The sequence below is a fragment of the Arthrobacter sp. CAN_C5 genome, assembly GCF_017875735.1.
GTDB lineage: Bacteria > Actinomycetota > Actinomycetes > Actinomycetales > Micrococcaceae > Arthrobacter_D.
The window spans coordinates 3,210,807-3,267,499 of record NZ_JAGGMZ010000001.1 but is presented as its reverse complement, the minus strand read 5'-3'; the positions used below and the strand labels follow the sequence as shown (position 1 = coordinate 3,267,499).

56 protein-coding genes (2 of these 56 cut by a window edge) are annotated in these 56,693 nt (G+C 64.8%); 30 read left to right on the top strand and 26 right to left on the bottom strand.

The window, feature by feature from the left end; all coding sequences use genetic code 11:
* The 7 genes from H4V95_RS15305 to H4V95_RS15275 all read right to left on the bottom strand — a co-directional run.
* Nucleotides 1–585: the beginning of an ATP-binding protein gene (locus tag H4V95_RS15305; RefSeq protein ID WP_209730975.1), read on the bottom strand. Its footprint begins 2,781 nt before the window's first position; the window shows 585 of its 3,366 coding nt (coding positions 1–585); its start codon is at nt 583–585; its stop codon lies beyond the left edge, outside the window.
* Nucleotides 582–1,259 (bottom strand): DUF4194 domain-containing protein, encoded by a 678-nt coding sequence (locus H4V95_RS15300; protein WP_209730974.1) that lies wholly within the window; start codon nt 1,257–1,259, stop codon nt 582–584. Before H4V95_RS15300 ends, H4V95_RS15305 begins: the two co-directional genes overlap by 4 nt.
* Nucleotides 1,256–2,707: a DUF3375 domain-containing protein gene (locus H4V95_RS15295; RefSeq protein ID WP_196867220.1), complete on the bottom strand. Its 1,452-nt coding sequence runs from the start codon at nt 2,705–2,707 to the stop codon at nt 1,256–1,258. Before H4V95_RS15295 ends, H4V95_RS15300 begins: the two co-directional genes overlap by 4 nt.
* A gap of 135 nt (nt 2,708–2,842) precedes the next feature.
* Nucleotides 2,843–4,129 (bottom strand): class I SAM-dependent methyltransferase, encoded by a 1,287-nt coding sequence (locus tag H4V95_RS15290; RefSeq protein WP_209730973.1) that lies wholly within the window; start codon nt 4,127–4,129, stop codon nt 2,843–2,845.
* Nucleotides 4,130–4,138: 9 nt separating this feature from the next.
* The gene (locus H4V95_RS15285) at nt 4,139–4,372 is read right to left on the bottom strand and encodes a hypothetical protein (RefSeq protein WP_196867218.1); all 234 of its coding nucleotides are present in this window, start codon (nt 4,370–4,372) and stop codon (nt 4,139–4,141) included.
* A 76-nt stretch (nt 4,373–4,448) separates the two neighbouring features.
* Nucleotides 4,449–5,153, bottom strand: a complete 705-nt coding sequence (locus H4V95_RS15280; protein ID WP_196867217.1) for a cache domain-containing protein — start codon at nt 5,151–5,153, stop codon at nt 4,449–4,451.
* Nucleotides 5,150–5,911, bottom strand: a complete 762-nt coding sequence (locus H4V95_RS15275; RefSeq protein WP_196867216.1) for a FadR/GntR family transcriptional regulator — start codon at nt 5,909–5,911, stop codon at nt 5,150–5,152. The genes H4V95_RS15280 and H4V95_RS15275 overlap by 4 nt, the downstream gene beginning before the upstream one ends.
* Before the next feature lie 306 nt (nt 5,912–6,217).
* Here H4V95_RS15275 and H4V95_RS15270 point away from each other — a divergent pair, with 306 nt between their 5' ends.
* The 4 genes from H4V95_RS15270 to H4V95_RS15255 are packed head-to-tail and all read left to right on the top strand — an operon-like array spanning nt 6,218 to nt 10,456.
* Complete coding sequence (locus tag H4V95_RS15270) at nt 6,218–7,768, top strand: APC family permease (RefSeq protein ID WP_196867215.1); 1,551 nt, start codon at nt 6,218–6,220, stop codon at nt 7,766–7,768.
* An 8-nt stretch (nt 7,769–7,776) separates the two neighbouring features.
* A complete protein-coding gene (locus H4V95_RS15265) occupies nt 7,777–8,382 on the top strand; it encodes a dimethylamine monooxygenase subunit DmmA family protein (RefSeq protein ID WP_395939849.1) in 606 nt (201 codons plus the stop codon).
* Nucleotides 8,379–9,350 (top strand): PDR/VanB family oxidoreductase, encoded by a 972-nt coding sequence (locus H4V95_RS15260; protein ID WP_196867213.1) that lies wholly within the window; start codon nt 8,379–8,381, stop codon nt 9,348–9,350. Before H4V95_RS15265 ends, H4V95_RS15260 begins: the two co-directional genes overlap by 4 nt.
* Before the next feature lie 11 nt (nt 9,351–9,361).
* Nucleotides 9,362–10,456, top strand: coding sequence for a DUF3445 domain-containing protein (locus H4V95_RS15255; protein WP_196867212.1), 1,095 nt, complete (start codon nt 9,362–9,364; stop codon nt 10,454–10,456).
* Nucleotides 10,457–10,521: 65 nt separating this feature from the next.
* On the opposite strand, the gene H4V95_RS15250 is transcribed toward H4V95_RS15255, so the two are convergent.
* Both H4V95_RS15250 and H4V95_RS15245 read right to left on the bottom strand, forming a co-directional pair.
* Nucleotides 10,522–10,995 carry a DUF6194 family protein gene (locus tag H4V95_RS15250; RefSeq protein WP_209730972.1) on the bottom strand — a complete coding sequence of 158 codons (474 nt, stop codon included), beginning with the start codon at nt 10,993–10,995 and terminating at the stop codon, nt 10,522–10,524.
* A gap of 62 nt (nt 10,996–11,057) precedes the next feature.
* Nucleotides 11,058–11,786 (bottom strand): GAP family protein, encoded by a 729-nt coding sequence (locus H4V95_RS15245; protein ID WP_209730971.1) that lies wholly within the window; start codon nt 11,784–11,786, stop codon nt 11,058–11,060.
* A gap of 117 nt (nt 11,787–11,903) precedes the next feature.
* Here H4V95_RS15245 and H4V95_RS18825 point away from each other — a divergent pair, with 117 nt between their 5' ends.
* The 3 genes from H4V95_RS18825 to H4V95_RS15230 all read left to right on the top strand — a co-directional run bounded on the left by H4V95_RS18825 (nt 11,904) and on the right by H4V95_RS15230 (nt 15,279).
* A complete protein-coding gene (locus H4V95_RS18825) occupies nt 11,904–13,160 on the top strand; it encodes a histidine kinase (protein ID WP_209730970.1) in 1,257 nt (418 codons plus the stop codon).
* A 56-nt stretch (nt 13,161–13,216) separates the two neighbouring features.
* A complete protein-coding gene (locus H4V95_RS15235) occupies nt 13,217–13,846 on the top strand; it encodes a response regulator transcription factor (protein ID WP_245346235.1) in 630 nt (209 codons plus the stop codon).
* Between the two features lie 140 nt (nt 13,847–13,986).
* Nucleotides 13,987–15,279, top strand: a complete 1,293-nt coding sequence (locus tag H4V95_RS15230) for a DUF1524 domain-containing protein (protein ID WP_312884058.1) — start codon at nt 13,987–13,989, stop codon at nt 15,277–15,279.
* 111 nt (nt 15,280–15,390) lie between these two features.
* Here the strand turns inward: H4V95_RS15230 and H4V95_RS15225 are convergent, their stop codons facing one another.
* A complete protein-coding gene (locus H4V95_RS15225; RefSeq protein ID WP_209730968.1) occupies nt 15,391–15,870 on the bottom strand; it encodes an excalibur calcium-binding domain-containing protein in 480 nt (159 codons plus the stop codon).
* 113 nt (nt 15,871–15,983) lie between these two features.
* Here H4V95_RS15225 and H4V95_RS15220 point away from each other — a divergent pair, with 113 nt between their 5' ends.
* Nucleotides 15,984–16,988: a threonine/serine dehydratase gene (locus H4V95_RS15220; protein ID WP_209730967.1), complete on the top strand. Its 1,005-nt coding sequence runs from the start codon at nt 15,984–15,986 to the stop codon at nt 16,986–16,988.
* 118 nt (nt 16,989–17,106) lie between these two features.
* The gene (locus tag H4V95_RS15215) at nt 17,107–17,925 is read left to right on the top strand and encodes an HAD-IA family hydrolase (protein WP_312884057.1); all 819 of its coding nucleotides are present in this window, start codon (nt 17,107–17,109) and stop codon (nt 17,923–17,925) included.
* Nucleotides 17,926–17,962: 37 nt separating this feature from the next.
* Here H4V95_RS15215 and H4V95_RS15210 read toward each other — a convergent pair whose 3' ends face one another.
* The 4 genes from H4V95_RS15210 to H4V95_RS15195 form a co-directional block, all read right to left on the bottom strand.
* Nucleotides 17,963–18,472 (bottom strand): universal stress protein, encoded by a 510-nt coding sequence (locus tag H4V95_RS15210; protein WP_196867205.1) that lies wholly within the window; start codon nt 18,470–18,472, stop codon nt 17,963–17,965.
* A gap of 84 nt (nt 18,473–18,556) precedes the next feature.
* Nucleotides 18,557–19,408 carry a fumarylacetoacetate hydrolase family protein gene (locus tag H4V95_RS15205; RefSeq protein WP_209730966.1) on the bottom strand — a complete coding sequence of 284 codons (852 nt, stop codon included), beginning with the start codon at nt 19,406–19,408 and terminating at the stop codon, nt 18,557–18,559.
* A gap of 6 nt (nt 19,409–19,414) precedes the next feature.
* Nucleotides 19,415–19,654: a hypothetical protein gene (locus H4V95_RS15200; protein ID WP_196867203.1), complete on the bottom strand. Its 240-nt coding sequence runs from the start codon at nt 19,652–19,654 to the stop codon at nt 19,415–19,417.
* Nucleotides 19,655–19,736: 82 nt separating this feature from the next.
* Entirely contained in the window at nt 19,737–20,492 is a 756-nt protein-coding gene (locus tag H4V95_RS15195; protein WP_245345734.1) for a FadR/GntR family transcriptional regulator, read from the bottom strand.
* Between the two features lie 171 nt (nt 20,493–20,663).
* Here H4V95_RS15195 and H4V95_RS15190 point away from each other — a divergent pair, with 171 nt between their 5' ends.
* The 8 genes from H4V95_RS15190 (at nt 20,664) to manD (ending at nt 28,522) form a co-directional block, all read left to right on the top strand.
* On the top strand, nt 20,664–21,938 hold the full coding sequence (locus H4V95_RS15190) for an ABC transporter substrate-binding protein (protein WP_209730965.1): 1,275 nt from the start codon (nt 20,664–20,666) through the stop codon (nt 21,936–21,938).
* Nucleotides 21,939–22,114: 176 nt separating this feature from the next.
* Nucleotides 22,115–23,062 carry a carbohydrate ABC transporter permease gene (locus tag H4V95_RS15185; RefSeq protein ID WP_209730964.1) on the top strand — a complete coding sequence of 316 codons (948 nt, stop codon included), beginning with the start codon at nt 22,115–22,117 and terminating at the stop codon, nt 23,060–23,062.
* Nucleotides 23,063–23,065: 3 nt separating this feature from the next.
* Nucleotides 23,066–23,953 (top strand): carbohydrate ABC transporter permease, encoded by an 888-nt coding sequence (locus H4V95_RS15180; RefSeq protein ID WP_196867201.1) that lies wholly within the window; start codon nt 23,066–23,068, stop codon nt 23,951–23,953.
* A 3-nt stretch (nt 23,954–23,956) separates the two neighbouring features.
* A complete protein-coding gene (locus H4V95_RS15175; protein ID WP_196867200.1) occupies nt 23,957–24,481 on the top strand; it encodes a gluconokinase in 525 nt (174 codons plus the stop codon).
* Complete coding sequence (dgoD, locus tag H4V95_RS15170; RefSeq protein ID WP_209730963.1) at nt 24,471–25,616, top strand: galactonate dehydratase; 1,146 nt, start codon at nt 24,471–24,473, stop codon at nt 25,614–25,616. The genes H4V95_RS15175 and dgoD overlap by 11 nt, the downstream gene beginning before the upstream one ends.
* A 33-nt stretch (nt 25,617–25,649) precedes the next feature.
* Nucleotides 25,650–26,282, top strand: coding sequence for a bifunctional 4-hydroxy-2-oxoglutarate aldolase/2-dehydro-3-deoxy-phosphogluconate aldolase (locus tag H4V95_RS15165; RefSeq protein WP_209730962.1), 633 nt, complete (start codon nt 25,650–25,652; stop codon nt 26,280–26,282).
* Entirely contained in the window at nt 26,279–27,250 is a 972-nt protein-coding gene (locus H4V95_RS15160; RefSeq protein ID WP_196867197.1) for a sugar kinase, read from the top strand. The genes H4V95_RS15165 and H4V95_RS15160 overlap by 4 nt, the downstream gene beginning before the upstream one ends.
* A 42-nt stretch (nt 27,251–27,292) precedes the next feature.
* Entirely contained in the window at nt 27,293–28,522 is a 1,230-nt protein-coding gene (manD, locus tag H4V95_RS15155; protein WP_209730961.1) for a D-mannonate dehydratase ManD, read from the top strand.
* A 54-nt stretch (nt 28,523–28,576) separates the two neighbouring features.
* Here the strand turns inward: manD and H4V95_RS15150 are convergent, their stop codons facing one another.
* Nucleotides 28,577–29,254, bottom strand: coding sequence for an NADPH-dependent F420 reductase (locus H4V95_RS15150; protein WP_209730960.1), 678 nt, complete (start codon nt 29,252–29,254; stop codon nt 28,577–28,579).
* A 99-nt stretch (nt 29,255–29,353) separates the two neighbouring features.
* Here H4V95_RS15150 and H4V95_RS15145 point away from each other — a divergent pair, with 99 nt between their 5' ends.
* The gene (locus H4V95_RS15145; protein WP_209730959.1) at nt 29,354–29,713 is read left to right on the top strand and encodes a hypothetical protein; all 360 of its coding nucleotides are present in this window, start codon (nt 29,354–29,356) and stop codon (nt 29,711–29,713) included.
* Between the two features lie 40 nt (nt 29,714–29,753).
* On the opposite strand, the gene H4V95_RS15140 is transcribed toward H4V95_RS15145, so the two are convergent.
* The gene (locus tag H4V95_RS15140) at nt 29,754–30,122 is read right to left on the bottom strand and encodes a hypothetical protein (protein ID WP_209730958.1); all 369 of its coding nucleotides are present in this window, start codon (nt 30,120–30,122) and stop codon (nt 29,754–29,756) included.
* A gap of 326 nt (nt 30,123–30,448) precedes the next feature.
* Between H4V95_RS15140 and H4V95_RS15135 the strand changes: the two genes are divergently transcribed.
* Complete coding sequence (locus H4V95_RS15135; protein ID WP_209730957.1) at nt 30,449–30,772, top strand: hypothetical protein; 324 nt, start codon at nt 30,449–30,451, stop codon at nt 30,770–30,772.
* 259 nt (nt 30,773–31,031) lie between these two features.
* Here the strand turns inward: H4V95_RS15135 and H4V95_RS15130 are convergent, their stop codons facing one another.
* Together H4V95_RS15130 and H4V95_RS15125 are read right to left on the bottom strand one after the other, a co-directional pair.
* Nucleotides 31,032–31,715 (bottom strand): aspartate/glutamate racemase family protein, encoded by a 684-nt coding sequence (locus tag H4V95_RS15130; protein WP_245345733.1) that lies wholly within the window; start codon nt 31,713–31,715, stop codon nt 31,032–31,034.
* A gap of 102 nt (nt 31,716–31,817) precedes the next feature.
* Entirely contained in the window at nt 31,818–32,666 is an 849-nt protein-coding gene (locus H4V95_RS15125; protein WP_209730956.1) for a hypothetical protein, read from the bottom strand.
* A 352-nt stretch (nt 32,667–33,018) separates the two neighbouring features.
* On the opposite strand from H4V95_RS15125, the gene H4V95_RS15120 reads away from it, so the two are divergent.
* From H4V95_RS15120 to H4V95_RS15110, 3 genes are all read left to right on the top strand, one after another.
* Nucleotides 33,019–35,064 carry a bifunctional diguanylate cyclase/phosphodiesterase gene (locus H4V95_RS15120; RefSeq protein WP_209730955.1) on the top strand — a complete coding sequence of 682 codons (2,046 nt, stop codon included), beginning with the start codon at nt 33,019–33,021 and terminating at the stop codon, nt 35,062–35,064.
* 94 nt (nt 35,065–35,158) lie between these two features.
* On the top strand, nt 35,159–37,372 hold the full coding sequence (locus tag H4V95_RS15115) for a catalase (protein WP_196867189.1): 2,214 nt from the start codon (nt 35,159–35,161) through the stop codon (nt 37,370–37,372).
* 128 nt (nt 37,373–37,500) lie between these two features.
* Nucleotides 37,501–38,397 (top strand): alpha/beta fold hydrolase, encoded by an 897-nt coding sequence (locus H4V95_RS15110; protein WP_209730954.1) that lies wholly within the window; start codon nt 37,501–37,503, stop codon nt 38,395–38,397.
* Nucleotides 38,398–38,455: 58 nt separating this feature from the next.
* Here the strand turns inward: H4V95_RS15110 and H4V95_RS15105 are convergent, their stop codons facing one another.
* The gene (locus H4V95_RS15105; RefSeq protein WP_209730953.1) at nt 38,456–39,568 is read right to left on the bottom strand and encodes an ROK family protein; all 1,113 of its coding nucleotides are present in this window, start codon (nt 39,566–39,568) and stop codon (nt 38,456–38,458) included.
* A gap of 182 nt (nt 39,569–39,750) precedes the next feature.
* Between H4V95_RS15105 and H4V95_RS15100 the strand changes: the two genes are divergently transcribed.
* Nucleotides 39,751–40,785, top strand: a complete 1,035-nt coding sequence (locus H4V95_RS15100; RefSeq protein WP_209730952.1) for a D-2-hydroxyacid dehydrogenase — start codon at nt 39,751–39,753, stop codon at nt 40,783–40,785.
* Nucleotides 40,786–40,878: 93 nt separating this feature from the next.
* Nucleotides 40,879–42,393, top strand: a complete 1,515-nt coding sequence (locus H4V95_RS15095) for an MDR family MFS transporter (protein ID WP_395939848.1) — start codon at nt 40,879–40,881, stop codon at nt 42,391–42,393.
* Between the two features lie 17 nt (nt 42,394–42,410).
* On the opposite strand, the gene H4V95_RS15090 is transcribed toward H4V95_RS15095, so the two are convergent.
* Complete coding sequence (locus H4V95_RS15090) at nt 42,411–43,295, bottom strand: SDR family oxidoreductase (RefSeq protein ID WP_196867185.1); 885 nt, start codon at nt 43,293–43,295, stop codon at nt 42,411–42,413.
* 180 nt (nt 43,296–43,475) lie between these two features.
* A complete protein-coding gene (locus tag H4V95_RS15085; RefSeq protein WP_196867184.1) occupies nt 43,476–44,207 on the bottom strand; it encodes a YoaK family protein in 732 nt (243 codons plus the stop codon).
* Between the two features lie 166 nt (nt 44,208–44,373).
* On the opposite strand from H4V95_RS15085, the gene H4V95_RS15080 reads away from it, so the two are divergent.
* From H4V95_RS15080 to H4V95_RS15055, 6 genes are read left to right on the top strand one after another with little or no spacing between them, the layout of a single operon-like run.
* On the top strand, nt 44,374–46,095 hold the full coding sequence (locus H4V95_RS15080) for an ABC transporter substrate-binding protein (protein WP_209730951.1): 1,722 nt from the start codon (nt 44,374–44,376) through the stop codon (nt 46,093–46,095).
* The gene (locus tag H4V95_RS15075) at nt 46,092–47,045 is read left to right on the top strand and encodes an ABC transporter permease (protein WP_196867182.1); all 954 of its coding nucleotides are present in this window, start codon (nt 46,092–46,094) and stop codon (nt 47,043–47,045) included. The genes H4V95_RS15080 and H4V95_RS15075 overlap by 4 nt, the downstream gene beginning before the upstream one ends.
* Nucleotides 47,045–47,998 (top strand): ABC transporter permease, encoded by a 954-nt coding sequence (locus H4V95_RS15070; protein ID WP_196867181.1) that lies wholly within the window; start codon nt 47,045–47,047, stop codon nt 47,996–47,998. The genes H4V95_RS15075 and H4V95_RS15070 overlap by 1 nt, the downstream gene beginning before the upstream one ends.
* 4 nt (nt 47,999–48,002) lie before the next feature.
* Entirely contained in the window at nt 48,003–49,811 is a 1,809-nt protein-coding gene (locus H4V95_RS15065; RefSeq protein WP_209730950.1) for a gamma-glutamyltransferase family protein, read from the top strand.
* Complete coding sequence (locus H4V95_RS15060; protein WP_209730949.1) at nt 49,795–51,495, top strand: ABC transporter ATP-binding protein; 1,701 nt, start codon at nt 49,795–49,797, stop codon at nt 51,493–51,495. The genes H4V95_RS15065 and H4V95_RS15060 overlap by 17 nt, the downstream gene beginning before the upstream one ends.
* Nucleotides 51,496–51,499: 4 nt before the next feature.
* A complete protein-coding gene (locus H4V95_RS15055; RefSeq protein WP_245345732.1) occupies nt 51,500–52,177 on the top strand; it encodes a GntR family transcriptional regulator in 678 nt (225 codons plus the stop codon).
* Between the two features lie 12 nt (nt 52,178–52,189).
* Here the strand turns inward: H4V95_RS15055 and H4V95_RS15050 are convergent, their stop codons facing one another.
* The 5 genes from H4V95_RS15050 to H4V95_RS15030 form a co-directional block, all read right to left on the bottom strand.
* Entirely contained in the window at nt 52,190–53,383 is a 1,194-nt protein-coding gene (locus H4V95_RS15050) for a phospholipase D-like domain-containing protein (RefSeq protein WP_209731389.1), read from the bottom strand.
* Nucleotides 53,384–53,456: 73 nt separating this feature from the next.
* Nucleotides 53,457–54,218 carry an urease accessory protein UreD gene (locus tag H4V95_RS15045; RefSeq protein ID WP_209730948.1) on the bottom strand — a complete coding sequence of 254 codons (762 nt, stop codon included), beginning with the start codon at nt 54,216–54,218 and terminating at the stop codon, nt 53,457–53,459.
* 38 nt (nt 54,219–54,256) lie between these two features.
* On the bottom strand, nt 54,257–55,006 hold the full coding sequence (gene ureG, locus H4V95_RS15040) for an urease accessory protein UreG (protein ID WP_209730947.1): 750 nt from the start codon (nt 55,004–55,006) through the stop codon (nt 54,257–54,259).
* Nucleotides 54,999–55,727, bottom strand: a complete 729-nt coding sequence (locus H4V95_RS15035; RefSeq protein ID WP_209730946.1) for an urease accessory protein UreF — start codon at nt 55,725–55,727, stop codon at nt 54,999–55,001. Before H4V95_RS15035 ends, ureG begins: the two co-directional genes overlap by 8 nt.
* A 52-nt stretch (nt 55,728–55,779) precedes the next feature.
* On the bottom strand, nt 55,780–56,693 hold the 3' portion of the coding sequence (locus H4V95_RS15030; protein ID WP_209730945.1) for an urease subunit alpha. Its footprint extends 793 nt past the window's final position; only the last 914 of its 1,707 coding nucleotides appear in the window; the start codon falls outside the window, past its right edge — the gene reads right to left on this strand; it ends in the stop codon at nt 55,780–55,782.

Genomic DNA, 56,693 nt, shown 5'->3' with positions numbered 1-56,693 from the left:
GCCAGGCCAGCGGGCCTTGATTTTGCGGGTCTCCAGACCGTTGCGGGCAAAGTCCTCGAAATCGGTGAGCTGTACGTCCTCCTGGAGCAGGATGTGCAGCTCGCTGACCTCCGCCGGAGTATTGCTGCCCCGTTTCAGGTGGTACAGCTTGGTCAGGACCACCGGTTGTCCACTACTACCGTTCCGATAGCGCAACAGGATGCCGCTCCAGGTAGCACCCGGCCGGAGGTGGTCGCTGGCCACCTCGCCCGTCACTTCGTCGGCCTGCCGCCGCCATGCCCCGCGGATGTAGCTGACGATCGACCGGTCCTCGCCCCGACTGGAGGCATCCTGGGCTGCTGCGTTGAACCTGAGCCATTTGCGTGGGGTCAGTACAGCGGCGATGCCATCGAGCAGGGAGGATTTCCCGGAACCCGAGTGGCCGGTGATCAGGAAGCCCTCGCGAGCCACATCCACCCGGTGGTGGCCCTGGAACGTCCCCCAGTTCACCAGTTCCACACTGTCCAGCCTCCACTGGCCGGGATGATTGTCCGCGGCGTCGGCGGCCTGGTTGAAATCAAGGCCCGGTAACGCTTCAGTGGTCACGCCGATTCTCCCTTCACTGGTTCGGGGGACAGGTTCCGTCCGTTGGCAAGCCTGCGATATTCGGCCTGGACTGCGGCGATCTCGTCAGCCCCGAAAATCAATCGAAGCACGGGGGAGACCTCGAACCTGTCCTCGGTGCTGGTGGCCGCGAGAATGCCGTAAGTGCTCATCTTCTGCCACGAGGAGTTGATCCGTTTGGCAAAGCCGGCTGGATCAGAGTCATCGGCCCCGCGGTACACCTGCAACTGGTCCGCGACCTCGTCCTTGCCCACAATGACCCGCTCGCGACCGTCTCCGTGCAGCAGCTGTTGGCGCAGGTGCAGCAGCATGGCGGTATCCATGAAGGTGAGCGGATGGCTGCGCATTACTTTTGGAATGTCGGTGTCCGGTGCCTGGGCGTTCCGGGCAAAGGCCAACTGACTTTCGACGTCGATCACCAGTTCAAGGTAAGCGTCCGCCAACCGGGAACGGATTTCCCTCTCGTCGTTGAGCAGTGCCGCCCAAAGGTGGCCATGACGCTCGGCGGAGAGGAACGGACCGCGGTACAACTGGACCAGTGCCCGACGGGATGCGTCGCCGAGCGTTCCGGTATCGCCGTCCCACAGCCCGCCTCCAGCGTCGGAGGTGTGCGTGGGAGGGTCAGCCGTGATGGATTCGTCAGTGTTGAAACTCATGTGATCCTCCGGGTGAAGAGATAGCGCGGCACCACACCATACCTGGCTATGCCTTGGGACGAGTGCCAGGTCACCGGTTCGTCGCCGTCGAGAAGGCGGCCCTGCGCTTCGGCGAGGACCAGGAGGCCCACCACGCTGGCCACCCCCTGGGTGGCCGGGCGCGCGTCCAGGATGTCAGCTATCGTGGCCGCACCGCGGCGGTCGAAAACAGCGTTCACGTTGCTCACCAGTTCCTTCATGTCAATTTCTGAGGCGCGAGCCAGCGCCCGTAGCTCGCGAAGATCCACGGGTTCGGGTTCGCGGGTCACGATGCCAGCCACGGTCTCTGAATCGGCAGGGTTGTGCAGCGAGAACGCGGAGATGGATCCGAGGGGCATGGACGTGAGGTCAAGGTCGAGCGAGGTTGACTGCCACACCCTGACGGTTCTGCTCAGCTCCACACCTTCGCGCAGCGTGTCCCGGAGCAGCGAGTTGATTTTGCGGTCTTCCTCGAGTTCCTGGCTTTGGACAAACCGGCGAAGGCTGCGGGAGAGGTTTGTCATTACCTCGTGGATTTCGCCGCTTGAATCCTGGAGCGACGGGAGCAGGCGCCTGAGAAAACGAGTCTGACGTGGGGTCAGCTCTCCCGCGAAGTCGCGGTCCAGTACGTTGCCCACGGATACCTCAAACTCGGCGCTTTGCTCGGGGTCGAGGATGAGGGAGAAGAAACCATTGAAGCTGCGGCCGGCATCGGACTCGGAGAGGTGGTCCACGCCGCGGAAGATGTCCTCGAGCACTGTGCCGCGCGATCCTTGCTGGCTGATGAGCCGCTCGCGCAGGTTCCGATTGATCAACTCAAGTTCAGCGCGGACCCTGGAGAAGTCGCTGGGGATTTCGTCAGCCAGGAGGAGAAGCTCCTTGACGCGTTCCAGCGCCCGTCCGGTGTCCAGCACTTCGAAATCGCCCGCCTGTACCCGTTCGATTTCGGCAGCCAGGCGTTCCTGCTCGGCCCTGAGGGCGTCGAGCCGGGAGGCTGAGCTCGGATCGGTGTCCTGGGCAAGCTGGCGCAGCGAGCTGAAAATGCTCGACAGGCGGGACTCCGTAACCGCCTGCCGCGGTTCGGCGAGCTGGGAGACAAACTGGATGGCGGTTAGGGCCCCCTGCGACAACTCGAAGGTTTCGCCCCGTGCCTCTTCCGACGCTCTGCGGATGAGGATACCTTCCGTGCGCCACTCCGAACAGTACGCCTGGGAGGTCTGAGGCAGGTCGAACCCGTGGTCGCGAAGGTTTTGAAGGTCGTCCTCGATCAGATCGAAAAGCTCAGGAGCAGGGCGACGTCGGCTGTCTCCCGCCAGATGGGCGCCCAGCAGCGCGACGGCGGCAGCGGCGTTGCGTCCGCGGAGGAGCGCCCAGGCGGGGTGGTCCTTAAACAGCCGTTCAGCGGCGTAGGCAGCGCTGAGTGTACTCACGGCTTCAACGGTACAGGGATCGGGGAGATGCTTCAGCGAGCACCACGGGCGTGTAGGGGGCGCTGCGGATGAGGTGCCGCAGGGGCGCACCTGTTTTGTCGCGATGCGTCGAACCAGGCCCTTTGCGTTCAGTAGTTACAGCCAGTCGGCTCGCCGCAGCGGTGGCTCCGCGCCGCCTGGTCGCTGCGCCAACACCTGGTTCACGCCGGTCAGCCCGTTCTCAAACCCAAGCGCGCTGGTCGCCATATAGAGCCTCCAGACCCGTGCACGACCCTCAGTTGTCAACCCCACCGCCTCCTCCCAATGATCCTCGAGGTTCTGCACCCAGGCGCGGAGGGTGAGGGCGTAGTGTCGGCGCAGCGCTTCGACGTCGAGCACCTCCAACTTCGCCGACTCGAGGGCGCCGAGCATCACGGTCAGGCTGAGCATCTCGCCGTCGGGAAAGACGTAGCGCGGAATGAACGAATCGGGATAGGGGCGCATCGTGTCGCCGGCGTTCCACGAGATGGCGTGGTTGAGCAGCCGGCCGCCAGGGCGGAGCAGACCGAACAGATGTGCCGCATAGCCGCCGATCTGATCGCGCCCCACATGTTCGGACATGCCGATGGAGCTGATGGCGTCGAACGGGCCGTCGTCGACGTCGCGATAATCCTGGACCCGGATCTCCACCTGGCCGGTCAGCCCGGCCTCGGCCACCCGTTTGCGGGCACGCTCGGCCTGCTCGGTGGACAGGGTGACGCCGACGACGACGGCCCCATACCTTTTCGCCGCGTGAAGGGCGAAGCTGCCCCACCCGCAGCCCACATCCAGCACCCGCATCCCCGGCTGCAGGCCGAGTTTGCGGCAGACCAGGTCGATCTTGGCCGTTTGCGCTGCGTCGAGGCCGGTATCGGGGGAGTCCCAGACCGCGCAGGAGTAGACCATCGACGGACCGAGGACGAGCGCGTAAAAGTCGTTGCCGACGTCGTAGTGGTGGGAAACCGCGGCGGCGTCACGCTTCTTGGAGTGCTTCCGGCCAGCCCGGTCGATGCTGATCTCCTCGGGCGGCGGCGTGGGATTGCGGCCGATGGCACCCAACCGGATCGCGGTGCCCAGCAGCTTGGCGCGTTCGCGGAGGGTCAGGGGGCTGAAGGGTTCGAGGTCGGCGAACTTCCCGACGGCGCTTAGCGCTGAGAAGCTTTCGTAGAGGTCGCCGGGGGCATCGATATCGCCCGCCACGTAGGCGCGGCTCAGGCCGAGCATGCCGGGGGACCAGAGCATCCGCCGCAGTGCCCGCCGTGAACGGAACTCGATTACCGGCGCACCGGCGGGTCCTGCCTCCGATCCGTCCCACGCCTTGAGACGGAGTGGGATTTCCTCGGTACCCAGGACAATGGCCAACGCCTCAGCCAACCGTGCAGCGGACCCCCGTGATTTGCTCATAGGCACTGTCTACTCCGGTTTGGCTGAGACGGCTAGGGGTATTGCTGTCGATCGCCGGGGCGGGAGGAGGTGTTTCCTTCGCAGCGAGAGGAACAGGCCAGCGTAGGCGAGGGCGAAGACGGCGGTCATCGCGACCGACCACGGCTCAGCGCCGGAGAGGGCAAGGACGACGGCGTACGCGGCGAAGATGAGCGCGAGGCTCATCGCGCCGATGGCGAGCGCCCGGGCGGCCCGCTTGTTCATTCTCGGAGGATTCCTATCCCTGCGCATGGCTCCATTCAAGCACGATGACATCTCGCTTGTGACCATCGCTCCGTGCTCAACAACCCCCACACAATAGCGAGAATTCAAGGTGGGGCACGTCGATCGGGATGATTTCTTTGTCCCTCGGAATGGAGCGAATTCGCTCGCCCACCAGGTAGGCACCTGAGTTCCCGACGACGACGCGTCCGTTTCCGTTGAGAAGCGCCGCGTCGCCAGGGATAGCACGAAGAAAAGGCATGAATATCTCTTCTAGCTTCCTGATCCTGATGTCGCAGCCAGCTACTCCAGCGAAATTCCCCTCGAGCATAATGGGAGCGGAGTGAGTGAGGATGTATTCGTCGAGTCCCAAATAATCGACGTAGGGCCCCCACGCAGTCTGTTCTCCAGTGCGGTTGGCGGCGGCAAAAAACGGCATATTTTGATAGTCGTAGAACCGTTCCCCGCCGGGCGTCAGATCAAACTCCAGTTTCTCGACGTTTCCGGAGCGCTTGATCCACCACTCCAGACCACCTTCCCTGCTCCTGATAACCTCCCGGGAGAAAATGACGCCGGCTCCGACGACAAAACTATGTGCTTTAAGGAAATTCCGGGTCATGATCTCCAGTCTCGCGAGGTCGTTGCGCTCAAGGCTGAGGGGACTTGGGTGGTCCAACCACAACGCCGCCGTCTGCTCCGCAAAACGATGAACGTCGAGACCCAGCGTGTTCATCCAGGCAGCAATTTCATCGGCAGCCTTCATCGCATGACTATTGGTGGTCACGGGCGATCCTCCTGGGGTGTCGGATACCCGAGAGACAATTTGGCATCCACCAAATGATGAACGTCCTGCCGAATGTGATTCAGCACTAGCCGTTGCGCGTCTTCAGGAGAGTCGTCGGCGATAGCGCGGGCCAAAGCAAGGTGCTCGGCCGCCACACGTTCCGCATCTCGGGTTAACGACACCGGAGTCCACAGTGCCTGAACCGTTTCGGCCTGCAGCCGTATTTCGGCGTTTGTCAGCCTGGGCGATTGGGCCAGAACCGCCAACTCAATATGAAACCTGCTGTCGGCGCGAGCTTGCAGTTCCGGTTTGTCCGACAGGACAAGGGCCCGGGCGAGCTCAAGCAGTCTGTCGATTTCGTGAGGCTCGGCCCGCTCGCAGGCCAGCCGCACGGTCGCTGCGGCAATCGCTGCATGCTCGTCGCCAACATCACGAATCTCGGCGATCGATGTTTCTTCGAACCATTTTCGTATGGCATCGGCGGAGGTGAAAGGTTGTTTGACGATGAATGTGCCGCCGTTGCGTCCGCGTCGGGTGGTGACGATTCCCTGATCCCGCAAGTCGGCGAGAGCTTCCCTGAGCGTCGACGGAGCAACCCCGAACATCTCCGAAAGGGCCGTCTCCGGCGGGAGACGTTCCCCAACCTTCAACAGGCCCAAGGCGATGGCTTTGGAGATCCTGTTGACGATCGCCTCGGAGCGTTCTGTTTCGGGCAACGACCGGTAGACCTGGGCTTGAAACGCGGTAGTAGCTGCCAAGAAACGACTCCATGCGGTGTAGGGACTAGGCCCGATTCTAACCCGTGTCGAAGTTTGATCCTCCGGGTGGTCAGGTGGGACGTGCGAGATCCGTTCAAGGCTCGGCTTGTGCTTCGTTGAGTTTAGCTGTGACCTGGCAAAAAGCAATGGAAGCAAAGGTTAAATTGCGAATATGTCGGATTAATGGCTCTTTTACGGGCTTGAGTCTGGCCAGACTCTGCTTCTTGCTCTTTTAAACCTTTGGAAGTAGGGTTTTTCGAATGTGGCCCTGCTCACAGACAATCGGGCCCGACCGGAAGGAGTTCCATGCGCGGAGACATCACGGAGCCTGCGAAAGAGTTGGACGTTGACGAAGACGCTCAGCACCTCGCCAGCCTTGGTTACTCATATGAGAAGCAGTTCAAACGGGAGATGACCTTCTGGGGAAACGTCTCCCTGGGATTTACCTACCTGTCACCGGTAGTGGCCATTTACTCCTTGTTCGCGGTTTCCCTGAGTGTTGCTGGACCCCCGATGTTTTGGTCCCTGGTCATCGTCGGATTCGGTCAGTTTTTTGTCGCAACGGTTTTCGGTGAGGTAGTGGCGGCATACCCGGTGGCTGGCGGAGTCTATCCCTGGTCACGTCGGCTCTGGGGCCGCAAATGGGGTTGGATGAACGGCTGGGTGTACCTCGTTGCTCTGCTAACCACTATCGCCAGCGTCGCATACGGAGCCGGGCCATTCCTGAGCACTCTTGTCGGCATGGAGAACAGCACAAATTCCGTGATCATTGCCGGTCTGGTGGTCATTGCGCTTGCGACGATCCTGAATCTTGGCGGAACCAAAGTTCTGAACACCGTGGCAATGGTTGGGCTCCTGGCTGAACTCGGCGGTGCACTCGCAGTGGGAACCTGGCTATTCGTGACTGCCCGCCAGCACGATCTCAGCGTTCTGTTTCAGTCGTTCGGGGCGGGGGAAGGCAGCGGCTATTTTGTGGCCTTCGCAGCTGCCGGGCTCATCGGCATCTTCCAGTACTACGGTTTCGAAGCGTGCGGTGATGTGGCGGAAGAGGTCCCGAATCCCGGGCGGACCATCCCCAAAGCCATGCGGATGACCATCTACATTGGTGGTTTTGCTGCAATGTTCGTTTGTCTTTCCCTGATTCTCGCGGTGCCTGACTTCGCTGCAGTGATCTCTGGAGAGGACGCAGATCCCGTGGGGAATGTACTCCTCTCTGCCTTTGGACCTATCGGTTTCAAAGCTGTTCTCGTGATCGTCTTGGTCTCTTTCCTCTCTTGCGTGGTGAGCCTGCAGGCGGCCACCTCCCGTCTTGCCTATTCGATGGCGCGCGACGGCATCCTCCCGGGCAGCAAGCTCCTGCGCACCTTCAGCGAATCACGCCACGTACCTCCCTACGCACTGCTTCTCGCAGGACTGGTTCCAGCGCTCATCGTCATTGGATCAAAAGTTTCCAGCGACGCACTGACAGTCATCATCTCGTTCGCCGCGATGGGCATGTACATGGGGTTCCAGATGGTGGTCCTGGCGTCGCTGCGGGCTCGCCTTCTCGGATGGAAGCCTAATGGAGCTTTCCAACTCGGTGCTTGGGGTATCCCGGTGAACATCGCGGCCCTCGTCTGGGGAGTGCTTGGCATGATCAACATGGCGTGGCCCCGGACCCCTGAAGACGGGTGGTTCGCAAACTACGTCGTCCTGATCTCAGCGGTCACCGTCGTAGTCATCGGTCTGGTCTACATGGCCTGGAAGAAGCCTTACCTCCTGGGCGACGCTCCAGCAGCTGACGCTGTTCCGGCGGCGACGTCAGGTAACAGCTCGGACACCCTGGCCCCGACAGTGGTCGAGAAAGATGAGAGGTAACAACGCTCATGCTCATCACTGGCATCAAGAGTCGCCCCGTGTACGACAAGCTCACCCCCATGGCGAAGGGCTTGACCCACGTGGCTGCTGCGCAGGGCAGCGGCGGAGAGCCGCTGATGCGCCTTCTCGGCGAAATGAATCCGGCACAGCTGTCCGCGACCAGCGTCCTGTACTCGACTGAATCGTTCACGGGCCGAAACTATTTGGCCGAACTACAGGAATCTGGCGTGGGTCACCTCCTCGTCTTTGAGAGCAACGGCGATGCAGTTAGCGGTCTTGACTCATTCCTCGCCGGGGCCAAGATGGGCATTCGCTTGTACATTTCGGGCTCTGAGGGCTTCATCGGCACCTCGATGCAGGTTGCCACCTCTTATGGGATGAATAGGGACGAGGTGCTGCGAGAGCACGCAGGTTCCTTCGTCCGACGTGTGTGGTGCGCGCACTGCAGTCACTATTCCGAGAACGTAACCCGGCGGGTGTTTCGGTGCCCCGGGTGTGAGAGAAATCTGGTTGTCCGCGATCACTACTCTGGGAGGCTCGCCGCATTCCAGGGAGTGAAAGCCGACGGAGAAGTGCCTGGGGAACTACCGGAAGACGAGGAGTTGGATACATGAGTGAAGCGCACAACGGAGCCCTGCGGCTGAGAGTCGACCGGATCGAAGCGGTCACACCGGAAATCAATCGATATACCTTCTCCGCCGAGGACGGGACCTGGCTTCCACCCTTCTCTGGAGGGAGCCATGTTCGGGTTCTCATTCCGTTTGAGGGGGAGACGCGTCGCAACGCCTATTCGCTCATGAGTTCGCCCTATGACACGAGCAAGTACCAAATTGCCGTCCGTCGTATTGACGAAGGAAAGCGTGGCTCAATTGCCATGCACCGGAACGTCCGGGAAGGCGATGTCCTCTCCGTCACGACGCCAGCGAACCTTTTTCCAGTATCGAAACACGCTCGCCATCATCTGTTCATTGCCGGTGGTGTCGGTGTCACTCCGATCTACTCGCAATTGGAAGAGCTAAGCGTCAAGGGAGGCTCGTTTGAGCTCCACCTGGCGGTTCGAGGGTCCGCTCATGCCGCCCTCGGCCGTGAGCTCAAGGAACTCTACGGGGATCGGGTTACGCTCTACGGCCTTGGGGAAGGCTCCCGGCTGAACTCGGCAGAAATCCTCGCCGGACGGCCACTTGGCACTCATACCTACGTTTGCGGACCAGCTCGGATGGTAAATGACGTCATCGAGGCGGCACAGTCACTCGGATGGACCGAGTCGCATATTCACTACGAACGGTTTGAAGACCTCGGATCTACCGGAAGTCCCTTCACAGTCACTCTGGCCCGGTCTGGAGCAGAAGTAGTGGTGTCGCCGGAGCAATCGCTATTGGAGGCGGTGGAAGAGGCTGGTCATAAACTGCCCTACCTCTGTCGCGGTGGCGCATGCGGTGAGTGCGAGACCGAGGTTCTCGAACTCGAGGGCACTATCGATCACAGGGACGACTGGTTGTCTGAACCCGAGCGGTGCGCCAACACGCTCATCATGCCCTGCGTCTCGCGCGCCACCTGCACAAAACTTGTCATCAACGCCTAAGGAGAGCTCCTATGACAGCGATACCTGAGTCAACCAAATTTACTACCGACGAAACCTACACACCTGAGGGGCAATACCGATTCGCCAACTCCCGTGAGGGAGTCCGTCGACTCCCGTTCCCATTTCCGGACGACGAGTATATGTACTCGATGAACCTAGAACCTCATGTCTCAGCTGGCACCGGCGCCCTAGTGGCCGCATTCGACATCGATGAACACTATGTGTCCGAGTGTGCCCATCGCGCGCAGATGCTCGCGGAGATGCCAGGTGTCCACTATCTGGCGTTGCCGCACATGTTGGAGGCGCAGTGGGACCTCCTGGAGCTCATCTTCGAGTCCTACAACAGGGATTTCCCTGAGCACTTCACGCTTACCAAGAACGGAAACGAGTGGCGGTGGGAGAACCGGCTGCTGGGCATTGATGACTCTTTCACTTTCGGTGATCCTGCGACGCTGCCAATGGATCCGATGGAGTACGCGACGCGGCAGGCCCAGGGTGAGTTCGTCGTTCTTGAGGAGAGAGACAACACCCTTGTCATCGGCGCTGGTATGACGACGCAGCGGGCAGACTATTCCCTCCAGTTCAATATGGGAATGAATTTCGCCGAGTTCCATGGTCCGGTGCCGAAGGTGGACAAATTGGGCATTCTCGACCGAGCGCTTAAGTTCCTGCTTCGGATGAAACCCGGCCACCCAGTCCGGCGGGTCAATTGGTCGCTGACCGTTAACCCCCGACTTGAGACCTCGGTGGAAACGCTCCCTGAATGGGCGCCGGATCGGGCGAAAGTCACGGCCGAAAATGCAGGAGAGAAGGTTTACCTCCGCATCGAACTGCAGCCTTTGCACCGTCTGCCCCGGTCCAATGCCATAGTGTTCCCGGTCCGTACGTACCTTGTCAGCCTGGCTGAACTTGTGGAACACTCACCGGATTGGGCAAAGCGAGTACACCGGGCTCTTTCTTCACTGGACCTCGAACTCGCCGACTATAAGGGCTTCCACCGATACCATGGGGCCGCCGTCGAGTGGCTCTCCCATCACGACGACGGAGCACCCCTCGCAACTGGCTATCCCTGGATTCAGGACGGAATTCAGCCTGGCGATAGCTGAGCCATGCGAAAAGTAGGTGAAGGCTCGCTAATGGGACGGATATCCGTCCCATTGGCGAGGCCACCTCAGCCCCGCGGGTCGTACCGATTCCGTGCGAGATCGTGGGCCAACTCCAGCAGCGGCCTCAGCTCAGCCGTGGTTTGCTCCGCCGGATTGATGACCGACACCCAGGCCTGCGACGCGTAATTCGGGTGAGGAAACAGAACGTCCGACGCGGCGACGTCGTGATCCGAAAGGTGCTCTGCAGCGTCCTTCGGCGACCGACCGAAGAGCGTTTCAAAGGCCGAACGACCGACGGCGACATTCACCCTGAAGACTCCGGGCCGGTCGAGATTGGACGCCTCGTCGAATCCCTTGTAGTTGGAGCCGACAATTGTCGCGAAAGGGAACCGGTGCGTGTCAGGGGTGTCGCCGTCGGGATCGTAAAAGAAGAAAGTATCTCCCCACGCGCTCTCGGGCGAACCATCTGCAGCGCTCGCGGTGAGAGACACGACTCCCGGCAGTGCAGAAACGATCTCGATAATCTCGCTCTCCTCCATTCGCCACATACTGCCAGTTGGCAGGAACCGGAACAACGAAACGCTCGTCAACCAAGCCTGAGTTAGAGCACCCCACCGGCGGTGTTGACCACCAGCAGGACGCCGAGGATCCCTACCACCCAGGACAGGGTGTTGGTCGAATTGCGGGTGAGCCACCCATCAAGTTTCATCAGCGCCGGATCAACCCAGCGGGCCGCCACCAACCGCAGCAGCAGAAACACCAGCGCCGGAAGAATCATCACCAGGCAATACGCTGCCAGCACCCCGCCGGACAGCGGCCAGCCAACGTCCGAAGTGGTCAGCAGCCCGATCGCCCCCAGGTAGGGAAGCATCGTGGCCACCTCCACTGTCCCGGCGCCCACCGCCAGCCCCATGAGCGCGACACCGCCCGACCCGTCACCCGTGCCCGACGACGGCGTCCCCACCGCGCGGTCACGCCACCGCAGGACGCGCGACGACGGCGGCGCCCCCTCCTTCTTGTCCCGCTTGGCCTTGGCCTCCAACTGGAAACTCCAGATGACGAGGACAATCCCAGCCACAAACAGCGCCGTCAGCATGAGTCGGGAACTGAACAGGCCGCCCAGCCGCTCCATCGCGGCCTCCGCACCAAACATGACAGCCAGCCCCACCCCGAAGTAAAAGGATGCCACCGTCACCAAGAAAAGCAGAATACGCCCTACCCGCAGTCTTCCGGGCGCCAACATCAGCCACAGCGGAATCATCAGGGTGCCGAAACTCGTGGAATCGATCAGGGCGAGCGCGGCGAGCGCTCCAGCAAGTGCAAGTGTCATGCCAAGGACGGTACGGCTGGGGACCGTCCGGCGGCATCTGCGATAAGACTGATCTGGGGTGAATCAATACAACTTTCGGCCGACTCCTGCACGGGCCAGCTGTGATGCAATGAACTGGTGGACAACACCAACCTGCGCCGGGACGCACTCACCGCAGCCATCACCCTGGTCTGTGGGCTGCTGCTGATCGGGCTGGGTCTTACCGGGGTGTGGGGCGGCCAGACCGCTCTGGTGCGCCTGACCGACGACGAGCGGTGGTGGTTCGCCCTCCCGCTCGCCGTGTCCTGTGTGGTCCTCGTCTTCAAACGGCGCGCACCCGTGACCACCCTGCTGATCGGCGTGATTGCGCTCGCCGTCGACCTTCTCCTCGGCGGCAGCATCGCCATGCTCCTGCCCTTTTTCGACCTCCTTTACACGGCAGCACTGATCGTGTCTCCCCGGGTGCGCCGCGTGCTGTGGATAGTTGCCGGGGTGTTTGTAGCCCTCCCGGTGATCTACCGGCTCGCCAACACCGGCGACCTGGAAATCACCGTCCTCACTGGCCTGCAACAGGCAGCCATCTTCATCGCCCCGCTCTGGTGGGCCATGGACGTGCGGCGCAAGACCGAGCTCGCCGAGGTCGCCGCTGCCCGGGCCGACGCCGTCGAGCGCCTCTCGCTCGCCAGCCGACAGCAGGCCATCCGGCAGGAACGCGACTCGCTCGCCCGGGACCTGCACGACGTCGTCGCCTCCCACCTCTCCGCGATCGCCCTGCACTCGGGCGGCGCGCTGGCCACCCCGCCCGCCGAAGCAAAGGACCGGGCAGCGCTCACCCAGGTCCGCCGATCGGCCCTCGAATCGATGGAGGACATGCGCACCATGATCGCTCTGCTCCGCAACCCCGACGTCGAACCTGGCGGGGATGACCAGTCCAGTGCAATGGACGGGTCACCGCACGACGACGACACCGCCGTCCCGCGGTTGACTCACCTCCAACCCCTCGTGGACCAGGCCCGGGCCAACGGTCTAACGGTGACGGTTGATAACCAGCTCGCCCACCTGCCGGGTGGGCGCGTCAGTGCGGCGACCGAACTGGCCGGGTATCGGATTGTGCAGGAGGCGCTCACCAACGCAGCCAAGCACGCCCCGCGCAGTCAGGTCAGCGTGCAGGTCATCCCGGACCACGACCCGGCCGGCACAGGCATCACGATCCGCAACACCTTATCCACGGAAGCCGGCACTGACTCGCCGTCAGGTCTCGGCCTCGGCCTGATCTCGATGCGGGAACGGGCAGCGGCCATCGGGGGACAGGTGACGGCCGGCGCGACCGCCCACCACTGGACGGTCGCGGCCATCCTCCCGCTGACTTCTTCCCCGGCGACGGCGACCCCGTGAACGGCACGCCGATCCGGGTACTCCTCGTCGACGATCACGCAGCCATCAGGGCCGGCATGCGGTTCATCCTCGAAGCAGCGCCCGACGTCGAGGTGGTCGGTGAAGCATCCAACGGCAACGCGGCGGTGGCCAACGCGACCGCACTACGTCCCGACGTCGTGCTGATGGACGTACGGATGCCCGGAATGGACGGGATCGCGGCCACCCGGACCATTGTTGGCGCCGGGCTGGCACAGGTGCTGATCCTGACCACGTTCGACGTGGACGAGTACATCTTCGGCGCGCTGCGGGCTGGCGCGGCCGGGTTCCTGCTCAAAACCGCCGAGCCTGCGGCTTTGCTGGAGGCGGTCCGTCGGGTCGCGGCTGGCGACGCCGTCATTGCCCCCGAAGCGACCCGCCGCCTCCTGGAGGCGTACGTTGCCCTGGATCGCGATGCGTCACTCCTCACCGCCGGGCAGGACACCGCGCCCGCCCCGAGCAGCAGCGGGCCCGAGGACCAGCTGACCGAACGGGAGACTGAGGTGCTCGCACTGATTGCCGAGGGGCTGTCCAACCGGGATATTTCAGCACGGCTCACTATTTCGGCGGGAACCACCAAGACCCACGTGTCACGGGTGCTCACCAAGCTCGGCTGCCGGTCGCGCACCCAGGCCGCCATCATCGCCCGGGAGGAGCGTCTGGTCTGATGCCGGGCGGCCGACTGATCAACGGTAGGCTTCGCTGACAATCACTTTCCTGGGGGAACCACTTGCCAAATTCGTCGCTGCCACCTGACCCGTTGACCGAGCCGGCGACGGATAAACCGAAAATCAGGATCTCTACAGCGGTGGTAGCAGGTGCCTGTCTCTTCCTGATCGCATTGGGCCTCATCACCAGCGGACCCAGTGGCGCCCTCGTGATGGCGGGATTGGTTGCGTTCTTCACCGGCCTGTACGTGGTGATCACCAACCGCGCGTCCTGGGCCGGCATCGCCGGCAGGAAGATGGGCGCGATCACCATGGCGGGCGCGCTGGCCGCCTTCCTGATCGGAGGGCTCCTGGCGCCTCCGACCGACACCACCACGCCCGCGGCAGTTGCCGAGGAGGCAACCTCCGCTCCGGCCGAGGTCGAGTCGGCCACCCCTCCCGCGACGACACCGACGCCCAGTGCCACGCCGACACCCACACCCACACCCACACCAACTCCGACTGCGACGCCGACGCCCGCACTGAGCGAAGATGTCGCGCCGGTTGACGTTGACGAGTCCACCGCCGTCGACGGCGACCCGAGTGCTCCCGAAGACCAGCCGGCGTACGGCGTTCGCGCCCTCGAACTGCTGGACACCCTTGCCGTCAAGGGCCGGGCGCCGAAGACCGGATATGACCGGGACCAGTTTGGACAGGCCTGGGCCGACGTCGACCGCAACGGCTGCGACACGCGCAACGACATGCTCAACCGGGATCTCACGGCGATCATTCACGCCAACTCGGTGCCCTGCAAGGTTTCGTCAGGCATTCTCGACGACCCTTATACGGGCACCACCATCAACTTTCTGCGGGGCCAGTCCACCAGCATCGAGGTCCAGATTGATCATGTGGTGGCACTCTCCGATGCCTGGCAGAAGGGTGCCCAGCAGCTCACCGTCGATCAGCGCATCGCCTTCGCCAACGATCCCTTGAACCTCCAGGCCACCGATGGGCCGACCAACGGGCAAAAGGGAGCGGGCGACGCCGCCACCTGGCTGCCGCCGAACCAGTCGTTCAGGTGCGAGTACGTCGCCCGGCAGATCTCGGTGAAGGCCACCTACAATTTGTGGGTCACCCAAGCCGAACGGGACGCGATGGCACGGGTTCTCGGGAACTGCTCCGACCTGCTGGCTCCGACCAGCCAGACGGCGCCGGTGCCTGTGCCGGTGCCTGTGCCGGCGCCCGCACCGGCCCCAGCGCCCGCACCGGCCCCAGCGCCCGCGCCGGCCCCGGCACCCGCACCCGCACCTGCGCCGGCACCCGCTCCGGCACCGGCCGTCCCATTCGAGAACTGCACCGCCGCCCGCGCCGCCGGCGCCGCACCGGTCTACGCAGGGCAGCCCGGGTACGGCAGCCATCTGGACGGCGACGGCGACGGCGTGGGCTGCGAATAGGCGCCACTACCCAGCGGCACCGGAGTTAGACGAAAGCGGTCGGTGTAGCCGCCGAAGCAGCTACACCGACCGTGACACTCTCCGAAGAGGGTGCCTAGCCAGCAACGAACCCTATGACTGGATTGCCGCGCGGCGAACCAGGTACGCCCCGCCGAGAGCAGCCGTCAGGACCAGGCCGCCGCCCAGTGCAATGGCGCCCAAATCTGTGCCTGCCTGCTGTGCCACGCCGGTGTCGACGCCGCCTACTGGCATTTCACCAACCTGCGCAGGCACCGGGGCCGCCGGAACCTGAACCACTGGCGCCTCGACTACCTCCTCTACCGGAACCGGAGGAGTGTTCTGCACAACGATGGCTGCCACGATGGAGGCGTCGTAGGGAGGATTACCCTGCGCATCGCACCCGAAGCCATCGTTATCGCGGTCAAGCTTGGGCTGGTAACCAGGCGTACCGGCCGGAATGTTGTAGACCCCTACTGCTGCTGCAGCATCGCAGTTTTCGAACGGAAGAGCTACTGCAAGGGCTGGTGTAGCCGACAACGCGGTGAACCCAACGGCCACCGCAACTGCCAGTCCTGCTGTTCGCTTTTTCATGTTTCCCCCAAAGGTGTTGTGACGCCGACCACTTGTCTGTGGGCAGCCCGCCAAGCATAGCCGCATAGTCCCGGCTCCCTTCCCGAGCCCACACCACCACGTAAGATCCACCTATGGACAACGCGTACGCCACCACGGATCAGCCTGCCTCCAGCACCGACGCCCAGTTGGTCACCCTGGCTGACATCCGAGCAGCCGCCAGCCGCATCCAGGACCTGGTGTTGCGCACCCCGATAGTTGCGTTGCCCCACCCGGACCGGCCGTCAGACGTGCTGCACCTGAAAGCTGAATCCCTGCAACCCACCGGCGCGTTCAAGCTCCGCGGCGCCTACAACACCATCTCGCAGGTCCTCGATGAGTCCCGCGAACGCGGCATCATCGCCCAGTCCTCGGGCAACCATGCCCGCGCGGTCGCGTGGCTGGCAAAGCGCCTCGACCTGCACGCGGTGATCGTGATGCCCGACGCCGCCCCACCCACCAAGGTTGCCGCCGTCCGGGCGCTGGGCGCCGAAGTGGTTCTGGTCCCCGCGTCCAAACGGGATAGCCACACGCTTGAACTCGCCGCCGAGCACGGATACGTCGAGGTTCCCCCGTACGACGACCTGCGGATTATCGCCGGCCAGGGCACCGTAGGCCTCGAGCTGATTGAGCAACTGCCCGACGTCGACGTCGTCCTGGTCCCCATTTCGGGTGGCGGGCTGATCTCCGGAATCTCCACCGCCATCAAGGCGCTGCGCCCGGAGGTGCAGGTGATCGGCGTCGAACCGGAACTGGCAGCCGACGCCGCCGAAAGCCTGCGCGAGCAGCGCCGCGTCACCTGGGACACCGCCCTCACCTACCGCACGGTCGCCGACGGGCTGCGCACGCCAGCTGTCGGGGTCCACCCGTGGGAGCACATCAGGCGCTACGTCGACGACGTCGTCACCGTGTCCGAAGAGCAGATCCTCGCCGCGGTCCGTCACATTGCTGTGGAAGGCCGGCTGGTCGCCGAGCCATCAGGCGCCGTCGCCACCGCAGCCTGGATGCACGATCTCGCGCCGCGCGGTGCCAAGGTTGCGGCAATTGTGTCGGGAGGTTCGGTGGACCCGGCCCTGATGGCGCGGTTGCTCACCGGCTAGTCAAACCTGGAAGTAGCGGGCTCCTGGTAGCGCTGCGGTAAATGAGGGGAGGGCAGTTCCTCCTATCCGGACGGCGTGGGTTCGCCTACCATGGAGACCAGCCAACAAGGGGGTTGCCGTGGGCGACACACCACAGATCGTGCCCACGCTGATCTTCGACTGCGACGGCGTGATCGCCGATACCGAACAGTTCGGTCACCTTCCCGCCTTCAACCAGACCTTTGAAGAATTTGGCGTGCCCGTCCAGTGGACCGTCGACGAGTACGCGCAGAAGGTGCTGATCGGCGGCGGGAAAGAACGGATGCGCAGCATTCTTACCGACGAGCTGAGCCAGCAGCTGGGATTGACCAGCGAGGACGCCAAGGACGAGGCGATCCTGGCCTGGCACAAACGCAAGACGGCAATCTACACGGAACTGGTGGACAAAGGGGTCATGCCGGCCCGGCCCGGCATCTTCCGGGTGGTGCAGGAAGCACACCTCGCCGGGTGGGGCCTCGCGGTCGCGTCCACCGCGCTCGAACCCGAGGTGCGGGCAGTACTCACCCACGCGGTAGGGGTGGGACTTGCTGCCATGTTCAGCATCTTCGCCGGCGACATGGTGCTGGCCAAGAAACCCGCGCCGGACATCTACCTGCTGATCCTCGATGATCTGGGCCTCGAACCCGGCGAGGCCATCGTCGTGGAGGACAGCGCCAACGGACTCCGCGCCGCCGTCGGCGCCGGACTGCGCACGGTGGTCACCATCAGCGGTTTCTCCCGGGGCGAGGACCTCACGGGCGCCTCGCTGGTGGTCAGTTCCCTCGGCGATCCGGGTGAAGACGACGAACCCGCCAAAGTGCTGGGCAACCCATTCGGGATCGAGCTGGGGTCGGCCGTCACTCTGCAGACTTTCCGGCAGATCCTCGATCTGCCGGGCCCGGCGTCACCGCTTGGGTGACATCATGACGACGGCTGGTCGGCTTCCCGTGTTGCTGTCAGATCAGGTCATAGGGCTCCAGGGGGCGGTTCTCGCGGTAGCGGTCGCGCCAACGGTGGTGAGGCTCCGTCTGTCCGTCTTCATGCACCACCACGACCGGACACACTGCACGGGCTACGCAGGCATTGCTCGCTGATCCCAGATGCAAGCCCCGCAGGCCTCCATGGCCGCGTCGACCGACCAGCAGCATTTGTGCTTTGGCTCCGGCCTCGACCAGACGGGTTGGGGCGTGGCCCCGGACAGTGGAGCTGGTGAAGCCGGGAGGCGGCTCGTCGCCAAACGCTTCGTGGATTGCCTCGTCGAGGCGTTTGCGTGCACCTTTTTCAAAGATGGTCATATCCGGAAGAAGATATTCTTCGTACATTTTCGGATAATCCCAACACGCGATTGCGTGTATTTCGGATCCGAGCGCTGGAGCCAGTTTCGCGGCCAGACGCAGGGCGAGGATGGAAGGTCCAGAACCGTCGACGCCGACGACTACATGTGGATCCTCCGCGTTTCTTTCCATCACAGTCCTCCTTGACTAACGCGGCAACCAGAAGTGCGTTGTAACGCCGATTTTACGCCTGGAGAGACTGTTTCGGCGGAAAACTCAGGAGTTGATAATGCGCTGGACCTGCTCGCCGAGGCCTTCAATACCTATCGTGACAACGTCGCCCGCGGCCAGGTAGGGGAACCGGCCGGAGAGCGCGACGCCCTCCGGGGTGCCGGTGTTCACCACATCTCCCGGATCCAGGGTCATGTACTGGGACAGGTCGCGGATGATCTCCGCGACGCTGAACACCATGTCTGCTGTGGTGGAATCCTGCCGAGCCTCGCCGTTTACGCTCGAATACAGCCGAAGCGCCTGCGGGTCAGCGACCTCTTTGGCTGGCACCAGCGCGGGTCCCATCGGATTGAAGGTGGGAGCGCACTTGCCCTTGGACCACTGCCCGCCGGAATGGCCAATCTGGTAGTCCCGTTCGGAAACGTCGTTGCTGATGGTGAACCCGGCGATGCACGCCAGCGCCTCCTCGGTGCTGTCCAGGTAGGAGGCACGTCGGCCGATCACGACCGCCAGTTCCACCTCCCAATCCACCTTCTGCGCGCCCGGCGGGATGACGACGTCGTCGTTCGGTCCCACCACGGTGTTGGGGTGCTTGAAGAAGATGATGGGAGCGGCCGGTGGCAGATCGCCGGTTTCGGCGGCATGCGCCGCATAGTTCTGGCCGACGCAGACGACGGCGCCAATGTTCGCCAAGGGTGCACCCACCCGAAGGGACGTGGCCCCGGAGAGCTCCGGCAGCTCGCCTGCTCCCAGCGCATCACGGACCCGCCCGATCCCGCCATCCCTCAGGAAGGGCCCGGTGATATCGGCGGTGAGGGCGCGCAAGTCGTACACCGTGCCGTCCTGGCGCACCACCGGGATTTCGTGGCCAGACTCACCCCACCGCATCAGTTCCATCGATAGTTACTCGGGAGCCAGCTCACCCGCGGCGATGGCATCTGCGTACTTACCCAAGTCTGGCCCCGGCTTGAAATCGACGAACTGGGGCTGCAGCTTTTCGAACAGGAACTTGTAGATCTCGTCCCTCTCACTGTCTGCGTGGTTGTTAGCGGCTTCCTTGACAGCCTCCTGCAGTGCCTTGTCCGCGTCCGACAGGATCTTCTCGCGAGCTTCGTCATTCCACGTTACGTCTTTGATGTTCACTACGGCCTCCGATAGTAAGTCGACTGTTTAGTAGCTCAAGGCTACAGGGTCGTGCGCGGAGCTCAGCCCTGAATCAACCGGGTTACTTGTGGGCCGCCTCATTCCAAAGGGTGCTCATCTCGGTCATCGCCCGTTCCATAATGGCGAGCATCGAGTGGTGGGCGTCCACCGGGTTGCCGCGCTGAATGGCGCTGGCGACATCAACGTGCAGCTGCAGGGCTTCCTCGTGCGGGTGTTCGGGCATCAGACCGTAGTGGGTCCGGCCGGTGAGCACCTCGGCGACCAGGGAGTTGAGTTTGCCGAACATTTCGTTTCCGGAGCTCGACAGGACCAGGCGGTGGAACTGAATGTCGAGGGTAAGGAATAGCTCGGTATCACCGTCCTGGCCGGCTGCCCATAACTTCCCGGCCAAGCCCATCAGCTCGCTGGCGTCGGCTAGGGGTGCCCGCATTGCCGCTAGCTTGGCCGCCTGCGGCTCGATGGCTGTGCGCAGTTCCGTGAGCGACCGCAGCTGGGCTACCCGACCGGGCGAAGCCAGCCGCCACCGGATGACCTGGCGATCGTAGAGGTTCCATTCGGTGGCGGGCAGCACCTGCACGCCCACGCGGCGTCGGGACTCGACCATGCCCATCGACGCCAGTACCCGGAGCACTTCGCGGATGACGGAGCGGGACACGCCGTAGCGGCCCTCCAGTTCCTCGATTCGCATCACTGATCCGGCCGCCCACTCGCCTGCCCCGATTGCCAGTCCCATCTGGTCGATGACCGAGGCGTGCAACCCGGATGACACAGCGCCGGATGACACGGCATGAGAGGGAAGCGGGTCGGTGGGCTGCATGGAATGAAGCGTACCAAGAGCATCCCATTTCGGCAGTGGGGTTGCTTAAGTATGATCTTTGTCACTACTATCTTGGTTTATAGCAGATGTAAACCGATCATCTACTCCTGGCCCCGGTCAATACGGGTGTCCTCAACGAAGAGAACTGGAGCAACAGTGCAGCGCAAAACTATGCGGGTAGCCGGACTGGCGGTCACGGCATTGCTTGGAGGAACCCTTGCAGCATGCGGCGGAGGTGGCGGCGACGAAGCTTCCGACACTCTGCGCGTCACCCTCGCCAACCACGTATGGACCGAGAAAATCATCGAGGCCATCCCCGAATTTGAGGAAGAGACCGGCCTGACGGTTGACCTCACCCAACTCGGCGAGGATCAGCTCTCGGCGCAGTATAACGTTCAGCTCAACGCTGGCACCGATGAGATCGACGTCATGATGTATCGCCCACTGCAGGAGGGCAAGCTGTTCGCCCAGAACGGCTATCTGGCGGACCTGACCGAACGCGTCGAATCCAACTCCGAGTGGGAATGGTCTGATTTCCAGAGCGGCCCCGTGGACTCGACGACATTCGAGGACAAGGTGGTCGGAATTCCGACCATTACCGAACGAGAGGTGCTCTACTACCGCACCGACCTCCTCGAGGCTGCCGGCCTCGAGGTCCCCGAGACCCTCGAGGAACTTGAAGCGGCTGCCCAGCAGATCAGTGAAGAGAACCCCGATGTTGCAGGATTTGTTGCCCGCACCGGCAAGTCACCGGCAGTCACCCAGTTCTCCAGCTTCCTCTACAGCTTCGGCGGCGACTTTATCGACGAAGAGGGCAACTCAGCCGTCGCGTCGCCTGAAGCGAAGGAAGCCTACGCGTATTACGGCCGCATGATCAACGAATACGGTCCGGAGAATGTCAGCACCGACATGAGCTGGCCCGAGGCGATGGCCATCTTCACGCAGGGTGGTGCAGCCTTCTATACCGAGGCTGACAGCCTCTACCAGAACGCCACCGACCCGGCCAACTCCCAGGTCGCCGATAATGTTGGCTTCGCTCCATTGCCTGCCGGCCCCGCCGGTTCCAAGCCCTACAACGTTCCCTCGTGGGGTCTCGGTATCAACGAGGCGTCCAACAACCAGGACAACGCCTGGAAGTTCATCGAATGGGCCACCAGCAAGGAAATGGTTCTCGAGATCCAGCAGGCAGGCGTACCAGGTCCCCGCACCTCGGTCTGGGCCGACCCTGAAGGCACCGCGACCTACCCTGAGGACCTCGTAGCAGCAATCGAATCAAGCGCCGAGAACGGCGTGGGCTACGACCGCCCGCTCGTAATCAACGTGGCTGAAGCCCGGGAAATCGTTGGTGACCCACTTGTCATCGGCATCACCGGCGGCGACGTCGATGCCGCCGCTGACGCGGCCAGCGAATCCTTCCAGTCGTTCCTAGACGACGAACGCGAATAGCGTTTGACGGCGGCTCCTTTAGCCGCCCCGCGATGCGGCGCCGCCCGGTGGACTAAGACTCCGCCGGGCGGCGCAACCACCGGCCCGTGACGACAACTGGGCTCAGTATCCCCTCGCACGCGCTCCACCCCACCAAGAATGCAACCACTGCACCTCCTGCAACAAGGACGTTGACCATGACTGTCGCCTCCCCACCGAGGACAAACCCGCCGAAGGATCGCAGGCCGGGGAACACCCGCTACAAGACCTACTCCGACTGGGCGAACAACCACCGAAAATGGTTGTTCGCCGCACCGGCAATGATCTTTGTTGGCATCCTGATCATCTTCCCGCTCGGCTGGACCATGTATCTGAGCCTCACCGATTCCTCCGGGTCGGTGCGTGCGGAATCCGACTTCATCGGATTCGCCAACTACGCCGAAGTGCTCGCCGACACTGACCGCTTCTGGCCTGCCGTGGGGCGCACCTTCGCCTTCACCTCGGTGGCGCTCGCCGTCCAGATGATTCTCGGCATGTGCATCGCCCTCCTGCTGTGGCGACCCTTCAAGGGTGAGAAATGGGTCCGGGTAGCCATCCTCCTGCCCCTGGTAGCCACCCCCGTTGCCGTCGGCATGATGTGGCGGCTGATCTTCGACCCGAACATCGGCTTCGCCAACCAGGTCCTGGCCTTCGTGGGCATTCCGGCTCAGCCGTGGCTGTCCGGCCAGTCGACGGCATTGCCCACGGTGATCTTCATTGACATCTGGCAGTGGACCCCGATGGTGGTCATTATCCTGCTCGCGGGACTCACCTCGCTATCCGAGGAACCTGACGAAGCGGCCCGGATCGACGGCGCCAACGCCTGGCAGCGCTTCCGCTACGTCACCGTCCCGCTGCTGATGCCGACCATCATTGTTGCGGTCCTGCTGCGCAGCATCGACGCGCTGAAGACCTTCGACCTGCTGTACGCCACCAAGGGCCGCGGCGGCGGATCCTTCAACGAGGTGGAAACGCTGAATATCTACGCCTACGGGCTCAGCTTCGACTACAACGACTACGGGCTGTCCTCAACCGTCCTGATCATCTTCTTCCTCATCATCATCGCGGCAATGTGGGTCCTGACCCGGCGCCGGAAGGACGTGTAGCACATGAGCACAATCGCTCCCAACCTCACCCAGGGCAGTACCAAGCCCGCCGGCATTCCCGCCCGGCGGAAGAAGCCACTGCGCAGGCAGGGCTACAAGATCTTCCGCATCGTCGCTCTGACGCTCGTTGTCCTGGCCTTCATTGCCCCACTGGTCTGGATGTTCCTGGCGTCGCTGAAGACCAACGTGGACATCTACGACGCCGGCAAAACCCTGATCTTCAGCCCCACCACCGCCAACTACGAGACGGTGCTGGGCCGCAACAACTACTTTTCGTTCGTCTTCAACAGCTTCTGGGTGGCCTTCGCTTCGACCGCGCTGTCCCTGATCATCGGGGTCCCGGCCGCCTACTCGATGAGCCGGTTTGCTATGCGTCGCTCGGCAGTAGTGGTGCTGATGGCCCGCATCATCCCCGGAGTCAGCCTGCTGGTGCCCTGGTACTACGTTTTCTCCAACCTGTCGCTGGTGGGCGGGTACGGGGTGCTAATCCTCTCGCACATGTTCGTGGCCCTGCCTCTGATCGTTTACATCATGATGTCCTACTACGATTCGATGCCGCTGGAACTGGAAGAGGCGGCCCGAGTAGATGGACTCACCCATATCGGCGCGTTCCTGCGGATCACCCTGCCCCTCTCCGTCGGAGGTGTAGCCACCGCCGGAATCCTGGCGTTTATCTTCTCGTGGAACAACTTCATGTTCGCCCTGGTGCTTTCCGGCGCCGAGACGAAGACGCTGCCCGTGGCCATCTTCAACTTCGTGGCCTACGCCAGCATCGACTGGGGAGGGCTGATGGCAGCCTCGGTGGTGGTCACCATCCCGATCATGGTGATCGCCCTATTCACTCAGAAGTACATAGTTTCCGGCCTGACCGCCGGCGCGACCAAAGGCTAGGTCATGGCATACTCAACCTCCCCTCCGATCGTGGTTATGGGGGTGCAGGGCTCTGGCAAAAGCACCGTCGGGGCCCTGCTTGCGCAGCGTCTAGGTGTCAGGTTCATTGACGGCGACGATCTCCACCCTGATGACAACAAGGCGCTCATGTCGGCCGGCACGCCGCTGACCGACGATAACCGGCTGCCATGGCTGCACACCGTGGGCAACGTGCTTGCGCAGGGCCGCCAGGCCGGCGTCGTCGTCGCCTGCTCTGCCCTGAAGCTGGCCTATCGAGACCTGCTGAGGGGCCATGTGCCGGAGCTGGTGGTGGTCCACCCACACGGGACCATGGAGCTGGTGGCCGCGCGGATCTCGGCACGCGAGCACGAGTACATGCCGCCGTCGCTGCTCGCCTCCCAGTACGAGAGCCTGCAGACCCTGGGCGACGACGAACGTGGGCTGACCATCGACATTTCCCTCCCGCCGCAGGCAATGGTTGACAATGTTGTCGCGTACCTGACCGAAAGCAATATTCATGCGCATTAGCAGGATCGAAACCTTCCTCGTTCCCCCGCGATGGCTCTTTGTGAGGGTGGAGACAGACAGCGGGATCGTCGGGTGGGGTGAGCCGGTAATTGAGGGGCGGTCCGAGACGGTTCGCACCGCCGTCGAGCAACTTTCTGAACTGCTGATCGGCGCCGACCCACTGCGGATCGAGGACCACTGGCAGGTCATGACCAAAGGGTCTTTCTACCGCGGCGGCGCCATTCTTGCCAGCGCAGTGGCCGGCCTGGACCAGGCGCTCTGGGACATCGCCGGAAAGTCCCTCGGCGTGCCGGTGCACCAGTTGCTCGGCGGACACGTCCGCGACCGGATCCGGATGTACGGCTGGGTTGGCGGCGACGAGCCCGCCGAGGTGGCCGACTCCATTGCCGCCCAACTTGAGGTGGGGCTCACCGCAGTGAAGATGAACGCCAGCGGCCGGATGAGCCCGCTCGGCAGCGTCGCCGAAATCGATGCCGTCGTGGAGCGCGTCGCCGCAGCCAGGGAGGTCCTCGGCCCGCACCGCGATGTCGCCGTCGACTTTCACGGCCGATTCACTCTCGCCAACACCCGCCGGGTGGCGCCGCTGCTCGAACCGTTGCACCCGTTCTTTCTCGAGGAGCCGACGGTGCCGGAGAACTCGCACCTGATCGGCGGACTCGCCAGCTCCACCAGCATTCCCATCGCCACCGGGGAACGGCTGTACAACCGGCAGGAGTTCCTGCCGGTGCTCCAGGCCGGGATCGCCGTCGCGCAGCCGGACCTTTCACACGCCGGCGGGATCACCGAGGTCCGGAAGATTGCAACACTGGCGGAAATCTACGATGTCCAGCTAGCGCCCCACTGCCCGCTCGGACCGTTGGCGCTCGCCGCCTGCCTGCAGGTGGGCTTCGCCACCACCAACTTCCTGATCCAGGAACAGAGCATCGGCATCCACTACAACCAGGGGGCCGAGGTGCTCGACTACGTCCTCGACAAAACTCCACTCAGGTTCGTGGACGGTCATGTGGAGCGCCTCACTGGTCCAGGGCTGGGGATCGAGATCGACGAGGCCGCCGTCCGCCGGGTGGATAAAAGCGGCCACGCCTGGCGCTCACCCATGTGGCGGCACGCCGACGGTTCCTACGCCGAGTGGTAGAGCCGACCTTCCAGTACTACGAAAGGACAACCTGTGTCTGACTTCCTCGCCGGACTCACCGAAGACCGCCTGCTGGCCATCATTCGCGGTACCGACCGCGACGCCTCCATCCGTGCCGCCGTGGCCTTGGTTGACGAGGGGGTCAGCTTTCTCGAGGTGTCCCTTAACACCCCGGACGCCGTCGCTGTCATCGCCGCTATCCGCCAGGAGGTGGGGGAGCGGGCGACTGTCGGAGCCGGCACCGTGCTGACCGCTGACGACGTCGAGCGGGTTGCTGCTGCTGGGGGCCAGTTCATTGTCACGCCAGCGGTGTCAGCATCGGTGGCGGCCGCCGTGCGGCTTCACCTCCCCGTCATTGCCGGAGCGCTGACCCCCACTGAGGTGTACTCGGCGATGGATCAGGGCGCTACCGGCATCAAACTCTTTCCCGCTTCGCTCGGCGGACCCCGGTATCTCTCCGCGCTGCGCGACCCCTTCCCGAGCATCCCGGTTGTGCCAGTTGGTGGGGTGGACGAGGCAGCCGCAGCCGACTATCTGGCGCGCGGCGCAGTCGCTGTCGGAGTGGGTTCACCTCTTATCGGGGACTCGGCGTCCGGCGGGGACCTCGCCGCGTTACGGCAGCGTGCGCGGCGGTACCTGGATCTCGCGGCAGCCGTCGCCGAATGAGTGACGGGACCCCAACCGGTTCGAAGGTTGAGGTGGTGACCTTCGGTGAGACCATGGCCTCGCTCCGCGCGGCAGGATTGCTGAGGGCCGGGGGAGCGATGACCATGTCCCTCGGCGGGGCGGAGAGCAACGTGGCAATCGGACTCGCCCGACTCGGCCATCTGGCGAGCTGGGTCGGCCGGCTTGGCGACGACGAAGTAGGTGCCTTCGCGTTGCGGACCCTCCGCGCCGAGGCGGTGATAACCGACCTCGTCGTCACGGATCCCAGCCGACCCACCGGACTGATGCTGCTGGAGAAGCGAATTGCCGATGTGTCCCGGGCCGCCTACTACCGGGCAGGCTCTGCGGGCTCGGCCCTCTGTATCGACGACCTGAAGACGGCACTGGACTGCCAGCCACGGATTCTCCACCTCACGGGGATCACCCCCGCCTTGTCCAGCAGTGCCGCAGCGGCGACGCTGTGGGCAGCTGGCGAGGCGAACCGCCGGGGCATCCTGGTCAGCTTCGACGTGAACTATCGCGCCAAGCTGTGGACCGTATCTGCAGCTGCTGCCGTCCTGGGTCCGCTGGCAGATCTGGCCGATCTCGTCATCGCCTCCGAGGACGAACTCGCCCTCGTGGCGTCCAGCGACTCGGAAGCCGGCGCAGTGGCCAGTCTGCACCGGCGCGGCGTCACCGACGTCATCATCAAACGCGGCGCAGCGGGCGCCTCGGCCTTCACCGTGCGGGAGGCAGCGGTCCATCAAAGCGCCCTGCCGGTGCCGGTCGTCGACACGGTGGGTGCCGGTGACGCGTTCACCGCCGGATACCTGTCTGCCCTGCTCGACGGGGAGCCCACCGCTGGCCGACTGCTGCGAGGGGTTGCACTCGGGGCCTTCGCCGTCGCCGGCTCCGGGGACTGGGAGAACCTGCCCTACCGCAGCGAGCTTCCCCTTGCCGGGCAATCCGCGGGAAGCACCATCCGCTAACCAGTCGTTTCATCAATCACGAGTTCGTATCAAGGAGACTATGTGAAAATCAAGAGCGCAGAAGTGATCGTGTCCAGTCCGGACCGGAACTTCGTCACTCTCCAGATCACCACCGAGGATGGCCTGACCGGGCTTGGTGATGCCACCCTGAACGGGCGGGAGCTTGCCGCTGCTGCATACCTGGAGCACCACGTAGTACCCCTGCTGATCGGGCGGGACGCGCACCGGATCGAGGATACCTGGCAGTTTCTCTACCGGGGAGCGTACTGGCGCCGCGGACCAGTGACCATGGCGGCGATCGCAGCGGTCGATGTTGCGCTCTGGGATATCAAGGCGAAGGCAGCCGGGATGCCGCTCTACCAATTGCTGGGGGGCGCGTCCCGGAACGGCATCCGCGCCTACGGGCATGCGAGCGGGCGGGACATCCCCGAGATTCTCGACTCGGTCCGGGAGCACCTTGACCTGGGCTACAAGGCCATCCGGATCCAGACGGCGGTTCCCGGTATCGACGCTGTCTACGGGGTGGCGGCGCAGCCGAGTGCTGGCGGCACCCGATACGACTACGAGCCGGCGCAGCGCGCAGCGCTCCCCGCCGAGGAGGACTGGGACACCCGCGCCTACCTCCGACACATTCCGACAGTGTTTGAGGCGGTCCGCAGCGAGTTTGGACCGGAATTGCCGCTGCTGCACGACGGTCACCATCGGATGACGCCAATCGAGGCTGCGCGGCTGGGGAAATCCCTGGAACCGTACGACCTGTTCTGGCTCGAGGATTGCACGCCAGCGGAAAACCAGGATGCGCTACGGTTGGTCCGCCAGCACACCACCACGCCACTTGCGATTGGCGAGGTCTTCAACACGGTGTTCGACTACCAGACCCTGATCCGGGAACAGCTGATCGACTATGTCCGCTCCGCCGTTACCCACACTGGGGGAATCAGCGCAATGAAGAAAATCCTCGACTATGCATCCCAGTACCAGATCAAATCAGGTATCCACGGGCCCACCGACATCTCACCGGTAGGGATGGCCGCCGCCCTGCACCTGGACCTGGTTATCCACAACTTCGGCATCCAGGAGTACATGCGCCACGGGGATCTCACCAATGAGGTGTTCCAGCAGTCCTTCAGCTTCGAGGACGGCTACCTGCACCCAGGGGAGAAGCCAGGACTTGGCGTCGAGCTGAACCTGGAGGCGGCCGCAGCGCACCCCTACAATCCCGCGTACCTACCGTTCAACCGGTTGAAGGACGGAACCATTCACGACTGGTAGGACTTGACGGCGGGGATCCTTTGCGATGCCACTTTCCTACCTGAGCCGCGCCGCCTAGGGCGTGTCTGCGTAGCGCTTCGCTTGCGACAACGCTTCCCGCAGCTGGTCGACGTCGAACGTGGGACCGTAGGCGGGCGTATCCCGCTGGAAACGCCATCCCTCGGCCAGTGCGCCGGCGTCGACGGTGTCAAACCCGAACTGCGACAGGAGGGAGGCAACCGTCTCCTTGGCCGCAGCGGAATCCCCGGCGATGGGTAGCGCCCGCCGCCCCGGTGTCCCCTCGGGGGTGCCCTTCGAGGTCAGGTCCGCCGAGTAGATGTTGTTGAACGCCTTCACCACGTGCGAGGTGGGCAGGAGGTCCTGCAGCAATTCGGCGGTGGTGCTGGCCTCGTTGTCGAGAACCGGAATCTGCCCGTCACGCTCTGGATAGTAATTGTTCGTGTCGATGACAATTTTCCCCGTCAGCGGCTCGGCGGGCACCGACGCGATGTTCTTCAGCGGGATGGTCACGACGACGACGTCGCCCGCCGCGGCTGCTTCGGCCGGCGTTCCCGCTCGGGCCGTGCCGTTGCCAGCCGATGACTCAAGTTCAGCGACCAGATCCTGCAGGGTCTCCGGTCCACGCGAGTTGCTCACCACCACGTGGTAACCGTGCCCCGCCGCCAGCCGTGCCAACTGTGAGCCGATGTGGCCGCTGCCAATGAAACCTATTGTCTTTAGCTGTTCACTCATGCCCGGTACAACAATCGGCAGCCCCCGGTATTCCTGTTGCCGCCGATGCGGGATCTTTGGATACTGGGTGTGCAAGCGGACACTGCACGGGAGGCGGAGATGAACGACAAGATGAATGACGCCGCCCGTCGGGTGCAGCGAGCCAGGGGCTACCGGGCCGCACAGAGTGTTGACCCCGACTGGTGGGTCAAGGAACTGATCGTTCGGGAGCGTTTGACGGGTCTAGCCCCGGAGCCGTTCCTCCTGCGGAACGACGACGCTGAACTGGACGGTCGGCTAAAGGCTGAGCGGACTGAGGCTGTGGTCCGGGAAATCCTCGAGGAGTTCAACCGAAGGGTGATCAACGCACGTCGTCAGCTGCTGGGTGGCCCGCCAGTCATTACCCGGACGCGCGACGTCGACGCCGAGGTTGCGCGATGGCGGGCAGGCCGCTCGGGGTCCGCCGGTGCCGGGCTCTGAATAGCGGGACCTGACCGGTTAAACCTGAGTCGGCGGGTACCTAGGCTGGGTAGGCTTCCTGAAGCGCACGCATGCTCAACTGTCCGCAGTGCTCAAGGGGTTCGAGAAGATTTTCCACGCCGTCAAGGTCGTGGTTCTCGAGGCGGGTCTTCATCAGGGTGGCCAACGCGGCAAGTTGCTGGAGTCCGAGCATTTTGCAGGAGCTTTCGATGCTGAGGATGACGTCCATCAGCTGTGCTTCGTCGCGGTCAGCGACGGCATGAGTGAGCCGGTAATACCGCTGGTCCCACATGCCGATGGAGATCTGAATGAACGCATGACAGGCCACTGGGTTCTCGAGTTCGCGCCCCAAATTAACCAATGCCTCTGGCGAATGGAGGGGGAGCGCGTCGATGGCGTAGTCGATCATGGTGTCCTATTCTTCCCGGAGGTCTTCAGGGTAGAAGCTCCAGTCCACGTTGTAACGAGTGGTCGCTACCCGAATTGGGCGGCTCGGTACGCGGTCGGACATCCTCACTACCCGGCGAGAGTTATAACAGGATGATCATGGGGGTGCAGATGCGTTATATCGCTTAGTTCAACCACCAAGCATACTTACTATCTTTCGATGAGGCCAGCGAAGCCGGCGAGCACCCACGTTTCTTACAACTGTTTACCAAACATGCGTTTGGCCTTATGATCGGAGCAGGGTTTAGCAGTGGGCCACGAGAGCAGCGTGATCTTGTGGAGCGGTTAATGAAACATCAAGAGATGACAGAAGTGGCGGATCCTAGCCTGCTGACCCCTGCGGATTGGGAAGTCAACTATCCGATCCTGCCGTCCGATTTCGAAGCACCATTGTCGCGGCTTCCAGAGGGCCTTTCCGACCTGCCAATGGTCGACCTGACAGCACTTTGCGATGCTGTGTTCAACGAGATGAACCATGACTTTCCCGAATTTGGGGCGCAGGAAGACTACCTCCTACTTCTAGAGGAGTTGCAGGAGAGAGAGAAGGGCTGTCCAGCTGACTGGGCGCAAGGTATCGAGGAGGGGGCTGAGCAGGATGAGCAAGCATCATGAAATGAGTGACGACCCGGGCGCGCGGCCAGATGGCGACACGGGGACGGATCGCTCAGTTGAACGGAAAAGGGTCGGCTGGCCGAGTCGGCGGACGTCGCGGAAACCCGTCCCCTCGAGTTCGACGAGCGACCTGCAGAGGCTTGCGGCACGGAGATGGGATTCCCTCACGAAACTCAGCCGCCGCACCCGGCCCAGCGGGCAGTAGCCCAAACTCCAGAGATCCGCTGGCAGTGAAAGCTGCGCTACTGCTTTGACGTGCCTACCTGGTGGCGGCGGTGAGCTGCTCCGACGATCTCTGGGCACCGAGCGCCGCCAGCTGAAGGGTGAGGGCGGACCCGGCGGCGAGCACTGCATCAACGACGGGTAGCCCGTAGCGGCGGCGTAGCTCGAGGGCCACGCCCATGCTGGTGAGACCGGTGCAGGCCTGCAGGATCACATCCGCGCCGTCGTCGACCAGCCGTTCCGCCGCACGGTAGGTTTCGTACACCCCGGACGGCGTGAGCAGATCCTGGGTGTGTCGGACGCCGTCGGGCGAGCGGACCGAATACTGGTGGCTGCCCAGAACTTGCGACACCGCGCGTGGTGGGGCTGAGCCCAGGGCCAGCACTCCCACCCGGGATCCCAGCGCCAGCGCGGCGGCCGCTCCAGCCGAACCGGCCCCGACTACCGGCAGGTCCACAAGACCGCGGACCTCGTCCAGTCCTGGATCGGAGGAGCAGCTGATCATGATGCCGTCCACCTGGTGCGCCAGTTCCGCCGCGATGGCCAGAACCTTCGGCGCGGCAGCGTCGTGAGTCTGGCGATCGTGGACGCCTTCCGGCTGTTCCTGCACGGCGCGGGACAACACATCGACGCCGAAAGCCTCCCGAACCGCGTGCCCATGGAGATTCAGCAGTCGTGGATTGGAGGAGGTGAGAACCCTAATGAGGCCGATACGTGTCATTGATCCCTCGGTGAATGGCCGGTTAGTCAAACACCATGGCGACACCGCCGGATTAACGGGGCGTTTCCGGAGGGTAAGCATTGGAAGCGGGGAGAGCCCGAGTCAGCGGAGGAGCCGCTCCAGCTGACGTTTGGCCTGGTCCACTGTCCGTTGCGCATCGCGGGCGGCGCGCACCGCGCCGGACTGGACACGTTCGGCGTCGTCGATCTGCCCGTCCAGTGATCTCAGGTCGGTCGACAGATCGGTCAGGCGACGCTGTAACTCCTCAATCTCGGAGGAGAGACCCCGACGGCGGTCCTGTAGTTTGGTGATCCGCCGCCCCGCGTCCTCGGCGTCGTCGTCGGCATCTGCGAGCGTCCGTTCGGCGTCTTCCAGGTCGTTGCGGGCGCCCTCGACCTCTGCGCCGCCGTCGTCCCCGGACTTCTGAGAGCCGGATGTGGGGCTGCTGGTGGGTCGATCAAAGGGTCCGCCCACGGCGCCGGCAAGATCGACGGCATCCCAGCCGCTGGCGGTGAGGGCACGCAGCAACCGGCCGGTTGCGACCGCAGCAGCCGCGTCCGGGTCGGTCATCGCGGCGCGGAACGTCTGTTCCAGCTCGGCGGCAACCGAGGCGCTGACACCGTGACCCAACTCCTTGGCAAGATCCAGACTGTCCTGTCCCAGCGTGGCCAGCAGGCGCTGCCGCTGCTGGCCAAGCTCCTTCATTCGGGCCTGATCGAGGTGCTCCTGCGCGGCGCGCAACTCAACGCCCAGGGCCAAGGCTTCGTCGACGGCGGGGCGGCGGTGCAGGGTGAGCATGTTTATGAGCCAGCCCGCCATTGACGGTTTGGGCAGCTTCCTGACCTGGCCGGCCACTTCCTTGTCGGCGATGTCCTTGGCGCGGGCGTTACGTTCGGCGGTGAACGCCTCCAGGGGTAGTCCGTAGAGGTGCGAGGCGGTCTCGGCCAGCATGGCGCTGTCCGAGGGCGTGGCCTTACCCAAAGGGTCGGTCCGGCTGCCTGGGTGCCGGTGGCTCCGGGATGGTCATGGGAGTTCCTTCCGCTAAAAGTTCCGGCGATTCGGCAGGGGTGCGCTGGGTGTGAAGACACCCTACGCCGGTTGCAGGCACGGGCCAATGATCAAGCGTCGTCGTCCGCCTTTTTTGTTGTGTCGCCCGATGGGTGAGGCGTCGGTCACAATTGGGGTTAGCATTCGTGTAAGGAAGTCAGTCTGGGGAGACGAGCTGCCCGCACTGCGGCAACAATCATCAACGGTCACAGGCGCGCCATGCTGGTGTGCGGTAGTTCTCAGGGGAATGATCTGAATGGCGCTGAAATGGGGATCTCGGTTCAAGGGGGAGGGCCTGCCTGATTCGCTGTTCGCGCAGGCACACGCTGCCATGTCGGAAGTATCCCTGATCACCGACGCGCACCAGCGAATCCTCCATGTCTCCGACTCGTTCACCGCCATTACCGGACATCGGCCGGAGGATGTGATGGGTCGGAACTGCAGCATGCTGCAGGGGCCCGGATCCGATCCCGAGACCAAGAGGGCCATGCGGGCTGCGGTGGCTGCAGGGGAGCCTTTCCGGGGCGAGATTCTCAACTACCGCAAGGACGGGTCGGCCTTCTGGAACGATCTCAGCATCACCCCGCTGCGCAACGTTGCGGGAAAGGTGACCCATTTCGTCAGCGTCCAGCGCGACATCAACACCCGAATGGCACTGCACGAACAGCTCCGGTTCCAGGCGTTGCACGATCCCGTGACCGGACTGCCCAACCGGGTGGCGCTCGCGGAGCGGCTGTCGGAAATCTTCACCGTCGGGGATCATTCCGAAGTCACGGCGGCGGTTGGCATGATCGACCTCGACGACTTTCGTGCGGTCAACAACGCCTTTGGCCATGAGGCCGGTGACCAGCTGCTCAAGGAATGGGGAGTGCGGATGCAGGCCAACCTGCGCGACGGCGACTTCCTCGGCCGGATGGGCGGTGACGAATTCGTCCTGGTGGTGCAGGATATTGACCGGGCTTCCGCGCCGGCTGTGCTCGCCAACATCCTCGACCTGCTCCACACTGCCGTGGAGCGGCCGTTCCTTGCCTCGGGCAGGAGTGTCAGGGTGGGTATGAGCATGGGGCTGGCGCTGTTTCCCCGGGATGGCTGTGACATGGCGTCCCTGCTGCGCAGCGCCGATGATGCGCTCTATCAATCGAAGAAGACGAAAACGAACCGTGCGCGGTGGTGGACGCTTGCAGCGATTGAGCCACTCGCCGAGGCTGGATCCAACCTGACGTACCTGCACGCCGGGGTCGCGGGTGCGGGGCCGCGTCCCGACGCCGATGTCATCGAGGCCTACCGGAAGGAACTGCGGTCGGGTGGCTTGGAAGCGCACATGCAGCCCGTCATCGACCTGCGGGATGGGTCTGTCCATTTGTTTGAGGCGCTGGCCCGGCTGCGGATGCCTGATGGGCGCCTGGTGGCTCCTGGCGAATTCCTCCCCTATTTGTCGGACGTTGAGCTTGATGACCTGTTTGCGCAGATGATTGATATGGCGGTGGGATGGGTTGCCGCCTGGGATAGGGACGGCCTCCACGCGAATATCTCGGTGAACCTTCCTCCCAGTACCCTGCTGAACCCCGAGTGCCTGGACCTGGTGCGCAGCTCGCTGCAGCGTCATGGGGTGTCCGCGGACAGGCTGGGTCTTGAACTGCTCGAATCCCAGACCCTCGAGTGGGAGGTGCAGCGGGATGCTCTGGACCAGCTGGTGGCGCTCGGCGTCGGGCTGGCCATGGATGACCTGGGGGCCGGCTACAGCAGCCTCAAACGGCTCTCCGCCCTCCCGTTCAGCGCGATCAAACTGGACCGCGAACTGCTGTCCGAAATCCGGAGGAAGCCGGTGGAAACACTGAGCATGATTGCCTCGCTTATCCAGATGGGCCGGGATTTTGGAATGAATGTGGCCATCGAAGGACTGGAGGATTTGGGGATAACTGAGGCCGCCGTCGTCCTCGGCTCGCCCCTGGGGCAGGGATACTACTTCTCCCGCCCCATCCCCGCCGCCGAGGCGGCGCGGTGGGCGGAAGGATTCACGCTGGACATTCATCCGGCGGCTCCGCGCACCTACCTCGGCGGGTTGGCCTACCACTGGCAGTTCGCGCGGTTGGGTGCACCACACCCCAGAGCGCTGGAAGAGTGCCCACTCACCTGGCTGCTCAACAACAGTCCCGCCAACGAGGACGTGATGCGCTGGCACGCCCAGCAGCACGACACGGATGCGAACCATCCTGCGGCGGGTCGGCTACTGGTCGACTGGTTGGTGTATCAGATCCGCAGGAAGGTCGCCGACATCCCGGGAACCTTTACTCCGGTCTAACCATCTCGTCAAACTACAAAGCCTGCTTAGTATTAAGTGTAGGCTGGGAAGGTGGAGCAGGAACACTGCCCCATCCGAGCGTTTGGAGCGATCAATGACTGATGAGAATTCACCGAGCACCACCCCGCCTATCCCCGGGGCACCTTCGGTGGAGCCTCCCAGCCTGACGGAGCCGGTGGAACCTCGCGAGCCACTGCCGCCCAAACCAGATCAGGGCGCACCCGAGACGGTGTCGCCCACCGGCACCCCCACCGGAGCAGCAAAAACGGTCAACTCGCAGAGCGGGCGCTTCCTCACCACCGCCCAGGGCACGCGGGTCGCTGACACCGATCACTCACTTAAGGCGGGCCCCCGCGGTCCGGTGCTCCTGCAGGACCACCACCTGCGCGAAAAGATTACCCATTTCGACCACGAGCGCATCCCGGAGCGTGTCGTCCACGCCCGCGGCGCTGGTGCTCATGGAACCTTTGTGGCCAATGGTGCCGCAGCAGGCGTCACGAAGGCTGGCTTCCTCGCCAAAGACGTCGAGACGCCAGTCTTCGTGCGATTCTCCACAGTGTTGGGCTCGCGAGGCTCAGCTGACGCGGTGCGCGATACCCGCGGCTTCGCCACCAAGTTCTACACCGACGAGGGCACCTACGACCTCGTGGGAAACAACATCCCGGTGTTTTTCATCCAGGACTCCATCAAGTTCCCCGACGTGATCCACGCAGGCAAACCGCACCCGGACCGCGAGATCCCCCAGGCGCAGAGTGCCCACGACACGTTCTGGGATTTCGTCTCCCTGCATAGCGAAGCGCAGGCGCACACCATGTGGAACATGTCCGATCGAGGAATCCCGCGGTCGTACCGGACGATGGAAGGCTTCGGCGTCCACACCTTCCGGCTCCAGAACAAGGCGGGCGAGACCACGCTGGTGAAGATCCACTGGAAGCCCAAGCAGGGCGTGCATTCGCTGGTCTGGGAAGAAGCCCAGATCATCAACGGCATGGACCCCGACTTCCACCGCCGCGACCTCGCCGACTCGATTGAGGCCGGCGCCTTCCCGCAGTGGGACCTGGGCATCCAGACGTTCCCTGATACCGAAGACGAAATGTTCGAAGGCATCGACCTGCTGGACCCCACCAAGTTTGTCCCAGAAGAGTTGGCTCCCGTCCAGATCATCGGCACGATGACCCTGAACGCAAATCCGACCAACTACTTCGCTGAGACAGAGCAGATCGCCTTCCACCCGGGGCACCTGGTACCGGGCATCGACGTCACGAACGACCCCCTGCTGCAGGGCCGGCTGTTCTCCTACATCGATACCCAGATCAGTCGTCTCGGAGGGCCGAACTTCGCCCAGCTGCCGATCAACCGACCCCACGCACCGGTCAATGACATGCTCCGGGACGGAATGCACCAGACAGCGGTCCACGGCGGAGTGGCGCCCTACCGGCCCAACTCGCTCGACGGCGGATGCCCATTCCTCGCGGGCGAGGACATGAGCGCCTACATTGAGGTGCCTGAGGAACTGCCCGCGTCGCAGAAGGTGAGGGAAAGCCCCGCCACGTTCGAGGACCACTTCAGCCAGGTGCGGATGTTCTTCAAGTCCCTGACCCCGCTGGAGCAGGACCACGTCATCTCCTCCTACACCTTCGAACTGGGCAAGGTCTACGAAGAGACCCTGCGGGTTCGCCAGCTCCAGCATCTGGCCAACATCGACGAGCGTCTCGCTGCCGAGGTAGCCCTGGGTCTCGGTCTCACAGCTCCAGCACCAACCGTGCAGGTCGAGGATCACGAGCCAAGCCCCACCGTCTCGCAGATCGGCGGCACCTGGCCGGTCGACGGCCGGATCATCGGCATCATCGCCGACGCCAACAGCGACCTCACGGCCGTTGCCACCTTGACCAGCGGTATTCACGACGCCGGGATGGTTCCGCTGCTCATCGCTCCCACCGGCGGGAAGCTCGACGGCGGCATGGTGGTCCAGCGGACCTACCTCACCGCCCGCTCCACCGAGTTCGACGCACTGATCGTCGCCGGCGCTGCGACACCGGGCGACGACGCCGCCAACAGCCGGGACGCGAAGGCAGGATCCCCGGGGGGCACCATTGACCCACGGGTTGCCCTGCTTCTTTCCGAGGCGTTCAGGCACTCCAAGGCCATCGGTGGCGTAGGCGACGTGGCAGCAGTGCTGCAGGCCAGTGCCATCAGCATCGATGCGCCGGGCGTGGTGACCGGTGACGCCACACCTGTGCTCACCGCTCTAGGTGAACTGCTGGCCAAGCACCGCGTCTGGGACCGTTTTCCGGCACCCGCGCAGTAAATAGATCAACGACGACTGACCGCAGGAGAACGGTCCGGCGGTCAGTCGTCGTTTAACGCCCAACCGCGGCGGAGACGTGAAGTACAACTACTGTGGGTTCAGGCTGCCACCAGAACAGGAAGTGCTGAATGTTTGAGGCTTTTACGGAATTCGCGACGACGATTGACGGCGTCGAGATCGCAGGCCGGATCTCCCGTCCGACCGCCGATCCGAAGCCGGCTCTCCTGTTGCTGCATGGGCACCCGGAGTCCCACCTGATGTGGCACAAGATCGCCGACCGGCTCGCGGAAAAGTACACGGTGGTGATGCCGGACCTGCGGGGTTATGGCTCGTCGGGTCTGCCGGCCAGCGACCCGCAGCACCTCACCTACAGCAAGCGCACCATGGCCCGGGATCAGGCGCTGCTGATGCAACACTTCGGTGCTGAGCGCGGCTTCGAACAGTTCGCGGTCTGCGCCCACGACCGGGGCGCCCGCGTGGCCCACCGGCTGGTCGCCGATTACCCGGACCGGGTGACCGCCGCGATCCTTTTGGACATCGCCCCGACCCTTGACATGTATGAATCCACAGACCGGGCGTTCGCCGAGGCCTACTTCCACTGGTTCTTCCTGATCCAGCCGGAGCCGTTGCCCGAGTCGCTGATCGAAGCCAACCCGAGGGCCTACATCGAGAATCTGATGGGCAGCCGGTACGCCGGGCTCGCCCCGTTCCCGGCAGAGGTCCTGGACCGGTATGTTGGCGCCCTGTCCAGGCCCGGTGCGGTGCACGCCATGTGTGAGGACTACCGGGCGTCGTCGACCATCGACCTGGAGCACGACCGCCACGACCGGAACCACGGTCTCCTGATCGACACCCCGCTGCGGGTCCTGTGGGGCGAGCACGGAGTCGTCGGCAAGCAGTTCGACCCGCTGGCCCTCTGGCGGGCGGTGGCCCCAACTGCCACCGGCCGCGCGCTCGATGCCGGACACTACCTCCCCGAGGAGGCGCCCGAGGACGTCCTGCAGGAGATCCTCGCCTTTCTCTGAGCGGCATGCTCTGACGGGCATGACGCGCCGAACGCTCCGGCGGGCCGCACCTGCCCCGCTAGGCGGGAAGCCGGTGGATTGCCGTTTGGATCGAGACAGCGGCCGCTCCCCGCGCCCACGCGCGGAAACCGGAGCGGTCCACGTGAATGTGTACCGGTTCGGCGTTGGGCCCCCGCTCAGCGTGGACAGCATTGGTGACGCGGTGGGCAACGAGGTCGTAAATTCCGATTCCCTCACCGGCCAGCACCACCGAGGATTGAAGGGTGAGATTGGCCGCAAGGGCGATGAATCTGCCGAGGGCATCGCCCGCCGCGTTGACCACGGTCTGTGCTGAAGGCTCACCGGCGGATGCCAACCGGAGGACTTCGTCGTAGCTGACGGGCCTCTGGAGTGCAGCCGAAACCTGCCCTGCGATCGCTCCGGATGTGAGCACGGCCTGTGCGCAGCCCCGATGGCCATCTGGGCACACGGGTCCGCCCGCTGCGAGCGGGATGTGACCGCCGGTGCCCGCTCCGGCGTCGACGGTACGCACAGCCTGGCCGCCCACCACCAGGCCGTAGCCGACACCCGCTCCGATCGTGACGATCGCGAATCCCGGAAGGTCGCGGCCTATGCCGAACCAGCGCTCTGCTTCGGCGAGGGCGACGACGTCGTTTTCGACGGTGACTGGTGCGCCCACGCGTTCCGACAGCAGCTCCGCGAGGTGGACGCCGTGCCACTCCAGAAAGGGTGCGTGCTCCACGACCCCGTGCCGAACAAAGCCGCCCAGGCTGACGCCGACGCCGGTGAGGTCCTCGATCTCCAGATTGTTGATGCTGCGGGCTATGTCGTCGATGACGCCCCCCGGGCTGCGGTCCGTTAGCGGGTGATCAATCCATGCCATCGGTTCCGCCCGAATTCCGGTCGATACGGCGTAAAGGTGGGTTCCCGTGAGCTTCACCCCGACGAATCGGCCTTTATGGGGGGCGATGTCGAGTGGCCGCGATGGGCGTCCCACTGAACCGTCGGCGACGTCGTTGACCTCCACGAGTACCCCGCTATCCAGCAAGGGTTTCGCCAGACGGGTCAGGCTGGCGGCCGACAGGTCGAGCCGTGCCGTCAGCGCTGCCCGGGACAAGGGTCCGTGAATCAGCACCGCACGTGCGACTGCCACTTCTCCACTGCTCGCCATGATCGGTCTCCTCAGGTCTGTTGGTTCCACCCTGATCCTATTTCTTCCAGGCTAGAACTAATTTACCGCCACAGGGATAGCCGATCTTCGCCGCGGAGCCACCAGTAGCGCTCGGCTCAACGAGTGCAGCGCGGCCGTCCGCTCGTGCTTCACCTGGGGTGTGCCGTGGGAAAATGCTGACCATGACCTCGTCCAACCTCACCAGTTCTACCCCTTCCAGTTCCACCCCCGCCGACCGCAGGCCCATCGTCGCAGTCCTGGTGGGGGACCGGCCCGTGATCGGACTGGAGCGCGTCGCAGCTCTCGCGGACATCCGCGAGACGGACGCGGCCGGCCTGCCGGCAGCCATCGACGGGGCCGACGTGCTCTACCTCTGGGATTTCTTCTCGGGCGCACTGGAACCGGCCTGGCAACACGCAGGTTCCCTGCAGTGGCTCCACGTGGCGGCGGCCGGCGTCGACAAACTGCTGTTCCCGGGACTGGTCAACTCGCCGGTCACCGTGACCAATGCGCACGGCGTGTTTGATCGCCCCATGGCCGAGTACGTACTCGGCGCCATGCTCTTCGCCGCCAAAGGCTTCGGTCAGACCCGGGACTTTCAGCGCCAGTTGGTCTGGGGTCGACGCACCACCCGGAACATCGCCGGTTCCCGGGTCCTCGTGGTGGGCACCGGCAGCATCGGGCGGTGCACCGCACGGCTCCTGACGGCGGCCGGAGCCAGGGTCGACGGCGCCGGCCGGAACGCCCGCACGAACGACCCCGACTTCGGTACAGTCCATGCCAGCTCCGACCTGGCGGCCCTGGCCGGCGGCTACGACTATCTGGTCCTGGTGGCACCGCTGACCCCACAGACCAACGGAATGGTCAGCGCCGCGGTGCTTGACGCCATGGCTTCCACCTCGGTCCTGATCAACGTGGGGAGGGGAAAGCTGGTGGATGAGGCGGCATTGGTGCGCGTGCTCGACAACGGTGGCATCGCCGGGGCAGTGCTGGACACCTTCGCCGTCGAGCCGCTACCGCCCTCCAGCCCGCTCTGGGGGATGGACCAGGTGCTCATCTCACCCCACATGGCCAGCGACGCCGACTCCTGGCTGGACGATCTGGCGCTTCAGTTCGAACGCAACTTCCTCACCTGGCATGCCGGGAAGGCGCTGCCCCATCCGGTGGACAAGATGCTCGGGTACGTGCCGACGTCGTCCGGGGACAGCCGTCAATAGGCGCCCGCCAAAATCAGGCCGGAATAGAAGCCAATCCTCCCGGCGTTGCCGCTAGTAGGATTTCCGCGCCCACACCCTTTCGAAGGACCTTCCGTGCCCCATAGTGCCCCGCCCGCCACTGAGACCCAGTCGGCCGAGCGTCCGGACGACATCGACAACGCCAAACGCAACCGGCTGGTGATCTCGCTGCTGCTGGTGTCGGCTTTTGTGGTGATCCTGAACGAGACGATCATGAGCGTTGCGCTGCAGACACTCACGGTTGACCTGGGCATCACCGTCAGCGCCGGGCAGTGGCTCACCACGGCCTTCATGCTCACCATGGCAGTGGTCATCCCGGTCACCGGGTTCCTGCTGCAACGGTTCCATACCCGTCCCGTATTCATGGCCGCCATGTCCCTGTTCAGCCTCGGCACCCTGGTCTCGGCGCTCGCCCCAGGGTTTGAGGTGCTCCTGGTCGGCAGGATCATCCAGGCCAGCGGCACCGCCATCATGATGCCGCTCCTGATGACCACCGTGATGACGCTCGTCCCCCCGGCCTCCCGCGGCCGTACCATGGGCAATATCGCCATCGTGATCTCCGTGGCGCCGGCCATCGGCCCCACCGTGTCCGGCCTGATCCTCAGCGTGCTGGACTGGCGCTGGCTGTTCTGGCTGGTCCTCCCCATCGCCGTCGGCGCACTGGTCCTCGGTGCCACCCGCATCCAGAACGTCACCACGCCACGCCGCCTGCCCATTGACGTCCTCTCGGTCATCCTCTCGGCGCTTGCCTTCGGTGGGATCATCTACGGTCTCAGCCAGTTCGGCGAGGCTGCCGAAGGCGGGGGACCGGTGCCACCCTGGCTGCCACTCGTCGTCGGCGGTGTGGCCCTGGTGCTGTTCATCCTCCGGCAGCGCAGCCTGCAGCGCGCCGACCGTGCCCTGCTGGACCTGCGGACCTTCAAGTCCCGCACCTTCACCATCTCCATCCTGGTCATTTCGGTGTCCATGATGGCGCTTTTCGGAACCATCATCCTGCTGCCCCTCTACGTCCAGAACGTGCTCGGGCTCTCCCCAGTGGTAGCGGGTATGCTGCTGTTCCCGGGCGGCCTGACCATGGGACTGCTCGGCCCGATAGTCGGCCGCATCTATGACAGGCGCGGCCCCCGGGTCCTCGTGGTGCCGGGCGCGATCCTTGTCAGCCTGGTTTTCTGGGGTCTGACGATGCTCAGCGAAACCACCCCCTTCCTCATGGTGATGGTGGCCCACGTCTTCCTCAGCATCGGCCTCGCCCTGATGTTCACCCCGCTGCTGACCTCGGCTCTCGGGTCCGTCCGCCCGCAGCTCTACTCACACGGCAGTGCCATCGTGGGCACCGTCCAGCAGCTTGCGGGTGCTGCAGGCACCGCCCTGTTCATCTCGGTCCTGACCATCCAGGCCACCGCACTGCTCGACGACGGCGCCTCCGAGGTGGCCGCCGAAGCCGGTGGCATCCAGGCCGCGTTCTTCTGCGGCGCGATCGTCTTCATGTTCGCCGTCGTAGCGGCCTTCTTCATCCGGAAGCCCGAAGACACGCCGGTCGACGCCGCAGAGGCTCCAGTCGACGGCGCCGGAGTACCAGCCGTTCACTAACCGGCCCGGCACGAGGGCTAGGGGTGCCTGACCCCGTCACCATTGATGACGGCCAGGTACCCCTCGCGGAACGTCGGATAGGTAAACCCGAACCCCGTGGCCAGCAGCGCCGCGTTGCTGAGGCGCTTCCCGGTTCCCCGCTTCGTTCCGCCGGTCCTGGCCGACGACGACGGTCCCACCGGCGGGGTCGGTAGACCCAACTGCGCGGCGAGGAACTCGACCACCTCACCCTGGTCAACGGGTTCATTGTCGACCCCGATGTACTCGGTCCCGGGGTTGCTGACCTGCGTGGTCAGGTGCACAATGGCCGCGGCCGCGTCATCGCGGTGGATCCGGTTGGTCCACTGGATCTCCTGCGGGACGACGGCGGTTCCCGCCGTCAGCTGGTCGATCAGCCGGGTACGCCCGGGCCCGTAGATCCCCGACAGCCGCAGGATAATGGCGTCCGGGCGGCGGGCTCGCAGGAGCTCCTCGGTGCTGGCCAGGATGGTCGCCGTTGGGGTGGCCGGAGCCACGGGGTGGGATTCGTCGATCCACTCGCCGTCGTCGCCCCCGTACACGGCGGTGGAGGACACCAGGAGTATGCGTGCGTCGATGCCGTCCCGGTCCAGGGCGTCGAGGAGATTGCCGGTGGCCTCCAGATAGGCGGCACGGTAGGCGTCCTCGGTGCGGCCGTCGGCTGCGGTAGCCATCACCACAATGTTCGTGTCCAGCGGGATGGTCGGCAACTCGCCGGTGAGATCCACGGCGACCCCGTCGAAGTGTGCCGGTAGCTTGTCCGCCGACCTCCGCCACCCGGTCACCCGGTGTCCGGCCGCCGCGAATCTCAGCCCGGCTTCGGTCCCCAGATCACCGCAACCGGCAATCAGTACTCCGCCCGGGATCGCCCTGTCCTCGCTCACGCCGTTACCCTTCTCGAACCGGCCGAAATGCCTTAAATGTCGAGCGTACAGTGGTGCGGGCCAGCTTGCTTCCCACCGATGGGGACCGTTCAGTGGGATAGTCCAGACATTCCCAGTGACTAAGCGCTGCCGGTGGGAAAGAAGGAACCCGCTGTGGGACTAGAGCGCCGGCGCGGGCTCCTAGCTGGCGGTCACCGACTTCAGCCCGGATTCGACCGCTGCCGCTGCTGCCCGCTTGTCCTTGCGGTGCCGGAGCTGGCCGATCAGCGTCACCACTGCCGACAGGACGGCCGAGAGTGCAATCCCGACCCAGAGGTCGATGTGCAGTGCGGCCGCTCCCACGAGGGCGCCGACCAGAATCAGTGCGATGGCGAGTGCCCGGCGTGCCCAGAAGGGACTCTTCCCTCCGGCGAGGCGTGAGTCCGAGGCCAGCCCGGTGATCGTGGAGGTCACGACGACGGTGGTGATCTCGGCGACCTTGAGGCGTTTTGCCGTGGCGGCCTGAACACCCATGGCCAGGGCGAGCGTGCTGGTGGTGATGCTGCCCAGCAGATGATCGTCGGTGACATCGATGAGGGCGGTGAAGAGAGCCAAACCGCCGATGAGCACGGTCACCGTGAGAAAGGTCAACGAGGTGCGTCCGCTCCACCCCTCGGGTGCCTTCCGCAACACCCGCCCGCCAATGACGGCGCCGACCATGAAGAAGAGCAACGCCAGGGCAGGTCTCAGTACCGGCAGGTCGCTGCCCCCGGCAATAGCCATGCCCAGCAGCACGACGTTTCCGGTCATGTTTCCGGTGAAGACCTGGTCCAGGCCCAGGAAACCGACGGCATCCACGACGCCGGTGGAAAAGGTAAGGGTCAGCATGAGCCACAGGTGGAGCCGGTCGGTGGGGACAGGCTGACGCTTCATGGGATCCTCCGTGCGGTGAGAGCTGGTGTGCAGAGTCTTGCTATACGAACCGTCACATTTCGAACGGCATGTATACAAAATACACCTTCAAGTTTATTGTTGTATGCAATCGGTCACATGAGACCTGCACCACATGCAGTCCCCGCCTCCTGAGCCAAGGATGAAAATGCCGCCCACACCACTGACGCCACCGGCCCCGCCGGAAACGCCCGACACACCGGAAACGCCTGACACGCGATCACGGTCGCCGTTCAAACTGGCCGGCGTGTTTGCCAGCGCCGCCGCCGTGGCCCTCGCGATGACCGCCTGCCAGCCACTACAGGCTCTTGAACCAGCACCCGAGCGCGAAGAGGTCACCACCGCGTCCCTCGACGGCAAGACCATTGTCGAGGGCGGGGACCTGGTGATGGCGCTCTCCGCCGAACCGGATCGCCTGGACCCGACGACGTCGTCGTCGCTCTACACGCGCTACGTCATGCAGACCATGTGCCAGAAGCTCTACGACATCGATGCGTCGGGCGAGCTGGTTCCCCAGCTCGCCACTGAACTCCCCGAGGTCTCCGAGGACGGACTCACCATCTCCATCCCGGTCCGTCAGGACGCCGTGTTCGCCGACGGCGCCGAGTTTAACGCCGAGGCGGTCCGTCAGACACTCGACCGGCACCTCAACCTCGAGGGATCCTCCCGTGCCAGCGAGCTCGGACCGATCACCAGCATCGAAGCGACCGACGAGTACACGGTTGAGATCACCTACGAGACGCCCTTCGCGCCGCTGACCGCTGCACTGGCCGACCGGGCCGGGATGATGCTCTCACCCGAGGCCCTTGACGCGACGGGGGAGAACTTCGGTGACAACCCCGTCTGCGTGGGGCCGTTCAAATTCGTCGACCGGGTGCCGCAGACCTCGATTTCCGTCGAACGGGACCCCCTGTACTACGACGCCGAGAACGTCCACCTGGACACCATCACCTACCGGATCATCACCGACGCGAATATCCGCGCGGCAAACCTGCGATCCGGTGACGTCCATGTCGCCGACACCATCTCGCCGCAGGACATTGATGCTCTGACGCAGGAGAACGGCATCGGCATACTTCAGGTCGGGTCCCTCGGCTACCAGGGTCTGACCATCAACCTCGGCAACACCGAGGGAGTCGGCGAACCGGTCGGCACCATCGACACTCCGCTGGCGCAGGAGGCAGCGGTGCGGATGGCCCTGTCCATGTCGATTGACCGCGAAGCCCTGGTGAACACCGTGTTCAACAGCTGGTACCAGCCGGCCTGTTCGCCCATCTCCCCGGAAAGCCCCTTCACCTCAGAGCTCAGCGAAGACTGCCCGCCGTTCGACCCGGAAGGCGCCGTCGCCCTGCTGGAGGAGGCCGGCATCGAAACTCCCTACGACATCGAAATGCAGGTCTCCAACGCTCCCGACACGCTCCGGTTCGCGCAGGCCCTCCAGGCCGCCGTCTCCGAGGAGGGTGCGTTCAGCCTGAAGATCGTCCCGGTCGAGTACTCCACCCTGCTGGATGTGCAGTCACGCGGTGACTTCGAGATGCTGCAGCTCGGCTGGTCCGGCCGCGTCGACCCGCACGGCAACATGTTCAACTTCCTCTCCACCGGGGGAGGCAACAACTACTCCGGTTACAGCGTTGAGGAGGCAGACACCCTGCTCCGGCAGGCAGCGCAGGCCACTGACGACGACGAACGCGCCGAACTGTATGGCCAGGTGGTCGAGAAGATCCAGGTAGACAACCCACTGATCTACCTCTACCGGGTGCGCAGCCTGACCGCCTACACCACCAACATCGCCGGGGTGGAAACCTTCGCCGATGGCGTGGTGCACCTGTCCAACGTGGCCTTCATCGAGACCGAAGGGGCACAGCCATGATCCGCTACGTCGGCACCCGGCTCTGGCAGTCGGCGCTCACCCTGATCCTGGCATCACTGGTGGTGTTCATCGGCGTCCGCCAGCTACCCGGCGACCCGGCACTGGCCATGGCCGGGGAGGAAGCCACCCCCGAACGGGTGGAGGCCATCCGCGAGCAGCTGGGGTTGAACGAGTCGCTGACCAGCCAGTACTTGACGTTCCTCGGGAACATCTCCCGCGGTGACTTCGGCGAGTCCACCCGCACCGGGACCCCGGTTACCGAGCTCATCGCCACCACCCTGCCGGTCACGCTATGGCTGTCGGCCTACGCGATCGTCGTCGCGGTCGTCGTCGGCATCCTCTTTGGCGTCATCGCCGAACGGTTCCGCGGGCGGTGGCCGGAATGGCTGGCCAACGGGTTCGCGCTTATCGGATTGTCGGTCCCGAACTTCTGGCTGGGAATCCTCGCGATCCTCTACCTGGCGGTGACGCTCGGCTGGTTCCCGGCGTCGGGCTACGTTGACGTCGCCAGCGACCCGCTGCGCGGCCTCTATTACCTCACCCTCCCGGCGATCATCCTGGGCACCGGACTGGCCGCGGTGATCATGCGGCAGACCCGCGCGTCGATGATCGAAACGATGAACACCGACTATGTGCGCACCGCCCGGGCCAAGGGCCTGGGCCGGGGCAGGGTCCTGATGCGCTACGGCCTGCGGAACTCGCTGATCGTGGTTGTGACCATCGTTGGCCTGCAACTCGGTGGGCTGATCTCCGGTGCTGTGGTGACCGAACGGATCTTCGCGCTTCCCGGCTTCGGGAAGCTCACCCTCGACGCAGTGTTTACCCGTGACTACCCGGTCATCCAGGCCGTGGTCCTGATCATCACCGTTTCCTACATTGTGATCAACCTGGCCGTGGACATCCTGTACTCAGTCGTCAACCCGAAAATCCGAGTCGGAGGAGCCAACTGATGGCCGCCACAGAAATCGCCCCCACAGGCTCCGGCCCAGGCGCCGGACCGGGCAACGGTCCGGGCACCGGAGCGGAAACCGCGGGCCTCGGCTCGGCGCGTGGCCGGATCTGGCGCTCGCTGCGCCGGAACCCGCTCGGCATTGCCGGCGGCATCATGCTGGCGCTGGTGGTCCTCGCCGCCGTGCTGGCCCCGGTGATCGCTCCCTATGACCCCACCGAGGTCCACTTCGAGGCACCCTTCCAGGACCCCCTGACCGTCGGGTTCCTCCTGGGCACCGACGACCTGGGCCGGGACATCTTCTCCCGCATGCTCTTCGGCATGCAGGCGTCGCTCCAGGTGGGTGCGCTGTCGGTGCTGCTCGCCGTCGTCATCGGCACGCCTCTGGGGCTGCTGGCCGGCTACTGGAAAGGGTTCGACGCCGTCATCTCCCGCCTCACCGACGTCACCCTGGCGTTCCCGTTCCTGATCATCGCCGTCGGGCTGGCCGCGATCAGCGGTCCGAGCCTGTCCAACGCCGCGATCGCCCTGGGGATCGCGCAGATCCCCACCATGATCCGGGTGGTCCGCGGCGAGACGCTGCGGATCAAGGAAAGCGACTTTGTCTTGGGGGCGCGCACCATGGATGCCTCGGGGCTGCGGATCATGGCTCAGCACGTGCTGCCCAACGCGGCCTCGGCGATCATCGTCCAAGCCACTGTGATCATGCCGGTCGCGGTGATCGGCGAAGCACTGCTGTCCTTCCTCGGCCTCGGCATCCAGCCTCCAACACCTAGCCTGGGTATCATGCTCTCGGATGCACAGCAGTACATTTTCAGGTCTCCCACGGCTGCCATCTTCCCCGGCATCGCGATCGCCGTGATCTGCCTGGCGTTCAACCTGTTTGGGGATGCACTGCGCGACGCACTCGATCCCACCAGCACCTCCCGTTCCCGCAAGAAGAACCGAAAGTGACTCGATGACCTACACCACCCCAGCTACCTTCACCACGCGGCCCACCCTGGAGGGCACCTTCGGAATGACCGCGTCCACCCACTGGCTGGCCACCGCGTCGGCGCAGGCGGTCCTCGAGCGTGGCGGGAACGCTTTCGACGCCGCCGTCGCCAGTGCCTTTGTGCTGCACGTGGTCGAGCCGCACCTGAACGGCCCCGGCGGCGATATGACCGGCGTGTTTGCCACCGCCGAGAACCCGTCCGAACCCATCGTCCTGATGGGGCAGGGCCCAGCCCCCGCCGCCGCCACCCGCGAGCACTACCTCGCGGAGGGACTGGAACTGGTGCCCGGCTCCGGTGCGCTCGCCGCCGCGGTGCCCGCCGCCGTCGACGCCTGGCTGCTGCTGCTCCGCGATCACGGCACCTGGGAACTCGGCGACGTGCTGGCCTTCGCCATCGGCTACGCCCGCAACGGGCACCCGATCGTGGGACGGGTGGGCGCCACCATCTCCTCGGTCGCCGAACTGTTCACCGAGCACTGGCCGACGTCGGCAGCGCTCTGGATGCCCGAGGGTCGGGCCCCCGCCGCCGGCGACATGGTCAAGAACGAGGCCTACGCCTCCGTCCTGGACCGGCTGGCCGCAGCCGGCGCACCCGGAGCCACGCGGGAGGAGCGCATCGACGCAGCCCGGCGCGAATGGAGCGAAGGTTTCGTCGCGCAGGCCGCCGTCGCCTTCTCCGCCCAGCCGCACCGTCACTCCTCCGGCACGGACCACGCAGGAGTGATGAGCCTCGAGGACTTCGCCGGCTGCCAGGCCGGCTACGAGCCAGCCACCACCTTCGAGTTCCGCGGCTACACCATCGCGAAGACCGGCGCCTGGGGGCAGGGGCCCGCCTTGCTGCAGACCCTCGCCATCCTCGCCGGGTACGACGACGAGCACCTCGACCCGTCCACCGCGCTCGGCGCCCACACCATCCTCGAGGCGCAGAAGCTGGCGATCGCGGACCGGGAGGCCTACTACGGCGACGCCGACGTCCCCCTGGAGTACCTCTTGTCCGAGGAGTACGCCGCTGAGCGCCGCACGCTGATCACCGAGAAGGCATCTGCCGAGTTCCGGCCCGGGACCGTGCCCGGCCGCGAACCCTTCATCCCGCCGCTGCGCACCGAATACACGGCCCCAGCCCTCGCTGGCGTGGGCGCGATGGCGGGCGTCGGCGAACCGACCGTCTCGCGAAGCGGTGAGACCCGCGGGGACACCTGCCACATCGACGTCGTCGACCAGTGGGGCAACATGGTCTCCGCCACGCCGTCGGGCGGCTGGCTGCAGTCCTCACCGACCATCCCCGAGCTCGGGTTCTGCCTGGGGTCCCGGCTGCAGATGACCTGGCTGGAGGACGGGGCGCCGTCGACCCTGCGCCCGGGCAAGCGGCCTCGCACCACGCTGACACCGACCCTGATCCTGAAGGACAGCGTTCCCGTGGTGGCGTTGGGTTCGCCCGGAGGGGACCAGCAGGACCAGTGGCAGCTGCTCTACATTCTGCGGACCATCGTCGGCGGCTACTCGCCGCAGCAGGCGATCGACGCACCCTCGCTGCACACCACGTCAATCCCCGGGTCGTTCTACCCCCGGACCTGGGAGCCCGGCGGGGCTGTGGTCGAGGACCGTCTCGGTGAGGATGTCATCACCGATCTGGAGGACCGCGGCCACGTCGTCACCCGCGCGGGAGACTGGGCCCTCGGCCGGATTTCCTCTGTGGTGAGCGACCCCGCAACCGGCGTCCTGAAGGCCGCCGCCAACCCGAGAGGAGCGCAGGGCTATGCAGCAGGGCGATGACCTGAACGGAGATAAGTTGACCGCAGTGGAGTCCGACAAGGTGTCCCGCGAGGTCCTGCTCAAGGTCGAGAACCTCGAGGTAACGTTCGGTTCCGCCCCCGTCCTCCACGACGTCAGTTTCGAGCTGCGGCGGGGGGAGCGGGTGGCGATCGTGGGCCAGTCCGGTTCCGGCAAGTCCACCACCATCGGCGCCATCCTGCAGCTGCTGCCCGGTGACGGGTACGTCTCCAACGGATCGATCCGCTTGGGGTCCTCCGGTGACGTGGTCGACCTGGCCGATGCGTCGGACGCCCAGATGCGCTCCATCCGCGGCTCGCGCCTCGGCCTGGTCCCGCAGGACCCGATGTCCAACCTCAATCCGTCGATGAAGGTGGGCCCGCAGATCGCCGACGCGCTGATCTCCAACCGGGAGCCGGGCAGCGAACGGCTCGACCGGGCACAGGTGAAGTCGCGTGCCGTGGCGCTGATGGCGGAGGCGGGAATTCCCGACGCCGAACGCAGGTACGGGCAGTACCCGCACGAGTTCTCCGGCGGCATGCGCCAGCGGGTGCTCATCGCGATCGCACTCGCCGGGGAGCCGGAACTGCTGATCGCTGACGAGCCGACGTCGGCCCTCGATGTGACAGTGCAGCGGCAGATCCTGAACCACCTGCAGAACCTGGTGGACGCCCGCGGCACGTCACTGCTGTTCATCACCCACGACCTGGGCCTGGCCGCAGACCGCACCGACCGCATCATCGTGATGTCCGAGGGGCGCATCGTCGAGGTGGGCACACCGCGCGAGATCCTCCTCAACCCGCAGGAGGACTACACCAAGGCCCTCGTGGCGGCGGCGCCGTCGGTCGCGGCGGTACTTGGCCGGGAACCGGCGGGCGGCGGCATATCCTCCATCGCCGGGCCTGAACCGATCCTGGTCATCCGCGACCTGTTCAAGGAGTTCAAGCTGCGCGGCCAGCGCGGCGGGACCGTGCAGGCGGTGAAGGATGTGTCATTCACCGTGCAGCGGGGGACGACCACCGCCGTCGTCGGCGAATCCGGGTCGGGCAAGACCACCGTGGCCCGGATCATCCTGGGCCTGGAAACCGCCACCTCGGGTAATGCACTGATCGATGGGCAGGCGATCACCGCCAGCCGTGGGCAGCAGCGGAGGGCGCTGAGGCGGAAGGTGCAACCGGTGTTCCAGGACCCGTACGGCTCGCTCGACCCGACGTTCAGCATTGAGCGGCTGATCGACGAACCCCTGCGGATCTTTAAGGTGGGGGACAGGGAGAGCCGCCGGAAGAAGGTAGCCGACCTGCTGGATCAGGTGGGCCTGCCACACAGCATGGCGCAGCGTCGGCCGAATGAACTTTCCGGTGGGCAGCGCCAGCGCGTGGCCATCGCGCGGGCCCTGGCCCTGGAGCCGGAAATGCTCATCCTCGACGAGGCGGTGTCTGCCCTGGACGTGCTGGTGCAGGACCAGATCCTGCGGCTGCTCGCCGATCTGCAGGACCGGCTGGGGTTGACCTACCTGTTCATCAGCCACGACCTCGCCGTCGTCCGGCAGATTGCCGATAATGTGGTGGTCATGAAGGCAGGCGAGGTGATGGAATCAGGAACCGTGGACCAGGTATACAACCGGCCCGGGTCCGGGTACACCCGGGAACTGCTGGGAGCGATTCCTGGTGCTGCCTTTGCTGCCTGACCCCATGCCGGCCGAGCCGGCACCCAAACAGCGGGTGCAGGACGAGATCCGGCACGACATTATTTTCGGTTCGCTCCACCCGGGTACCCGGGTGACCGAGGCGGTGCTCGCCGCGAAGTACGGGGTGTCCCGTATCCCGGTGCGTGAGGCGTTGCGCGCGCTGGAGGCCGAGGGGTTCGTCGAGTCCAAGCCCTACGCCGGATCAACCGTCTCGGAGATTCCGGTGGACGACGCCGACGATCTCTTCTCCGTCCGCGAGGCGTTGGAGGCCGCCACGGCGCGGCGTGCGGCGCGGCGCGCGGCCGCGCAGTTCAGTGCCGGTGCCCCGAGCGCTGAGTGGTGGAGGGTGCGCCGGCAGCTCGCTGACCTGCTCGATGACGGCGATCAGGCCGTCGCCGCGGGCAACCTCGAACTGCTGCCGGAACTGAACATCAGGTTCCACCTCGGTATCGCCGAACTGAGCGGCAGCGCCTCCCTGACGGCGTTGCTGCGCCAGATTTCCGGCAAGATCGAATGGCTCTACGCCACCGACGTCGACAACCGGGGGAAACAGTCCTGGAGCGAGCACCGGTTGATCATGGCCGCGATCGACGCCGGCAACCCCGCCGAGGCCGAGCGGCTGATGGCCGGCCACGTCCACCAGTCGCGGGTGGGATACCTGGACCGCTTCGCCGCACCCTGACGGGTTCGCAGATTAGAGGAGGGGGCGGAGCGGGGCGAGAATGGCCTCGCTGACGCGGGCCACAATATGGCGGCGCTCCCACTCCTTACTGGTCAGGATCCGGCTGTTCCCGCTGTCCACGGCGAAGATCCTCTCCATGCTGTCGGCGAGGCCCTCGTCGAAAATCTCCAGGTTGATCTCGTAGTTCCCGGTCAGGCTCAACCGGTCAATGTTGGCGGTGCCCACGGTGGACCACTGGCCGTCCACGGTGGCAGTCTTCGCGTGGATCATGGCGTTCTGGTAGAGCAGCACCTGGATCCCGTTCTCCAGCAGCGACGAATAGAACCCCCGTGACAACCAGTCGGACAGCACGTGGTTGGATTCCTCCGGCAGGATCACCCGCACATCCACCCCGCGCTTGCTGGCACGCAACAGGGCATTGAGGATCTGCTGGTCCGGGATGAAGTAGGCGGTGGTGATGTAGATGTGGTCCCTGGCGCGGTTGATCGCGTCGAGGTAGACCCCGCGGATGGGGAACACCAGGTTCGCCGGGATGTTGTTGACCGCACGGAGGCGTGGCTCCCAGAATTCGGCACTGATGTCGTCCAATGGACGACGGGACCGTGAGGAGGTCAGGTTCCAGACGCTGACGAAGGCTTCCCTGAGTTCCCAGACCGACGGGCCCACGATCCGCAGGTGGGTGTCGCGCCACTTGGTGGCATAGAGGCTGCCGATGTTGTAGCCGCCCACAAACCCGGTGGTCTCGTCGACAACCAGCAGTTTGCGGTGGTCGAAGCCGGTGCCCCGGATGTTCGTGAAGATGATCGACGGTCGGAACACCGGAAACCTGAAGACCCGCACAGCGGGGTGGAACTTGTAGAACGACCGCCTGACCACGAGGTTTGCGAACCCGTCGTAGATGACATAGACCTTCACCCCGCGCGCGGCGGCGTCGTTGAGGGCATCCCGGAAGGCACGGCCGACGGCGTCGCCCTTCCAGATGTAGGTTTCCATCAGGATCTGGTGCTCGGCGGACCGGATCGCCTCGAGCATTGACTCGTAGAGGTCCTCGCCATAGGTGTAGACGGTGGTTGCCGAGCCTGCGACCCGCCCCTCGAAGATGCCCGGCTTGGGGAACCCCTCGCGCTTGGTCCTGATCTTCTTCTGGACCGTGTCAATAATCACCAGGGTTGCGGCGACCGCAGCCTGCAGGACACCGAGGGCCATCAGAGCCCTCCGAACGACAGTGCTTGCGAAACCGACAACGCGCTTGGGGTGGTGAAGAGGCATACTCACGAGCCTATCGCCACGCGGTGAAAACCTGCTCCACCTGCTGTGTCACAGAGTGGGCACTATCCGCCAGGACCCGGGCGACCGCACCACCGGAGGCGGTGTCGAATCGGGTCAGGCTCGTGCTCTGGAGGACCGGAGGCGTGAAGCCCAGGGCCGTTACGGCGCCCAGCACCCGGGTACCACCGAGCACTCCCATCGCCGACCGGTGGTCCCCGGTCAGATCCAGTTCCTCGACCAGAAGATCCCCGGCAGGTCCGGTGCAACGCACCGAGCTGCGCAGCTCCCCTGGCCGCTCCCCGGTGCGGCCGCGCACCAGGACCTCCTGCAGGACGAGCCGTGCGCCCGCCGCCAGCGACACCCGGGTTTCCCTGAGGACATTGGCGCCCTCAGCCACGACCAGCGGTGCCCCGGCCCACAGCAACGTGCCGCCGTCGGCGACGGTCGCCGAAAGCCGCCACCGGGCCTGCACACCCGCCGCGTTGTAGGCGACGAGGCCCGCCGGTTCCACCACCTCAAGGGTGACCCCGGCGCCCACCGACACCTCGATCAGCACCTCGTCGCCACCGAGGAGCATCATGGAGATCCCGATCAGGGCGACGCGCGCGTGGGTGGGGTCCACTCCCGCCCCGGGGCTGCCGGCCAGGGGATGCACTGGGCGTGGGGCGAGGAACTGGCCCTGGTCCAGCACCGAATAGCTGGCCCGCCCGCGGGCCAGCTCGACGCCGATCCGGGTGGGACGTACCGGCTCACCCGTCGATCCTTCACCCATCGACCCTTCTAAAGCCGACCCTTCGAAAGCCGTCACCCCTACTGCCGGTGTGTGCCAGCAGACCCGGAGGATTCGTCGTGGGTGTGCACGTAGCCGCCGTCGTCGTCGGCGTGGAAATGCGGGGCCATTGGCCCCGGATCCTGCGGCGTGTGCGTTCCGGCCCGGTGCTGCACCACCATTGACCGGACCCAGTCGGCGAGCTCGGCGACGGTCGCGGGAACCTTGCGTGACAGGGCCAGGACAGGGCCCCCCTCGCGGGCGTCGGAGGCGTCGGCCAGCATCAGGTCGACGTCGACGTCCACGTACGGTGCCAGATCGATCTTGTTGATGACGAGCAGGTCCGCCCGCGCAATGCCGGGGCCACCCTTCCGGGCGACGTCGCCGCCGCCCGCCACATCGAGCACGAAGATCTGGGCGTCCACCAGGGCGGGTGAGAACGTGGCGGTGAGGTTGTCGCCGCCGCTTTCCACCATGACCAGGTCCAGGGGTGCGAAGTCGGACTCGAGGTCCTCCACGGCCAGAAGGTTGGTGGTGACGTCGTCGCGGATGGCCGTGTGCGGGCACGCCCCGGTCTCGACGGCGCGGATCCGCTCGCCGGGGAGCACCCCGGCGGATTTCAGGAAGCGCGCGTCCTCGTCGGTGTAGATGTCATTGGTGATGACCCCGATGGACAGCTCGCCTGACATGGCGCGGCAAATCGACGCGATCAGTGAACTTTTCCCGGTGCCGACCGGGCCCGCAATGCCGAGCCGGAAGGAACGGGTGGAGGGGGTAGGGATTTCAGGCAACGAACAGTCTCCTTGTTCTGGTGGTGTGTTCCTGCGCCCACTGCTCCATCCACGGAGCGCTGAGCGCGGGCAGGTCGTCTTCGGTGTGGATGGTCAGGGCGGCACGCGCGACGTCGTCCATGGCGGTGCCGGCGTCGAGAATCCAGCGGGTGCCGGTCATCGGGTCGATGGGGAGCAGCTTCAGCGCCGCGGCGACCACGGATTGCGCGTCGTCGTAGCAGCAGAGCAACGCCAGTTCCAGTTCCGGCACCCCGAGAGCCGCGCCGAGGACGCCTAACGCAACCGGCCGGGTGGGCTTGGGCACCTCACGGGCCAGCCGGGCGACGGCGGGATTCCCCGGGACGAGGGTCACGGCCAGACGCAGCATCCCGCGTCCGAGCCGGCGGGATGCCTCGCGCTGGGCCTCAGCAGGCGTCCTCGCGTCCAGCGCCGCCTCGATCGGGGCGAAGGCCAGCGTCCCGGGGGGTGACCCGCCGGTGTCCGTTGACTCGCCCTGCGCCTGCGCCTGCGCCAGCACCGCGCGTCGGTGGGCGAGGACCGCCGCCGCTGTCTCCACCCGCATCACCGTGGTGAGCCGGGACAGGAGATAACCGTAGACCTGATCCGGTCCCAGCCCTCCCAGGACCGCTGGCTCCAGTCCCGCCGAATGGGCGTACGCACCCGAGGGCAGGCGGGAATCCGCGAGCAGGAAGCCGGCAAGAGCCGATGCGCTGACGCCCATGCCTAAAGTCCCATTCCTCGAACCATGCCTAATCCCATGCCGTGTCCCATGACTAGAACAGGGTGTAGCGCTGGGTCAGGGGCAGTTCGGACGCGGGAGCTGGTTCGATCTCCTGGCCGTCGATGCTCACCCTGAACGTTTCGGGGTCCACCTGGATATCCGGCAGCGCCGTGTTGTTCGGCAGCGACGCCTTGGTGACCCCGCGGGTATCAGCGATGGCCGTCAGGCGTCGGGTGAGGCCCAGCCGGTCGGCGAGCCCGTCCTCCAACGCGGCGGGCGTGACGAACGACGTCGACAGGTGCGGCGCCGAGGTCGCCGTCCCCGCCAGGGCCTCACGCATCCAGACGGGTTGAGGGGTGGGAAGCGAAGCGTTGGGGTCGCCCATCTGACCCGCGACAATAGCCCCGCCTTTGATCACCAGCGACGGCCGGATCCCGAAGAACGCCGGATGCCACAGCACCAGATCCGCCAGCTTTCCGACGGCGATCGAGCCCACCTCGGCGTCGATCCCGTGGGCCACCGCAGGGCAGATCGTGTACTTGGCCACATAGCGGCGGGCCCTTTCGTTGTCGGCGGGCGACGCCGAGTCGGTGGTGCCCAGATGATTCTTCATCACGTGGGCCACCTGCCAGGTGCGGGTGATGGTCTCGCCGATACGGCCCATCGCCTGCGCATCGGAAGAGGTGATGGAGAGGGCGCCCAGGTCCTGCAGCACGTCCTCGGCCATCATGGTGGTGGCCCGGATGCGCGACTCGGCAAACGCCAGGTCTTCGGGGATGCGCGGGTTGAGGTGGTGGCACACCATCAGCATGTCCAGGTGCTCCGCCACCGTGTTGACCGTGAACGGCAGCGTGGGGTTGGTTGACGCGGGGAGCACATTGGCTGCTGCGGCGACGGTGATGATGTCCGGGGCGTGGCCCCCGCCGGCCCCCTCGGCGTGGAACACGTGGATGCCGCGGCCCCCGA

Coding starts and splice junctions, on each gene's coding strand:
- H4V95_RS15190 (WP_209730965.1), top strand. CDS start 20,664: ATGCGGGTAGCCGGACTGGCGGTCACGGCATTGCTTGGAGGAACCCTT.
- H4V95_RS15210 (WP_196867205.1), bottom strand. CDS start 18,472: ATGGAAAGAAACGCGGAGGATCCACATGTAGTCGTCGGCGTCGACGGT.
- H4V95_RS15120 (WP_209730955.1), top strand. CDS start 33,019: ATGGCGCTGAAATGGGGATCTCGGTTCAAGGGGGAGGGCCTGCCTGAT.
- H4V95_RS15260 (WP_196867213.1), top strand. CDS start 8,379: ATGAGTGAAGCGCACAACGGAGCCCTGCGGCTGAGAGTCGACCGGATC.
- H4V95_RS15180 (WP_196867201.1), top strand. CDS start 23,066: ATGAGCACAATCGCTCCCAACCTCACCCAGGGCAGTACCAAGCCCGCC.
- H4V95_RS15050 (WP_209731389.1), bottom strand. CDS start 53,383: ATGGCCCTCGGTGTCCTGCAGGCTGCGGTCGCCGCAACCCTGGTGATT.
- H4V95_RS15110 (WP_209730954.1), top strand. CDS start 37,501: ATGTTTGAGGCTTTTACGGAATTCGCGACGACGATTGACGGCGTCGAG.
- H4V95_RS15150 (WP_209730960.1), bottom strand. CDS start 29,254: ATGAGTGAACAGCTAAAGACAATAGGTTTCATTGGCAGCGGCCACATC.
- H4V95_RS15115 (WP_196867189.1), top strand. CDS start 35,159: ATGACTGATGAGAATTCACCGAGCACCACCCCGCCTATCCCCGGGGCA.
- H4V95_RS15270 (WP_196867215.1), top strand. CDS start 6,218: ATGCGCGGAGACATCACGGAGCCTGCGAAAGAGTTGGACGTTGACGAA.
- H4V95_RS15195 (WP_245345734.1), bottom strand. CDS start 20,492: ATGCAGCCCACCGACCCGCTTCCCTCTCATGCCGTGTCATCCGGCGCT.
- H4V95_RS15100 (WP_209730952.1), top strand. CDS start 39,751: ATGACCTCGTCCAACCTCACCAGTTCTACCCCTTCCAGTTCCACCCCC.
- H4V95_RS15140 (WP_209730958.1), bottom strand. CDS start 30,122: ATGATCGACTACGCCATCGACGCGCTCCCCCTCCATTCGCCAGAGGCA.
- H4V95_RS15145 (WP_209730959.1), top strand. CDS start 29,354: ATGAACGACAAGATGAATGACGCCGCCCGTCGGGTGCAGCGAGCCAGG.
- H4V95_RS15135 (WP_209730957.1), top strand. CDS start 30,449: ATGAAACATCAAGAGATGACAGAAGTGGCGGATCCTAGCCTGCTGACC.
- H4V95_RS15225 (WP_209730968.1), bottom strand. CDS start 15,870: ATGAAAAAGCGAACAGCAGGACTGGCAGTTGCGGTGGCCGTTGGGTTC.
- H4V95_RS15060 (WP_209730949.1), top strand. CDS start 49,795: ATGCAGCAGGGCGATGACCTGAACGGAGATAAGTTGACCGCAGTGGAG.
- H4V95_RS15075 (WP_196867182.1), top strand. CDS start 46,092: ATGATCCGCTACGTCGGCACCCGGCTCTGGCAGTCGGCGCTCACCCTG.
- H4V95_RS15035 (WP_209730946.1), bottom strand. CDS start 55,727: ATGGGCGTCAGCGCATCGGCTCTTGCCGGCTTCCTGCTCGCGGATTCC.
- H4V95_RS15285 (WP_196867218.1), bottom strand. CDS start 4,372: ATGAACAAGCGGGCCGCCCGGGCGCTCGCCATCGGCGCGATGAGCCTC.
- H4V95_RS15070 (WP_196867181.1), top strand. CDS start 47,045: ATGGCCGCCACAGAAATCGCCCCCACAGGCTCCGGCCCAGGCGCCGGA.
- H4V95_RS15235 (WP_245346235.1), top strand. CDS start 13,217: ATGCGGTTCATCCTCGAAGCAGCGCCCGACGTCGAGGTGGTCGGTGAA.
- H4V95_RS15245 (WP_209730971.1), bottom strand. CDS start 11,786: ATGACACTTGCACTTGCTGGAGCGCTCGCCGCGCTCGCCCTGATCGAT.
- H4V95_RS15255 (WP_196867212.1), top strand. CDS start 9,362: ATGACAGCGATACCTGAGTCAACCAAATTTACTACCGACGAAACCTAC.
- H4V95_RS15250 (WP_209730972.1), bottom strand. CDS start 10,995: ATGGAGGAGAGCGAGATTATCGAGATCGTTTCTGCACTGCCGGGAGTC.
- H4V95_RS15105 (WP_209730953.1), bottom strand. CDS start 39,568: ATGGCGAGCAGTGGAGAAGTGGCAGTCGCACGTGCGGTGCTGATTCAC.
- H4V95_RS15300 (WP_209730974.1), bottom strand. CDS start 1,259: ATGAGTTTCAACACTGACGAATCCATCACGGCTGACCCTCCCACGCAC.
- H4V95_RS15205 (WP_209730966.1), bottom strand. CDS start 19,408: ATGGAACTGATGCGGTGGGGTGAGTCTGGCCACGAAATCCCGGTGGTG.
- H4V95_RS15265 (WP_395939849.1), top strand. CDS start 7,777: ATGCTCATCACTGGCATCAAGAGTCGCCCCGTGTACGACAAGCTCACC.
- H4V95_RS15065 (WP_209730950.1), top strand. CDS start 48,003: ATGACCTACACCACCCCAGCTACCTTCACCACGCGGCCCACCCTGGAG.
- H4V95_RS15290 (WP_209730973.1), bottom strand. CDS start 4,129: ATGAGCAAATCACGGGGGTCCGCTGCACGGTTGGCTGAGGCGTTGGCC.
- H4V95_RS15175 (WP_196867200.1), top strand. CDS start 23,957: ATGGCATACTCAACCTCCCCTCCGATCGTGGTTATGGGGGTGCAGGGC.
- H4V95_RS15055 (WP_245345732.1), top strand. CDS start 51,500: ATGCCGGCCGAGCCGGCACCCAAACAGCGGGTGCAGGACGAGATCCGG.
- dgoD (WP_209730963.1), top strand. CDS start 24,471: ATGCGCATTAGCAGGATCGAAACCTTCCTCGTTCCCCCGCGATGGCTC.
- H4V95_RS15080 (WP_209730951.1), top strand. CDS start 44,374: ATGCCGCCCACACCACTGACGCCACCGGCCCCGCCGGAAACGCCCGAC.
- H4V95_RS15185 (WP_209730964.1), top strand. CDS start 22,115: ATGACTGTCGCCTCCCCACCGAGGACAAACCCGCCGAAGGATCGCAGG.
- H4V95_RS15130 (WP_245345733.1), bottom strand. CDS start 31,715: ATGACACGTATCGGCCTCATTAGGGTTCTCACCTCCTCCAATCCACGA.
- H4V95_RS15125 (WP_209730956.1), bottom strand. CDS start 32,666: ATGCTGGCCGAGACCGCCTCGCACCTCTACGGACTACCCCTGGAGGCG.
- H4V95_RS15160 (WP_196867197.1), top strand. CDS start 26,279: ATGAGTGACGGGACCCCAACCGGTTCGAAGGTTGAGGTGGTGACCTTC.
- H4V95_RS15220 (WP_209730967.1), top strand. CDS start 15,984: ATGGACAACGCGTACGCCACCACGGATCAGCCTGCCTCCAGCACCGAC.
- H4V95_RS15045 (WP_209730948.1), bottom strand. CDS start 54,218: ATGGGTGAAGGATCGACGGGTGAGCCGGTACGTCCCACCCGGATCGGC.
- H4V95_RS15085 (WP_196867184.1), bottom strand. CDS start 44,207: ATGAAGCGTCAGCCTGTCCCCACCGACCGGCTCCACCTGTGGCTCATG.